The organism is Hymenobacter lutimineralis (assembly GCF_008271285.1).
In the GTDB taxonomy this organism is placed as follows: Bacteria; Bacteroidota; Bacteroidia; order Cytophagales; family Hymenobacteraceae; genus Hymenobacter; species Hymenobacter lutimineralis.
Genome location: NZ_VTHL01000025.1, coordinates 1 through 56660, shown reverse-complemented (window position 1 = coordinate 56660; position 56660 = coordinate 1). Strand labels below are relative to the sequence as shown.

51 protein-coding genes, 1 tRNA gene and 1 pseudogene (1 of these 53 running past the window's edge) are annotated in these 56660 nt (G+C 58.8%); 24 read left to right on the top strand and 29 right to left on the bottom strand.

Translation table 11 applies throughout. From position 1 onward, the window contains the following. Nucleotides 1–288 carry the 5' end (the start) of an LptF/LptG family permease gene (locus FY528_RS18555; protein WP_149072522.1) on the bottom strand. 1146 nt of this gene lie to the left of the window's left edge, so the window shows 288 of its 1434 coding nt (coding positions 1–288); it begins with the start codon at nt 286–288; its stop codon lies off the left edge, out of view. 109 nt (nt 289–397) lie between these two features. Beyond that, the gene (locus tag FY528_RS18550; RefSeq protein WP_149072521.1) at nt 398–811 is read right to left on the bottom strand and encodes an START-like domain-containing protein; all 414 of its coding nucleotides are present in this window, start codon (nt 809–811) and stop codon (nt 398–400) included. 137 nt (nt 812–948) lie between these two features. On the opposite strand from FY528_RS18550, the gene FY528_RS18545 reads away from it, so the two are divergent. Together FY528_RS18545 and FY528_RS18540 are read left to right on the top strand one after the other, a co-directional pair. Continuing rightward, nucleotides 949–1025: transfer RNA gene (locus FY528_RS18545), tRNA-Met, on the top strand. Nucleotides 1026–1106: 81 nt separating this feature from the next. Further along, nucleotides 1107–1535, top strand: a complete 429-nt coding sequence (locus FY528_RS18540) for a hypothetical protein (protein ID WP_149072520.1) — start codon at nt 1107–1109, stop codon at nt 1533–1535. Nucleotides 1536–1618: 83 nt separating this feature from the next. Here FY528_RS18540 and rplT read toward each other — a convergent pair whose 3' ends face one another. The 10 genes and pseudogenes from rplT to FY528_RS18490 form a co-directional block, all read right to left on the bottom strand. Further along, nucleotides 1619–1963 (bottom strand): 50S ribosomal protein L20, encoded by a 345-nt coding sequence (rplT, locus tag FY528_RS18535; RefSeq protein ID WP_149072519.1) that lies wholly within the window; start codon nt 1961–1963, stop codon nt 1619–1621. 141 nt (nt 1964–2104) lie between these two features. Further along, nucleotides 2105–2299, bottom strand: a complete 195-nt coding sequence (rpmI, locus tag FY528_RS18530) for a 50S ribosomal protein L35 (protein WP_149072518.1) — start codon at nt 2297–2299, stop codon at nt 2105–2107. 176 nt (nt 2300–2475) lie between these two features. Further along, nucleotides 2476–3033, bottom strand: a pseudogene (infC, locus tag FY528_RS18525) (translation initiation factor IF-3); the annotation flags it as partial. A gap of 155 nt (nt 3034–3188) precedes the next feature. Continuing rightward, nucleotides 3189–5132, bottom strand: coding sequence for a threonine--tRNA ligase (gene thrS, locus FY528_RS18520; RefSeq protein WP_149072516.1), 1944 nt, complete (start codon nt 5130–5132; stop codon nt 3189–3191). A gap of 118 nt (nt 5133–5250) precedes the next feature. Beyond that, complete coding sequence (locus FY528_RS18515) at nt 5251–6396, bottom strand: tetratricopeptide repeat protein (RefSeq protein ID WP_149072515.1); 1146 nt, start codon at nt 6394–6396, stop codon at nt 5251–5253. Between the two features lie 33 nt (nt 6397–6429). After that, nucleotides 6430–7296 (bottom strand): tetratricopeptide repeat protein, encoded by an 867-nt coding sequence (locus tag FY528_RS18510; protein WP_149072514.1) that lies wholly within the window; start codon nt 7294–7296, stop codon nt 6430–6432. Nucleotides 7297–7416: 120 nt separating this feature from the next. Then, a complete protein-coding gene (locus tag FY528_RS18505) occupies nt 7417–10188 on the bottom strand; it encodes a DNA gyrase/topoisomerase IV subunit A (RefSeq protein WP_149072534.1) in 2772 nt (923 codons plus the stop codon). Nucleotides 10189–10689: 501 nt separating this feature from the next. After that, the gene (locus FY528_RS18500; protein ID WP_149072513.1) at nt 10690–11109 is read right to left on the bottom strand and encodes a response regulator; all 420 of its coding nucleotides are present in this window, start codon (nt 11107–11109) and stop codon (nt 10690–10692) included. Nucleotides 11110–11168: 59 nt separating this feature from the next. Continuing rightward, nucleotides 11169–13706: a PAS domain-containing protein gene (locus FY528_RS18495; RefSeq protein WP_149072512.1), complete on the bottom strand. Its 2538-nt coding sequence runs from the start codon at nt 13704–13706 to the stop codon at nt 11169–11171. 451 nt (nt 13707–14157) lie between these two features. Then, nucleotides 14158–16077 carry a DNA topoisomerase IV subunit B gene (locus FY528_RS18490; RefSeq protein ID WP_149072511.1) on the bottom strand — a complete coding sequence of 640 codons (1920 nt, stop codon included), beginning with the start codon at nt 16075–16077 and terminating at the stop codon, nt 14158–14160. A 193-nt stretch (nt 16078–16270) separates the two neighbouring features. On the opposite strand from FY528_RS18490, the gene FY528_RS18485 reads away from it, so the two are divergent. The 3 genes from FY528_RS18485 to FY528_RS18475 all read left to right on the top strand — a co-directional run bounded on the left by FY528_RS18485 (nt 16271) and on the right by FY528_RS18475 (nt 19665). Continuing rightward, complete coding sequence (locus FY528_RS18485; protein WP_149072510.1) at nt 16271–17458, top strand: AI-2E family transporter; 1188 nt, start codon at nt 16271–16273, stop codon at nt 17456–17458. 95 nt (nt 17459–17553) lie between these two features. Continuing rightward, nucleotides 17554–18030 (top strand): ferritin-like domain-containing protein, encoded by a 477-nt coding sequence (locus FY528_RS18480; RefSeq protein ID WP_149072509.1) that lies wholly within the window; start codon nt 17554–17556, stop codon nt 18028–18030. A 156-nt stretch (nt 18031–18186) separates the two neighbouring features. Then, nucleotides 18187–19665: an exonuclease domain-containing protein gene (locus FY528_RS18475; RefSeq protein ID WP_149072508.1), complete on the top strand. Its 1479-nt coding sequence runs from the start codon at nt 18187–18189 to the stop codon at nt 19663–19665. A gap of 201 nt (nt 19666–19866) precedes the next feature. On the opposite strand, the gene FY528_RS18470 is transcribed toward FY528_RS18475, so the two are convergent. Then, the gene (locus FY528_RS18470) at nt 19867–21429 is read right to left on the bottom strand and encodes a hypothetical protein (RefSeq protein WP_149072507.1); all 1563 of its coding nucleotides are present in this window, start codon (nt 21427–21429) and stop codon (nt 19867–19869) included. 190 nt (nt 21430–21619) lie between these two features. Between FY528_RS18470 and FY528_RS18465 the strand changes: the two genes are divergently transcribed. Further along, a complete protein-coding gene (locus FY528_RS18465) occupies nt 21620–23197 on the top strand; it encodes a hypothetical protein (RefSeq protein ID WP_149072506.1) in 1578 nt (525 codons plus the stop codon). A 397-nt stretch (nt 23198–23594) separates the two neighbouring features. On the opposite strand, the gene FY528_RS18460 is transcribed toward FY528_RS18465, so the two are convergent. Beyond that, complete coding sequence (locus FY528_RS18460; RefSeq protein ID WP_149072505.1) at nt 23595–24710, bottom strand: DNA topoisomerase IB; 1116 nt, start codon at nt 24708–24710, stop codon at nt 23595–23597. A gap of 263 nt (nt 24711–24973) precedes the next feature. Here FY528_RS18460 and FY528_RS18455 point away from each other — a divergent pair, with 263 nt between their 5' ends. Next, nucleotides 24974–25783: a M48 family metalloprotease gene (locus FY528_RS18455; protein ID WP_149072504.1), complete on the top strand. Its 810-nt coding sequence runs from the start codon at nt 24974–24976 to the stop codon at nt 25781–25783. A 135-nt stretch (nt 25784–25918) separates the two neighbouring features. Beyond that, nucleotides 25919–27151: an App1 family protein phosphatidate phosphatase gene (locus tag FY528_RS18450; RefSeq protein WP_149072503.1), complete on the top strand. Its 1233-nt coding sequence runs from the start codon at nt 25919–25921 to the stop codon at nt 27149–27151. On the opposite strand, the gene FY528_RS18445 is transcribed toward FY528_RS18450, so the two are convergent. Next, the gene (locus FY528_RS18445; RefSeq protein WP_149072502.1) at nt 27111–27548 is read right to left on the bottom strand and encodes a YybH family protein; all 438 of its coding nucleotides are present in this window, start codon (nt 27546–27548) and stop codon (nt 27111–27113) included. The genes FY528_RS18450 and FY528_RS18445 overlap by 41 nt on opposite strands. A 289-nt stretch (nt 27549–27837) precedes the next feature. Further along, nucleotides 27838–28578, bottom strand: a complete 741-nt coding sequence (gene mtgA, locus FY528_RS18440) for a monofunctional biosynthetic peptidoglycan transglycosylase (RefSeq protein ID WP_149072501.1) — start codon at nt 28576–28578, stop codon at nt 27838–27840. 206 nt (nt 28579–28784) lie between these two features. On the opposite strand from mtgA, the gene FY528_RS18435 reads away from it, so the two are divergent. Both FY528_RS18435 and FY528_RS18430 read left to right on the top strand, forming a co-directional pair. Further along, nucleotides 28785–29417 (top strand): LON peptidase substrate-binding domain-containing protein, encoded by a 633-nt coding sequence (locus tag FY528_RS18435; RefSeq protein WP_149072500.1) that lies wholly within the window; start codon nt 28785–28787, stop codon nt 29415–29417. An 84-nt stretch (nt 29418–29501) separates the two neighbouring features. After that, on the top strand, nt 29502–30746 hold the full coding sequence (locus tag FY528_RS18430; RefSeq protein WP_262384055.1) for a metallophosphoesterase: 1245 nt from the start codon (nt 29502–29504) through the stop codon (nt 30744–30746). Here the strand turns inward: FY528_RS18430 and FY528_RS18425 are convergent. Together FY528_RS18425 and FY528_RS18420 are read right to left on the bottom strand one after the other, a co-directional pair. Beyond that, nucleotides 30673–31593 carry a diacylglycerol/lipid kinase family protein gene (locus FY528_RS18425; RefSeq protein WP_262384054.1) on the bottom strand — a complete coding sequence of 307 codons (921 nt, stop codon included), beginning with the start codon at nt 31591–31593 and terminating at the stop codon, nt 30673–30675. The genes FY528_RS18430 and FY528_RS18425 overlap by 74 nt on opposite strands. 84 nt (nt 31594–31677) lie before the next feature. Beyond that, on the bottom strand, nt 31678–32490 hold the full coding sequence (locus FY528_RS18420; protein ID WP_149072499.1) for a M48 family metallopeptidase: 813 nt from the start codon (nt 32488–32490) through the stop codon (nt 31678–31680). A 205-nt stretch (nt 32491–32695) separates the two neighbouring features. On the opposite strand from FY528_RS18420, the gene FY528_RS18415 reads away from it, so the two are divergent. Beyond that, entirely contained in the window at nt 32696–32890 is a 195-nt protein-coding gene (locus FY528_RS18415; RefSeq protein ID WP_149072498.1) for a hypothetical protein, read from the top strand. 90 nt (nt 32891–32980) lie between these two features. On the opposite strand, the gene FY528_RS18410 is transcribed toward FY528_RS18415, so the two are convergent. Continuing rightward, on the bottom strand, nt 32981–33781 hold the full coding sequence (locus FY528_RS18410) for a murein L,D-transpeptidase catalytic domain family protein (RefSeq protein WP_187632192.1): 801 nt from the start codon (nt 33779–33781) through the stop codon (nt 32981–32983). Nucleotides 33782–34049: 268 nt separating this feature from the next. On the opposite strand from FY528_RS18410, the gene FY528_RS18405 reads away from it, so the two are divergent. Further along, complete coding sequence (locus FY528_RS18405; RefSeq protein ID WP_149072496.1) at nt 34050–34268, top strand: hypothetical protein; 219 nt, start codon at nt 34050–34052, stop codon at nt 34266–34268. A gap of 146 nt (nt 34269–34414) precedes the next feature. Here FY528_RS18405 and FY528_RS18400 read toward each other — a convergent pair whose 3' ends face one another. Then, nucleotides 34415–34885: a DUF4199 domain-containing protein gene (locus FY528_RS18400; protein WP_187632191.1), complete on the bottom strand. Its 471-nt coding sequence runs from the start codon at nt 34883–34885 to the stop codon at nt 34415–34417. A gap of 264 nt (nt 34886–35149) precedes the next feature. Between FY528_RS18400 and FY528_RS18395 the strand changes: the two genes are divergently transcribed. After that, a complete protein-coding gene (locus FY528_RS18395) occupies nt 35150–36772 on the top strand; it encodes an ABC-F family ATP-binding cassette domain-containing protein (protein ID WP_149072494.1) in 1623 nt (540 codons plus the stop codon). Between the two features lie 18 nt (nt 36773–36790). Further along, the gene (locus FY528_RS18390; protein ID WP_149072493.1) at nt 36791–37525 is read left to right on the top strand and encodes a hypothetical protein; all 735 of its coding nucleotides are present in this window, start codon (nt 36791–36793) and stop codon (nt 37523–37525) included. A gap of 77 nt (nt 37526–37602) precedes the next feature. On the opposite strand, the gene FY528_RS18385 is transcribed toward FY528_RS18390, so the two are convergent. After that, nucleotides 37603–37770 (bottom strand): lmo0937 family membrane protein, encoded by a 168-nt coding sequence (locus FY528_RS18385; RefSeq protein ID WP_149072492.1) that lies wholly within the window; start codon nt 37768–37770, stop codon nt 37603–37605. A 316-nt stretch (nt 37771–38086) separates the two neighbouring features. Here FY528_RS18385 and FY528_RS18380 point away from each other — a divergent pair, with 316 nt between their 5' ends. Together FY528_RS18380 and msrA are read left to right on the top strand one after the other, a co-directional pair. Then, a complete protein-coding gene (locus tag FY528_RS18380) occupies nt 38087–38977 on the top strand; it encodes a 3-hydroxyacyl-CoA dehydrogenase family protein (protein ID WP_149072491.1) in 891 nt (296 codons plus the stop codon). 271 nt (nt 38978–39248) lie between these two features. Then, entirely contained in the window at nt 39249–39785 is a 537-nt protein-coding gene (gene msrA, locus FY528_RS18375; protein WP_149072490.1) for a peptide-methionine (S)-S-oxide reductase MsrA, read from the top strand. A gap of 236 nt (nt 39786–40021) precedes the next feature. Here the strand turns inward: msrA and FY528_RS18370 are convergent, their stop codons facing one another. Continuing rightward, complete coding sequence (locus tag FY528_RS18370) at nt 40022–40837, bottom strand: 2,3,4,5-tetrahydropyridine-2,6-dicarboxylate N-succinyltransferase (RefSeq protein WP_149072489.1); 816 nt, start codon at nt 40835–40837, stop codon at nt 40022–40024. Nucleotides 40838–40940: 103 nt separating this feature from the next. Between FY528_RS18370 and FY528_RS18365 the strand changes: the two genes are divergently transcribed. The 5 genes from FY528_RS18365 to FY528_RS18345 all read left to right on the top strand — a co-directional run bounded on the left by FY528_RS18365 (nt 40941) and on the right by FY528_RS18345 (nt 46899). Next, the gene (locus tag FY528_RS18365) at nt 40941–42083 is read left to right on the top strand and encodes a glycosyltransferase family protein (protein WP_149072488.1); all 1143 of its coding nucleotides are present in this window, start codon (nt 40941–40943) and stop codon (nt 42081–42083) included. A gap of 93 nt (nt 42084–42176) precedes the next feature. Continuing rightward, the gene (locus tag FY528_RS18360; protein ID WP_149072487.1) at nt 42177–43187 is read left to right on the top strand and encodes a 3-oxoacyl-ACP synthase III family protein; all 1011 of its coding nucleotides are present in this window, start codon (nt 42177–42179) and stop codon (nt 43185–43187) included. A gap of 114 nt (nt 43188–43301) precedes the next feature. Continuing rightward, nucleotides 43302–43961, top strand: a complete 660-nt coding sequence (locus tag FY528_RS18355; protein WP_149072486.1) for a metal-dependent transcriptional regulator — start codon at nt 43302–43304, stop codon at nt 43959–43961. Between the two features lie 61 nt (nt 43962–44022). Then, nucleotides 44023–45411 carry a tRNA uridine-5-carboxymethylaminomethyl(34) synthesis GTPase MnmE gene (gene mnmE / locus FY528_RS18350; RefSeq protein ID WP_149072485.1) on the top strand — a complete coding sequence of 463 codons (1389 nt, stop codon included), beginning with the start codon at nt 44023–44025 and terminating at the stop codon, nt 45409–45411. Between the two features lie 201 nt (nt 45412–45612). Continuing rightward, on the top strand, nt 45613–46899 hold the full coding sequence (locus FY528_RS18345; protein ID WP_149072484.1) for a citrate synthase: 1287 nt from the start codon (nt 45613–45615) through the stop codon (nt 46897–46899). 63 nt (nt 46900–46962) lie between these two features. Here FY528_RS18345 and FY528_RS18340 read toward each other — a convergent pair whose 3' ends face one another. From FY528_RS18340 to lepA, 7 genes are all read right to left on the bottom strand, one after another. Further along, the gene (locus FY528_RS18340) at nt 46963–47340 is read right to left on the bottom strand and encodes a hypothetical protein (RefSeq protein ID WP_149072483.1); all 378 of its coding nucleotides are present in this window, start codon (nt 47338–47340) and stop codon (nt 46963–46965) included. A gap of 209 nt (nt 47341–47549) precedes the next feature. Beyond that, nucleotides 47550–47930: a hypothetical protein gene (locus tag FY528_RS18335; protein ID WP_149072482.1), complete on the bottom strand. Its 381-nt coding sequence runs from the start codon at nt 47928–47930 to the stop codon at nt 47550–47552. 264 nt (nt 47931–48194) lie between these two features. Beyond that, a complete protein-coding gene (locus tag FY528_RS18330; RefSeq protein ID WP_149072481.1) occupies nt 48195–50129 on the bottom strand; it encodes an OmpA family protein in 1935 nt (644 codons plus the stop codon). Nucleotides 50130–50142: 13 nt separating this feature from the next. Beyond that, nucleotides 50143–50724 carry a 7-carboxy-7-deazaguanine synthase QueE gene (locus FY528_RS18325; protein ID WP_149072531.1) on the bottom strand — a complete coding sequence of 194 codons (582 nt, stop codon included), beginning with the start codon at nt 50722–50724 and terminating at the stop codon, nt 50143–50145. 211 nt (nt 50725–50935) lie between these two features. Then, complete coding sequence (locus tag FY528_RS18320) at nt 50936–51847, bottom strand: bifunctional 5,10-methylenetetrahydrofolate dehydrogenase/5,10-methenyltetrahydrofolate cyclohydrolase (protein WP_149072480.1); 912 nt, start codon at nt 51845–51847, stop codon at nt 50936–50938. 11 nt (nt 51848–51858) lie between these two features. Next, nucleotides 51859–52050: a hypothetical protein gene (locus tag FY528_RS18315; protein WP_149072479.1), complete on the bottom strand. Its 192-nt coding sequence runs from the start codon at nt 52048–52050 to the stop codon at nt 51859–51861. Between the two features lie 108 nt (nt 52051–52158). Further along, the gene (lepA, locus tag FY528_RS18310) at nt 52159–53946 is read right to left on the bottom strand and encodes a translation elongation factor 4 (protein ID WP_149072478.1); all 1788 of its coding nucleotides are present in this window, start codon (nt 53944–53946) and stop codon (nt 52159–52161) included. A gap of 133 nt (nt 53947–54079) precedes the next feature. Here lepA and FY528_RS18305 point away from each other — a divergent pair, with 133 nt between their 5' ends. The 3 genes from FY528_RS18305 to FY528_RS18295 all read left to right on the top strand — a co-directional run bounded on the left by FY528_RS18305 (nt 54080) and on the right by FY528_RS18295 (nt 56446). Further along, complete coding sequence (locus FY528_RS18305) at nt 54080–54928, top strand: hypothetical protein (protein ID WP_149072477.1); 849 nt, start codon at nt 54080–54082, stop codon at nt 54926–54928. A gap of 137 nt (nt 54929–55065) precedes the next feature. Then, complete coding sequence (locus tag FY528_RS18300) at nt 55066–55422, top strand: hypothetical protein (RefSeq protein WP_149072476.1); 357 nt, start codon at nt 55066–55068, stop codon at nt 55420–55422. Nucleotides 55423–55621: 199 nt separating this feature from the next. Then, nucleotides 55622–56446, top strand: coding sequence for a carboxypeptidase-like regulatory domain-containing protein (locus FY528_RS18295; RefSeq protein WP_187632190.1), 825 nt, complete (start codon nt 55622–55624; stop codon nt 56444–56446). Nucleotides 56447–56660: the final 214 nt, after the last annotated feature.

Below are 56660 nucleotides of genomic sequence, written 5' to 3'. Positions count from 1 at the left end.
CAGGGAAATTCCCGACGTTTTGATGGCCGTCAGCTCCTGGTGCTCCCCCAGCGTGCCATACGTCATGAGGGAGGAAAGCAGCACAGCCAGCGGCAGGGAAATGGGGACAATCAGGATGCTAAAGAAAGCCAGCAACTGGGCCAGCACGCCCCCGCCCAAATCCTTGCCGATGATGTCATCGAGGTATTTGAGCATGTACTGGGTGAGCAGAATGAACTGCACCACCGCGAACGTGAGAAAGAAAGGCCCGGCAAAGGCCTGTAGAATCAGTTTATCGAGTTTTTTCATAAAGGATACAGCGTGCCCGGCGGGCTCCCGGCTGCCAATAAGAAAGCGTAAGCAAAACGAAAGTACCGCTCGTTTTGCTTACGCCCAGAAGAAGCGCGTGTGGCAGTGCTTAGCCGCCAACCTGCTCCCGCAGATTCTGTACCAAATTATCCCACATTTCCTGCAACTCGATTTCATCGGTTTCCTCGGAGTAATCAATTACCCGTAGGAAGACTTCCTGAGTTAATTCAGAGGACTCGATGGTGAAGTCGAGGAAATTAGCATCCGGGGTATGACGGCGGTTTTTATCGAGGAATACAAAGCGCACCGACCGGTTGGTGCGGTGGGAGTTCATTTCCGCGTAGTGGTCTTGCCCATCCCAGGTAAAGATAAAATGATGTTGCTCGTCCAGCCGTACTTTCTGGCAAAACCAGTGGCCGAGGCCGGAGGCGCTAGCCAGGTATGGATATAAGATTTTAGGCGAAGCGTTGATTGGATATTCTACCGTGAACCGGTGTTTGGAGCGAGTAGCGGAGAGCGGCATAAGCGGATGAAAAACAAATCGAAGGCCAACTAGTGCACAGCCGCACCGTTGGTTTGCGGCAAGATAATGGGTTTTTTTTTGCGCCAACGCTTGCGCCGCTACAAATCTTGTGGCTACCTTTGCGGCACCAAAAACCCGGCGGGGTAGCTCAGTTGGTTAGAGCACAGGATTCATAACCCTGAGGTCACGAGTTCAACTCTCGTCCCCGCTACCACAGCGAAAACCGCCCTGGCTTGTGCCGGGGCGGTTTTCGCATTTTCAGGGTTATTCATTGCGTACCCCGTCAGCAGCATATATGGACCAGCAGCAGTATACCAATTCATTTGGCAAGGTGTACCTCACGGTGCAGTATGATCCAGCCAACCAGTGGCTTTACAATGACTGGCAAGGACTGCTTTCGACGGATACCGTGGTACAGGGCTGCGAGGGCGTTCTGCGGGCGCTTGAGGCAACAAACTGTGCCTACATCCTAAACGATAATAGGGGGGTTATCGGCTCTTGGAATCAGGCCAACGACTGGATAGAGCAACACTGGATGCCGCAAGCCCTGGCCGCCGGCCTCACGCGCTTTGCGCACGTGGTAGCCCCTGGAATTTTCGGGCAGTCCTCCGCCGAAGCCATGCACCAACGGGTGGGTACCCGCTTTGAAATGTGCCTGTTTCAGGATATTGAAGCGGCCCGTAATTGGCTGCTACTGGCCCGTAAAAATGCCGAGCCCGCCTGAGCACAACAGCCCTAAACACCTTGAGTAATACAACAAAAAAGCCCGGCTTGGTTTAGCCGGGCTTTTTGTTTGAAGGCAAATGCCTACTTGATCTTGTCAACGATGCCTTTGAAGGCCTCGGGGTGGTTCAGAGCCAGATCTGCCAATACCTTACGGTTGAGCTCGATACCGGCCTTTTTCAGGCCACCCATGAACTGAGAGTACGACAAGCCGTGCTGACGAGCACTGGCGTTGATACGCTGAATCCACAGAGCGCGGAACTCACGCTTCTTCACGCGACGGTCGCGGAAAGCATACAGCAGACCTTTTTCTACTGCGTTTTTCGCTACGGTCCATACATTCTTGCGACGGCCATAATAGCCTTTCGCAAGCTTCATTACTTTTTTCCGACGGTGGCGGGAAGCCACGTGGTTGACGCTTCTTGGCATAACCTACTGGAGTTTTTGGCGGTCGGCGGCGGAGTTCCGCATCTTGGTTTCAGCCGAACGCCTGGTGAAAAAATTGGCAAATGGTTGAATGATTAAGCAGTTCAGTCAGAGCTGGCTAATCATCGAGCAATCAACCATTTATTACAGATTCAGCATGTCTTTAACGCGGTTCATATCGGCCGAGCTAACCAGCGTAGCGTGCGTAAGGTTACGCTTCTGCTTGATGGATTTCTTGGTCAAGATGTGCGACTTGAAGGCGTGCTTACGCTTGATTTTGCCGGTGCCGGTGAGCGAGAAACGCTTCTTGGCGCCGGACTTGGTTTTCATTTTCGGCATTGTGAAGGAAATAAAGGGTAAAACAACTACGGCGGCCGGCTGCCTAGGGCCGGTTAGCCTGAAAATTCACTTAAGAAACCTGCTGGCAACGCCTATTCCTGGTCGGTTTTTGGCGCGGCTTCCTTGGGCTCTTTGCTGCCTGCGGCTTTGGCCGCGGGAGCCGGCGCCGGAGCGGGCTTGGGCTTGGCAATAACCTTGGGCGCCAGGTAAAGGAACATGCGCTTACCTTCGAGCTTGGGCAGCTGCTCTACTTTAGCCAGGTCTTCCAGGGCTTGAGCAAACTTGAGCAGCAGGATTTCGCCCCGCTCCTTGAACACGATGCTGCGGCCAACGAAGTGCACGTACGCTTTAATCTTGGCGCCTTCCTTCAGGAATTCCTGGGCGTGCTTCAGCTTAAAGGCGAAATCGTGGTCGTCGGTGTTCGGACCAAACCGGATTTCCTTTACTACCACCTTCGTGGCCTTGGCTTTCAGCTCGCGGGTACGCTTCTTCTGCTCGTACTTGAATTTCGAGTAGTCGATGATGCGGCACACGGGCGGAACGGCCGTGGGCGAAATTTCCACCAGGTCCAGATTTTGCTCCTGGGCCATGCGGCGGGCCTGCTCAATGGGGTAAATACCAACCTGAACGTTTTCTCCTACCAGGCGAATTTCGCGGGCGGTAATCTTCTGGTTGATTTTGAACGGCTCCTCCACCTGCTGGCGAGGTACGTAACGACGATTCGGGGTAGCTATGGGAAAGTCCTCCTACTGAAAGGTGAAAGATATGGCTATCTGGCACTGATACGCCCGTCACGGCAAGCCGGGCGGGCGTATCAGTGGGCAAATATCCGCTTTTTTTTCTATTGCAACAACCTGGGAGCGAAATACGGCTGAAGAATCCCGGGGCGCTAGGCGCCCCGCATCATCTCGGCTACCTGTTCCTGGAAGTTTCGCACAAAGGCATCGATGGGCATGGAGCCCAGGTCGCCTTCGCCGTGGCGGCGCACCGACACGATGCCGTTTTCCTGTTCCTTTTCGCCCACAATGAGCATATACGGCACCTTGGACATTTCGGCATCCCGGATCTTGCGCCCGATTTTCTCATCGCGGGCATCAATCGTACCCCGCAGCTCGGCCTGGCTGAGGCGGTCGAATACTTGCTGAGCGTACTCCTGGTACTTCTCCGAAATAGGCAGTACGGCAAACTGCTCGGGCGAGAGCCACAACGGGAAATTGCCCCCACAGTGTTCAATCAGCACGGCTACGAAGCGCTCCAACGACCCAAACGGGGCCCGGTGAATCATGACGGGGCGCTGCCGGGAGTTGTCAGAAGCTACGTACTCCAAGTCGAAGCGCTCCGGCAGGTTGTAGTCTACCTGAATGGTACCCAACTGCCATTTGCGGCCGAGGGCGTCGCGCACCATAAAGTCGAGCTTGGGACCATAGAAAGCCGCCTCGCCCAACTCTGTTACGGTATTCAGCCCTTTCTCGGCGGCTGCTTCTTGGATAGCTGCCTCGGCCCGGGACCAGTTTTCATCCGACCCGATGTACTTGGTTTTGTTTTCCGGGTCGCGGAGGGAAATCTGCGCCGTAAAATCCGGAAAATCCAGGGCCTTGAGCACGTATAGCACGATGTCAATTACCTTCAGGAATTCCTCTTTCACCTGGTCGGGGCGGCAGAAGATGTGGGCATCATCCTGAGTAAAGCCCCGAACCCGCGTCAGGCCGTGCAGCTCCCCGCTCTGTTCGTAGCGGTACACCGTGCCGAACTCGGCCAGGCGCAGGGGCAGGTCCCGGTAGGAGCGCGGCTTGGTTTTGTAGATTTCGCAGTGGTGCGGGCAGTTCATGGGCTTGAGGAAGAATTCCTCGCCCGGGTTTGGCGTCTTGATGGGCTGAAACGAGTCGGCGCCGTACTTCTCGTAGTGCCCCGACGTCACGTACAGCTCCTTGGCGCCAATGTGGGGGGTGACTACGGGCTGATAACCGGCCTTCGTCTGGGCCCGGCGCAGAAACTGCTCCAGCCGCTCGCGCAAGGCGGTGCCTTTGGGCAGCCACAGGGGTAGCCCCGCTCCTACTTTCTCGGAAAAGGCAAACAGCTCCAGCTCCTTGCCCAGCTTGCGGTGGTCGCGGCGCTTGGCTTCTTCCAGCTTTTCGAGGTACTCCGTCAGCTCTTTCGCCTTGGGGAAGGTGATGCCGTAGATGCGCGTGAGCTGCTTATTCTTCTCGTCGCCGCGCCAGTAGGCCCCGGCCACGTTCAGCAGCTTCACCGCTTTGATGGGCGAAGTATCCGGAATGTGCGGCCCCCGGCAGAGGTCGGTAAAGTCGCCCTGGGTGTAGAACGTGATAGAACCATCTTCCAGGCGCTCCAGCAGGTCCAACTTGTAGGGGTCGGCTTTTTCGGTGAAGTGGGCAATGGCGTCGGCCTTGCTCACCTCCCGGCGCTCATACGGGCTTTTCTTTTTAGCCAGCTCCAGAATTTTCTTCTCGATTTCGGGGAAGTTCTCGGAGGAAATCGTGCGGCCTTCACCCAGGTCGATATCGTAGTAGAAGCCGTTCTCAATGCTGGGGCCGATGCCCAGCTTCACGCCGGGGTACAGCGCCTCGAGGGCTTCGGCCATCAGGTGGGCGGAGGAGTGCCAGAAGGTAGACTTACCTTCCGGGTCGTTCCAGGTGAGAATAGCCACATGGGCATTTTCCGTAATGGGGCGGTGCAGGTCGCGCACTTCGCCGTTGACGCGCACGCCGAGGGCATTGCGGGCCAGGCCTTCGCTAATGCTGGCGGCCACGTCGTAGCCCGTGGTGCCATCTACAAACTGGCGCACCGAGCCGTCGGGGAGGGTAATATCAAGCATTGAATGGGGTAGATAATGGCTATACAAACAGCCGTGAGGCCGCAAGTTAGAAAGATGAGCGAAAGTTTGGGCGAAGTCAGCCCCGGGCAGTAGCTGGGCTGGGCACGGAAAAAGCCGCTTAAAAACCCGAGGAAGGGCGGGAAATACTTAGCGGCGCTACAGGAGCCACGGCTTCCCGGCGCGGCTCATTCGTGGGCTGCCCCGCTGCCCGGGCCTTGCCCTTCCACACTTTATACGTCCAGTGCCGGTTGCCGGGGTTTTCCAGTACCAGCTGCTGATACTGAGCCAGGGCCAGCTCGTGCATTCCCTGGGCCTCGTAGCTTTCGGCCAGCATCTGCCGCACGTTGGGCAGCCCCGCCGACCGGCGAACAGCCCGTTGCAGGTGGGGAATAGCGGCCTTGTACTGGCGCTGCCGGAACAGGGCCAGGGCGACCCGATAATCGGCGCGGTACAGGGTAGAATCGAAGCGCAGTGCCTTCAGAAAATACTGCTGGGCACTATCGGGGGCACCCTGCAGATCAAACTGCCGGCCGTAGTCATAATACAGCGGCCCGTAGGTAGGGGCCAGGCGTATGCCCCGGGCCGCATGAGGCGCTGCCAGCAGGGGCTGGTGGTTGGCATTAGCTAGGAAGGCCAGTTGGTGGAGTGTCTCCGGCTGATGCGGATCCAGCTTTACGCTGGCTTGCAGAAAGCTCAGGGCTTGGGCCGTGTCACGCAGGCCAGCGTAGGCCAGGCCCTTGTAGAAAAGGGCGCCGGCATTGGTAGGCTCCTGACGCAGGGTTCGGTCGAGGTGGTCTAACGCAGCAGAATAATGGCGCGCGGCTAAGTGGGCTTCCCCCACTAGCAGGCTCAACGAGGCAGAAGCGTAGCCGTGGCGGGAAGCAGTGGCGGCGGCGGCCAGAGCCCCCGGCAACTGGCCCTGTGCCCGCAAAGCCCGCGCTTTCAGGTAATAAAACTCTCCCGGCGCATCATCCAGCTCCAGGGCCTGGTTGATGTCGCGCAGGGCTTGCTCGGCCTGGCCGGCATCCAGCCGAAACTCGGCGCGGTGCGCATACAGGCTGGCGTTGCCGGGCTGGCGGGCAATGGCCCCATTCAACTCCTCAGCCTGAATAGCGGGGCCACTTTGCACGGTGCCCAGCTGCACCATCACCTCGGGGGCTTCGCTTACTTCGGGGTTGCAGCCGGCAGCCAGCCACAAACCCGCCAGCAGCAGGCAATATTTGCCGCCGCCAGCTACCAAATCAGCCAGGATGCGCGTGTTCATAGGGCAAAGATAACAGTGGCGGCAGCCCCGCTCCTACTTTGGCGCCCCGGCGGCCTGCCGACTGACTTTCCGCTCCAGCTTTTGCCGCAGGTTGCGGCAGCGCCGGCTGATTTCCAGCTCCTCGGTAGTAACGGGGGTGAGCAGGGCGGCCTGCCGCAGAATATCCAGGGCCTGAGCGCGCCGGTTCTGATTTTCGAATACCCGGGCCAAATCAAAATACACTTCCATGCGCTGCGGGCTCAGCTCCTTGGCGCGCTGCAGGGCATCAATGGCTTGGCGGCTGCTGGCCCCGCCAGGCTTGCCTCCTAGGAACAGCACGCTAAAAGCCCGCTCCAACAGGTTGTAGTGGTCTACGCGGTAGTGCCAGCGCCCCAGCAGCTGCCAGGCCTCCGACCAGTCGGGGCGGCGGGCTACGGCCAGAAACACGTAGGGCTTCATGTCGCGGTAGGCTTGCAGGCGGTCTTTGGCGCGGAGCAGGGTAGCCTGGTCGTAGAGGGTCAGGGCCACGGCGTAGTTCGACTCGGCTCCCTCCTGCTTGAGCGCCCAGCTGCGCTCGGCGTAGCCCCGGGCCATGGTGAAATAGGCGCTTTTGCGGGTTTCATCGGTGTAGCGGCGGCCTATGCGCAGGTTGAGCAGGGCGGCCTGCCAGAGGGCTTCGTAGTTTTTGGCATCGGCCCGCAGCACCTGCTCGTACTTATCCAGGGCTTCGGAGTCGCGGTACTGGCGTTGCAGGGCACGAGCATCTGCCAGCAGCTTCCGCACCGAGGGCTTGGGCGCCGACGCCGGGGCGGCGGCTGGAGCTTTGCTCTGCCCCCCCGCCGGCCACGCGCCCGCCGCGAGCAGGACCACAAGGCCCGCAGTTGGCAGCAGCCGGAAAAGCCAGGGAGCAGGAGAAGCCACGGATAAGGGTTTCCCGCAAAGCTGCGTTTTTTATCGGGGTTCTGAAATTTCCGTTTCCGGAAATGGCCCGAAAAAAGAAGCCCCGCTGGTCGGCGGGGCTTCAAAGAAAAGGCAGTGTAATTAAAAAAGCTTGAGCTGTGATTTGGGCGTTTTAAGCACGGCTTGCGCCTGGGCAATGTCCGCCGCCGATACGTTGACGGGCCCCGTCAGATCCGGCAGCGGGCCGGTTTCGACGCTTGCCGGCCGGGGAATGGTGGCCGGACCGGCCTTCTTTTTCAGCTGCCGGCGCTCCGGCTCGGGGCCTTCGTCGGTGAGCAGGATCACGCCATGCACCTTGAAGTAGTTGAGCTTATTGCCCATGGCTTTCCAGCCCTTCACGTCGATGAAGCTGTGCAAGGGCAGCTTTTCCGTTTCCTTATCCGCTTTTTTGTCGCGCTGCAGCTTTATTTCTACCTCGGGCTCGGGGAAGCAGGTGGCACACAATAGCTTGGAGCCCTTCGACTCCGGAATAAAAGCAAAGCGCTTCTCCAGCGTGCTGGTTTCAATTTTGAACCGCTTGACGTAGTGCGTCTTGGTTTCGCCTTCCACGTACACTGCGCTGATAACCGTATCGGCCTCCAGCTTCCGCAGCAACACCATGTTGGGCACGTCGAAGTGCAGGGCCGGGTCGGGCGTTTTCAGCTCGTAGCTGCCGTCCTTGTACACGGTCAGCAGGGTGTCGTCGGTGTCGAAGGTGCCGAGGTAGCGGCCGTGCCCGGCCGTGTTGAGGCGGCCCACTACCGCATCGAAGAACATTTCGCGCCCGCCCAGGGTGGAGTCGCCGAGGCTTTTCTGGATGATTTTCTTGATGGGCTGCTTGGTCACGATGTTGCCCATGGAGCCTTTGCCTTTAATGGCCAGCTCGGCAAAGTCGAAATCGAACTGCTTGACGCGCGCCGGGGCTTTATCAGACAGCTGTACGCTTACTACTTCCGACTCGGAGTTGGGGTTGGCCGTGAGGTAAAGCGTCTTGGTGCCCTTGGTGCCTTTGGTCAGGTCGTAGGCCTTGTCGCGGGTGATGCCCGTAACGAGGAAGCGCTTGGCGAAGCTAATGCCCGAGGCCCCATCCAGGTACACCATGTTGTACACCAGCCGGTCGTCGTTCTTGTTGTAGACGCCGGCGTGCAGGATGTCCTTGCCCACGAAGGTTTTTTCGGCAATGCGCGTGACCACAAACGTCCCGTCCCGCTTGATGGCGATGATGTCATCGAGGTCGGAGCAGTCGCAGATGTACTCCACGCTTTCGTCGCGCTTCAGGCCGTAGCCCACAAAACCGTCGCGGCGGTTCACGTACAGCTTCTGGTTCGCCACGGCTACTTTCTGGGCCGTTACAACGTCGAAGGTGCGCAGCTGGGTTTTCCGCTCCCGGCCCGCGCCGTACTTTTTCAGCAGTCCCTCGAAGTAGTTGATGGCGTAGCGCGTGAGGTTGGCCAAGTGGTCGGCTACTTCGGCCAGCTCGGCTTCGAGGCGCTGGATGTACTCTTCGGCTTTGAAACCGTCAAACTTGCTGATGCGCTTGATGCGAATTTCCGTGAGCCGCGTGAGGTCGTCTTCGGTGATGGCGCGGCGCAGCACCAGGCGGGTGTCGTTGGCTTTTTCCTTTTCCCCACTGATGCGCACAAACTTTTTCAGCCCGGTATCAATGGTCTGGAGAATGTCGGCCCAGGTTTCGCACTCCTCAATCTTGCGGTAGATGCGGTTTTCGATGAAAATCTTTTCCAGCGAAGCGGAATGCCACTTTTCGTTGAGCTCGTCCTGACGAATTTCCAGCTCCCGCTCCAGCAGGCGCACCGTTTTGCCCGTGCTCAGGCGCAGCATATCGTCCACGCCCACAAAGCGCGGCTTGTCCTCGATGATAACGCAGGTGTTGGGGGAAATGGAGATTTCGCAATCGGTAAAAGCGTACAGCGCATCCATCGTTAGGTCGGGCGACACACCGCTGGGCAGGTGCACCTGTATTTCCACCTCGGCCGCCGTGTTGTCAACGACCTTCTTGATCTTGATTTTGTTGGCCTCCGAGGCTTTCACGATACTCTCCATCAGCGCCGTGGTGGTGGTGCCGTAGGGAATATCCCGAATGACGAGCATGGTTTTGTCGGCCTTCTCGATGGTAGCGCGCAGACGGATTTTGCCCCCTCGCTGCCCGTTCTGGTAGTTGCTGACGTCGCAGAGGCCCCCGGTCGGAAAATCAGGAAAGAGCTGCACCTCCCGCCCGCGCAGCACGTCGATGCTGGCCTTGCACAGCTCCCGGAAGTTGTGGGGCATGATCTTGGTACTCAAGCCTACGGCAATGCCTTCCACGCCCTGGGCCAGCAGCAAAGGAAACTTCACGGGCAGCGTGGTAGGCTCGCGCTTGCGGCCGTCGTAGCTCATCTGCCACTCCGTGATGTCGGGGTTGAAGACCACGTCCAAGGCAAACTTGCTCAGGCGCGCTTCGATGTAGCGGGGCGCGGCCGCACCGTCGCCGGTGCGAATATCGCCCCAGTTGCCCTGGGTCTCGATGAGCAGGTCCTTCTGGCCCAGGTTCACCATGGCGTCGCCAATGGAGGCGTCGCCGTGGGGATGGTACTGCATGGTTTGCCCAATGACGTTGGCGACCTTGTTGAAGCGGCCATCGTCCATTTCCTTCATGGCGTGCAGAATGCGGCGCTGCACGGGCTTGAGTCCGTCTTCGATGGCCGGCACCGCTCGCTCCAGAATCACGTAGCTGGCATAGTCCAGAAACCAGTTCTGGTACATACCATTCACGGTAGCTACATCGTGAATGGTTTCGCCGGGGGCAAATTTGGGTTCTTCCTCGGCTACGGGCTCCGGGGCCTCCTCCACCGACGCTTCGGCATCGACAGCGGCCATTTCCTGCAGGAGCTGCTGGGTTTCGGCGGGGGTTTCCGGCTGCTCTCCGTCGAGGGCCATTTCGGCCGCGGCCGGCGCAGCCGCAGTGGGTTCAAAGCTCATCGTGTCGCCCGAGCCAAAAAGCAAGGGCTGGGCTGCATCATCAATCGGAGAGTCGGAGTTGACCATCGAAACAAGGGGTTGGTCGGCAAGGGGTATGCGGGTTGTCATCAAAAGTACCGTTAGCTGCGCAGAACGCAATAAGCTCTAAGGCAAAGCAGGCTGGCAAAGTTCCCAAAATTCTTAGCCAAAAGAACCAATATTCCAAAGATGAATTTGGCCTTAAAACCGCTCATTACTTCAAATTACGGCATTTGCCCCCTCATTTACAAGCTAATTTCATTGGTAATATTTCAACGTATCTATTCCCTGGAATTGCCATTTAAGCAGGCGCTATGCGAGGAGCTACTTTTGCGTCACTCCCTGCCTTTTATCGGGTTGCAGCAAGCAGCTCACGTCTATTTAGCATTCGGGCAGTTGGCGGTTGAAGTGCTTTCGCAGCAGCCCGTTTACTTTCTCCGGGGTGAGGGGCTTACTTAAAAAGTCCTGCACAATACCCAGCTCCTCTACCTGGCGCACGTCGCGCGGGTGCAGGGAAGTAGTCAGGATAACCACTACGCTGGGCGGCACTTCGGGCAGTTGGCGGTAAGCCTCCAGAAACTGAATTCCGCTCATGCCGGGCATATTCACGTCCAGCAGTACCAGCGACGGTGCCGCCTCGGGCGCAGCCTGGCCGCCTTTTGCCAAGTACTGCAAGGCCTCGTGCGCGCTCTGGGCTATCTGCAGGTGGCTGGCCACCCCCAGGCGCGTAAGCAGGCTTTTGTTGAGGAAATTATTGATCGGATCATCGTCGATCAGCAGAACGGATGGTAGCGGAGTCATAGAGCGGAAGGTATAGCCGGCCGGAAATTTCGGGGCGGTAAAAAGGTAAGCTACAAAAACTAGCGCCGGAAGTACACGGAAAAGGTAGAGCCTGCTCCGGGCTCACTGACCACTGACACATGCCCGCCTGCATTTTCCACGCTGCGCTTGACCATGTATAGCCCCAGGCCTGAGCCTTCCACGTGGCTGTGCAGGCGGCGGAACATGGTGAATAGCTCCGATAGTTGCTCGGGCGCCAGCCCCAGGCCGTTGTCCTGCACAGTCAGCACCACGTAGTCGCCATCGGCGTGGCTGCCCAGGCGCACCCGGGGCAGGCGGTCGGGACGGCGGTACTTGAGGGCATTGCTGAGCAGGTTGAACAGCACCGACCGCAGATTTTTCGGGGAGAACCGTACGCTGGGGCTGTTGGCAAAGTCCACGGCCAACTGGGCGCCGCTTTGGGAAATCAGGGGCGCCAGGTCCAGAACTACATCCTGCAGCACAGGCTCCAGGGCTACCTCGGAAGTAGGCTGAGCATGCTCCTTCTGCAGCTTGGTTACATCGCTCAAGTGACCGATGGTGCGCTTAAAACGGGTTACGGACTCGTACATCATGCCCAGCACGGGCGCGGCATCGGGCGCGGGCGCGGGCGAAACAGTGAGCATGCTCTGCAGCACGTGCAACAGCCCCTCGATGTTGGTGATGGGAGCTTTCAGGTCGTGGGAGGCCGTGTAGATGAAGTTATCCAGGTCCACGTTCGTGCGCGTGAGCTGCTGGTTGAGCGCGGCCAGGTCGGCATTGCGCAGGTGCAGCTCCTCGTTGGCGGCGGCCACCTGCCGGCGCGCCTCTACCTGGTCCGTAATGTCGGTGATGAGCACGTAGAAGCCCTTCACTTCCCCGTGCTGTACATCGGGCACATAGTTGGTGTGGATGTACTTGATTACCTCGGCGCTGTAGGGCATGCGGGCTTCAAACGTGAGCTGCTCCCCGGCCAGGGCCCGCCCGATGTAGTCTTTGATTTGCGCGTAGGCCGCCTCGCCCACTACGCTCCGCACCGTGCGGCCAAGCAGGCTCTCAGCCGGCACCTTAAACCAGGGTTCATAGGCCTGATTAACAAACTGGTACTTTTCTTCCCGGTCCAGGTAGCTGATCAGCACCGGCAGCGCGTCGGTTATCAGCTTCAGCTGCTTGGCCGTGGCCTCCTGAGCCTGGTGGGCCCGCACCTGGTCGGTTACCTCGAAAGCAAACACCAGTACCCCATCGATATGACCCTGCTCGTTGTGGCGCGCCTGCTGGATGTAGTTGAAATACCGGTCTTCCAGTACCCCATCTTCGGGGCGAGCCAGCGGAATGAGCATACCCAGCTCCTGGTGCGTGACGCCCGTTTCGTACACCTGCTGAAAGGTGTGGTAGACGGTGTGGCCGGCTATTTCCGGCAGGGCTTCCAGAATGGGCTTACCCAGCAGGCTGCGTCCGGGAAACAGCTGCTGATAGCCGGGGTTTACCAGCTCGTACACCAGCGCGGGGCCACCCAGGATGCAAATGCTGGCCGGGGCCTGCATAAACAGCCGCTCCAGGCGGGCCCGATGCTCCTCGGCCTCGGCGCGGGCGGCGCGGGCCTCCTGGGTGCGGGCCAGCACCCGGGCTTCTAGCTCCTCGTTTAATTGCTGTAGCTGCAGCTGGGTGCGGGCCAGTTCGGTGTTGTTTTGAAAGAATTCCTCATTGGCGGCGTGCAGCTCCTCGTTGGTGGCAGCCAGTTCCTCATTCAGGTTCTGAATATCCTGGCGGCTGTGTACCTGCGTTGTTACATCCACGGCCAGGTCGAGCACGCCTAGCAGCCCCCCGGCGGCGTCGTAGAGGGGCTGGTACACGAAGTTGAAGTAGTAGGTATCCAGGCGGCCGTTGCGCAGCAGCAGGGCCGGCACTTCGGTTCCCACGAAGGGCACACCGGTGCGGGCCACGTCGGCCATGAGTTCGGTAAAGCCCTGCCCCAGCAGCTCGGGCACGGCCTCCAGCAAGGGGCGCCCCAGCAGCTGCGCCCGCGGGTAGCCCCAGATGGTACTCATCTGCTCATTCACGGCTACCACCACCTGCTCCTCGCCCTGCAGCACACCCATGGCCACGGGAGCCTGGGTAAGAATGGTCTCCAGCAGGTTACGCTCCCGCTCGGCGGCGGCGCGTGCGGCCTGCTCCCGGGCCTGGCTTTCGCGCAGGGCCTGCTCGGCGGGCGTACGGCTGTGGTCAGCCGTGTCGGTAAAGCTCACCACCAGCCGCGGCCCGCTGCGCTGGGCTGAGAGCCGGAAAAAGTTATCCAGGCCGTCGTGCTGGTAGTTTACGTCGTAGCGGCAGGCCTCGGCCGCGTGGTAGGCCGCGCAGTAGAAGGCGAAAATACCGGTCTGCCGGGCATGGGGGTACAGGGTAAGAAACGTATCGGCAGGCTGCTCCGGCAACTGCAGCATCCGCTGGGCAGCCGGGTTAAGGTAGTCATAGGCAAAGTCCACGATGTCGTCGGGCCCGGCCTCGCCCGGCACCGGCCGAAACAGAATGATACCTGTCAAGGACACATTCAGCAGCGTCAGGGTCAGGTCATCAGGCGGGGAAACCGGGAAGGAAGGCATACGAACACAGTAGAATTCGGAAAGATACAACGGGCGGGCACAAGCGCGGCCGGGCCGGGTCCTCCCGCGTGCCCCCAACCTGCCTGGCGTAGCTGAATCCCATACTTTTTAGCTTGTTACCCATGGTGCCCCCGCACCGCACCGAAGCAGCAGATTTAGCACCTCATCCACCCGAGGGCCGCGCCAACCTGGCTACCTACGCCCCCAAAGCCCTGAAAGCCGCCGGCCTCACCCTGCTCGAAACCCATAACGCGGGCCGTGGCCGGGTAAAGCCGGGGTACCGGTGCGCACCATTGCCAAACGCCCCACCTGGCCGAGACCGGGTGGGGCGTTGTTGGGAGCAAGGTACTGGGCAAGACGCGGCACTTCGTGTTTCTGGCCTGGCGGCCGTTGGGTAGCCGGCGCGGCTCCGGTTGTTCAACGACCAGGCAGTGTCGCGTCGCTACAACGTTCAGGCAAAGGCCACGTCCTCTTCGGCTACCTCGCTCACGGGCAGCACGTCGGAGGTGATGAGGTCTTTTTCCAGGCGCAGGTTGTCGATGATAAACTCCTGACGGGCCGGGGTATTTTTGCCCATGTAGTACGTGAGTACCTGCTGGATGCTGCGGTCGGACTGGAGAATGACGGGCTCTAGCTTGATGTTCTCCCCAATGAATTTGCCGAACTCGTCGGGGCTGATTTCACCCAGGCCCTTAAAGCGGGTAACCTCGGGGTTGCGGCCCAACTGGCGCATGGCGGCCTGCTTTTCCTGCTCGTTGTAGCAGTAGATGGTGGTTTTCTTGTTGCGCACCCGGAACAGGGGCGTTTCCAGGATGAACACGTGGTTGTTGCGCACCAGATCGGGGAAGAACTGTAGGAAGAAGGTGAGCAGCAGCAGGCGAATGTGCATGCCGTCCACGTCGGCGTCGGTGGCAATAACCACGCGGTTGTAGCGCAGGTGCTCAATGCCTTCTTCGATGTTGAGGGCGTGCTGCAGCAGGTTCAGCTCCTCATTCTCGTACACTATCTTCTTTTTCAGCCCGAAGCAGTTCAGGGGCTTGCCGCGCAGGGAAAACACGGCTTCCAACTCTACGTTGCGGCTTTTGGTAATGGAGCCCGAGGCCGAGTCGCCTTCGGTGATGAACAGGGTGGTGAGCTGCTCCTTCTCGGCATCTTTGGTTTCGCCTAAGTGGAAGCGGCAGTCCCGCAGCTTGCGGTTGTGCAGGTTGGCTTTCTTGGCGCGCTGGTTGGCCAGTTTTTTCACGCCCGCCATATCCTTCCGCTCCCGCTCACTCTGCTCAATGCGCTTTTTGAGCGCCTCGGCCACGGCCGGGTTCTTGTGCAGGTAGTTATCAAGGTGCTCCTTGAGGAAGTCCAGGATAAAGCCGCGCACGGTGGGGCCATCCTCGCCCATGTTGAGGGAGCCCAGCTTGGTTTTGGTTTGCGACTCGAACACGGGTTCCTGCACCCGCACGGAAATGGCGGCAATAATGGAGGCGCGAATGTCGGCCGCGTCGTATTCCTTTTTGTAGAACTCGCGTACGGTTTTCACCACGGCCTCGCGGAAGGCCGCCAGGTGGGTACCGCCCTGGGTGGTATACTGCCCGTTCACGAAGGAGTAGTACTCCTCCCCGTAGTCGTTGCCGTGGGTGAGGGCCAGCTCAATGTCCGGGGCCTTGAGGTGGATGATGGGGTAGCGCAGGCTGTCGGCATCGGCTTTGCGGGCCAGCAGGTCCGCAAGACCATTTTCGGAAAAGTACTTCTGCCCGTTGAAGTTGATGGTCAGGCCCGCGTTCAGGTACACGTAGTTCCAAACCTGGTTTTCGAGGTACTCCGGGATGAAGCGGTAGTTCTTGAAAATGGTATCGTCGGGCTGGAACACCATCAGCGTGCCGTTGCGCTGGGAAGTGGGCTGGGGCTTGGGGTCGGTTTTGAGCACACCTTGCTCAAACTCCGCCGACTTCATCTGCCCGTCGCGCACGCTCTGCACCAGAAAATAATTGCTGAGCGCGTTAACCGCCTTCGTGCCCACGCCGTTCAAGCCCACAGATTTCTGAAATACCTTGCTGTCGTATTTACCGCCTGTGTTGATTTTGCTGACAACTTCTACCACTTTGCCCAGCGGAATGCCCCGGCCGTAGTCGCGCACCTGCACGCGCTGGTCGGAGATTTTGATGTCGATGGTGCGGCCGTGGCCCATCACATGCTCATCAATGGAGTTGTCGATTACTTCCTTCACCAGCACGTAGATGCCGTCGTCGTAGCTGGAGCCGTCGCCGAGCTTGCCGATGTACATACCGGGCCGCAGCCGGATATGCTCGCGCCAGTCGAGGGAGCGGATACTATCTTCGGTGTAGGCGTGTTGGGCGGGGAGTACTTGTGGTTCAGCCATCGGGAATCCAATAAACGTATGCGAGGTAAAATAACGCAGAAAATTGACCTTTTCCGCGCCGAGCTTACGCTAGTAAAATTAGCAAACTTTTCGTTCCCAACCCAGCACTGGCCGCTTTTGGTTCCTACCTACCGGCTTATTGCTTCTGCAACACCGCCTTTCCTCTCCCCTACATCCCAATCATATTAGCAACATGTTTCCTCCCTCTACCCAACACCATTTGCCCCCCTCCGGCCATAAGCCCAACGCGGAGGTACGGCAGGCCCCCGTCATTCAGTTTGCCTTTCTGCTGCTGGCGGGAGTTCTGCTGGTTTACTCGCTGAAGGTGCTGGACGACGTGCTGCTGCCGCTACTGTTTTCGGCCTTGTTTGCCCTGCTGCTACTCCCTATTAGCCGCTGGCTGGAGCTGAAAGGCGTGCCCCGGGTGGCGGCCATTATTCTGTGTTTGCTGCTGATGGTGGTCGTGTTTACCGGCATTGTGTTCGGGTTTGGCTCCCAGTTGGGCCAGTTCAAAAACGAGCTGCCCAAGCTCCAGGACAAACTGCTGCAGTTTTTTCACGACATCCAAACCTGGGCCGCCAACCGCTTCGGCATCGACCCCATGACGGATCAGGAGCTGAAAGAGTCAACGCTGAAGTCCCTGAAAAAGGACGGCGGCAGCTACCTGAACACCACGCTGAACATGACTTCGGCTGTGATTGGCAACCTGCTGCAAGTGCCCATCTACATCTTCTGCTTTCTTTACTACCGCGACCATCTGCGCCAGTTTCTGTTCCGGTTTGTAGCCCCCGATAAGCGCACCGCCGCCCTTAACACCCTCGATAATATCCAAACGGTGGTGCAGGCCTACATTTCGGGTCTGTTCAAAGTCATTGTGATTGTCGCCGTGCTCAACGGCATTGGGCTGCTGGCCCTGCAAGTGAAGTTTGCCATCTTCTTCGCCATTTTCGCCTCGGTGCTGGCCGTTATTCCCTACATCGGTATCATGATTGGAGCCAGTGTGCCGGCCATCATCACGCTGGTCGAAACCGGTTCTCCCCTGCACGCGGCCGGCGTCATCGGGGTGTTTGCCTTCGTGCAGTTTCTGGAAGGCAACTTCATCACACCCATGATTACCGGCTCACAAGTGAGCATCAACCCCATGGCGGCCATTGTGGCCCTGGTGCTGGGCGCCGAGCTCTGGGGCACGCCCGGCATGATTCTGAGCATTCCGCTGATTGCCGTGATTAAAGTGGTGCTGGATGCCAACAAAGCCACCGAGCCCTGGGGCTTCCTGCTCGGCGACACGGCCGAGGGCGAAGACACCATTCAGAGCCTGGCGGGCGGTGAGCCGGGCTTTTTCAAACGCCTCTGGGGGCGCATCACAGGCCAGGGCACGTAACCTCTACGGCAGGCAGGTAGTATAAGCAAGCAGCAACGGCGGCCATGGAGCCCCGCTTGCTGCTTGTTTTCTTTTCTTAAAACATACCCCTACTTATGTCTGCCATCACCGAAAATACCGCCCGTGCCTTCAACGATTTGGTTGAAATCAATAAAACCGCTACCAAAGGCTACCAGGAAGCCGCCGAGGGCGTAACCAGCCCCGACCTGCGCTCTGAGTTAAGCAAGTTCAGCCAGCAGCGGGCCCAGTTTGCCGCCGACCTGGAGCAGGCTGCTCGTCGTATTGGCGTAGAAGCGCCCAGTCAGGAAAGCACAATTGGAGGGGCCCTCACCGATGCTGCCGCGGCTCTGCACCGCGGCTGGATTAACATTAAATCGGCCGTAACCGGGCAAAATGACTCCGCTATTCTGGGCGAGTGTGAAACCGGCGACGCCACCGCCCTGCAGGCCTACGAAGTGGCTTTGCGCTCCAGCGAACTGCCCGTAGAAGCCCGCACTGTCATTCAGCAGCAGCATAGTGATATTCTGTCGGCCAAAAACTGGGTAACGCAGCAGAAAGGCCGCGTAAGCTAAGCTGGCCTACCTATAAAAAGAAGCCCATCGGCCATGCTGATGGGCTTCTTTATTTGTGGGATAGGCGTAGCTGCGCGTAGCGGTTGCAACCTTATCAGTGGCTATCTTTGTTACCAAGCAGCTTAGCATTTTTTAGCCTCCGAATTCGCGCCGCATTTGTACGCCATCATTGACCTTGAAACCACGGGTGGGCAGCCCACACAGGACCGCATCACCGAAATAGCCATCTTCATCCACGATGGCGAAAAGGTGGTGGACCAGTACGACACGCTGCTGAATCCCGGCCGGCCTATCCCCTTTTTCATCACCCAGCTCACGGGTATCACCGATGATATGGTGCGGGACGCCCCCAAATTTCACGAGGTGGCTCGCAAAGTAGTGGAAATGACCGAGGGCTGCGTGTTTGTGGCCCACAACGTGCGGTTTGACTATTCCTTCCTGAAAAAAGAGTTTGCGGACCTGGGCTACAACTACTCGCGCAAAACGCTATGCACCGTGCGCCTGAGCCGCTCCCTGATGCCCGGACAGCCTAGCTACAGCCTCGGCAAGCTATGCCAGAACATCGGCATTCCGCTGAACGGCCGCCACCGGGCCGCCGGCGACGCGGGGGCCACTGCCATTCTCTTCGACCGGCTTCTCAAGATAAGCCAGCAAGACGAAGCCCTGCGCAACCCCACCGTAAGCCCGGCCGATACGCTGGCCGCCGTGGACGCGCTGGCGCCGGGGGGTAAGAAGCCCACTAAACAGCCCTCCTCGCGCAAGGTAGAAGCCGTGCGTGAGGCCATTCGCACGGCCTTGCTGCCGCCCAACATCACCCCCGAAAAAGTAGCCTCGCTTCCCCAGGAAGCCGGAGTGTACTACTTCCACAACGAGGCCGGGGAGGTTATTTACGTGGGCAAGAGCATCAACATCTACAAGCGCATCCAGCAGCACTTCGCCGTTGACTACAAGTCGCGCAAAAGTCTGGAGTTTAAGAACTCCATTTCGGATATCACCTGGGAGCTGACGGGCTCGGAGCTGGTGGCGCTGCTGTATGAGTCTCACGAAATCAAGCGCCTGAAGCCGCTCTACAACCGCGCCCAGCGCCGCTCGGTGTTTCCGGCCGGTATCTTTCTGCGCACCGACGACAACGGCTACAAACACCTCTACTACGGGCGCGCTGACGACCATGCCCAGTCGCACCCGCTCATTGCCCTAGGCAACCAGTACAAGGCCAAGGCCTTTCTGTTCCACAAAGTCTCGAAGTTCAACCTCTGCCAGAAGCTCTGCGACTTGTACAAGACCCCTGGCTCCTGCTTTGATTATCAGGTGCACCGCTGCAAAGGCGCCTGCCTGGGCCTGGAGCCCGCCGAGGAGTACAACAAGCGCGTGGAGGAAGCCGTGGAAAGCTTTACCTATGAGCACGGCTCTTTTGTGGTGGTGGGCCGTGGCCGCAGCGAAGACGAGAAAACCCTGGTAGTTGTAGAAAACGGCCGCTACCTGGGCTTTGGCTACGTGGATGGTACGTTCTCTGCCCGGCGCTTCGCTGATTTCAAGGACGCCGTTAAGCGCTACAACGATAATAAGGATGTGCAGCAGATCATCCGCCAGTACCTGCGCACCAAGCACAAAGACAAGGTGAAGGTGTTTAAGTAAGCATTCGACTCGGGGCGTCCTGGCAAGCAGCATGAGTTATTCTGCTTGAAGCAATACCGTATCAAGACGCTATGCAAAATGCCCCTATTCGTTGCAACGAATAGGGGCATTTTGCATAGGGTCAATTACGCTTTGTAAAGCTCATTTCTCGCGTCTCGTAAAGTCAGCATTATACCTAATTTCCAGCTTCAACACCTTCCCCTAATACAAACGGTGGCGCAGCAGCCAGCCGGCGGCGTCAAACTCTTCGGCTTTGGGTTGGTAGGCTTCTACTTTAATGCTCTTGGGCAAGGTGATGATATTCCCGTCGCCGCAGTTATATACCGTCACGTTGGGCCGGGCGGGCAGCTTGCCTACTACCAGCACCCCATCCTGGCCCGCGCCGTCGTAAATGCTAATGGCAATTCGCGTTTCGGGCAAGTTCACTAGGTTGAACTGGTCGTTGCCGCCCAGGCCAAAAAGCTTCACCGAACGCGTATCCCTGGCCAGAAAAGTGCGCTGGCCAATCAGGCTATCGGCCCGCGTGGTGTTGCGCTGATACACGCTCAGGCGTAGCTGCGCGGGGCCAGCGGCTTCGAGCACAAACCGCTCGGGTTGGTCGGTGCCGGGCACTTCTACGTCCTGAGCCAGCAGCTCGTAGAACTTGGCCGCCACGGCCGGGAGCTGGTCGCGGCGGCTGCGAAGCTTACGGCGAAACTCGGCCGCCGACAACGTCTGTATTTCGGCCGGCCAGGCCGCAATAGCCTCCTCAATGACCTGATCGGATAGCCGGCGCTTCAGCGAGTCGGCTACCTGCCGGAAGTCGGTAGCGGACAGATACACCAGCAGGGACTTGTCCATGGGGCGGGCCGCCCGGTTCAAACCTTCCACATCGCCCAGCCGAATTTCCTCATGGAAGCTCTGGTAGTTGCTTTTCACCCAGGAGATGATGCGGGTAAACACGCCATCGTCGAACTTAAAGAAGGCATGGTCCCGGTCCCTTGGAATGGCCTCGTAGCGGACCCCGCCAGCAGGGGTGCCAAAGCTGGCCCAGCGCCACTGGTCCTCGCGCCGGCTCCAGTCGCCCAGAAACATGTCAAACAGGCGGGCCCGCAGGTACTGGGTGGCTTCTACCCGGTGGTCGGCCTTGAAGAGCAAATTGGTAAATACCTTCCGGGAGCTTTCTACCTTGGCCGAGCGGCCGAAGCTGGCCACGGTGCTCTGGTCGCCCTCGGGCCGTTCTTCCAGCAAATACAGGGCGTTGGCGTAGTCTTTCTGAAACGCGCCCAGCCCGCCATCGTCGCCCACGTATACGAGGCGGGGATTGGTATGATAAACGCCCGCAGCTTGGGCCAGGACTGGCACAATGTAGGCCCCGTAGGGCTGGATGACGCTGGTCTGGTCCTTCATCAACCGCCCAATGGCACCCGCCTGCAGATTTTCGGGTAAGGCTTTGGTGGGGTCTTTATCCACGCTACGGAGCACAAACTGCCGCCCGCTTTGGTCAACCAGCCGCAGGTTTTTGGTTTGAAAGCTCCCTCCGGCTTCGATGGGCGTGAGGCCTCCCGGCACCAGGTTGCGCAAGCTCACTACCGGCACGCGCACGGGCTTGCTCCATACTTCGCGGTAGTGCCCGCCCCAGAAGAAGCGGTGCACGGGCCCGCGCATGTACTGCGGCCCCGCCGCGACTGTTACTACCGAATCGGGGGGGATAACCGGGGGCGGAGGCCCGGCCGGAGCAGGCTCCGTACAGGAGCAGAACAGCCCGCCCACGAGAAGTACCACAGAAGGCCGGAGCCGCGAAATCAACTGAACCTGCACGGAGGAAGAAAAAAACCTGACTTAAAAACAAGCTGCACCATAGCGGCCGACCTTATAGCGCAATCCGGCCAACGACGGTTGTTAAGCTGAACGTTTACTTTTTTGGTCCGGCGCCGTTGAAGGGAGCATCAGCCGCATAAGGCTGGCTTGTTGCATGCGTCTACGTCTTCCCTACTTTTTCACTTCTCTGCTGGTTACGACCAGCTGCGCCACCTCTCATTTTTTTCAGCCCGATGCCCGCCTCAGCCCGGGCTCCGCCCCGGCCGACAGTGCTACTGTTACGGCCGGGCGGCACTACCAGCGGGGCCCCATGGGCCGCTTTCTGCTTGGCAAGCACTACCGCCGCGTGTGGGCCGAGCCCGTCGCGCTGCCCGTGCTGGACCTGACAACTGCGGTGCCGGGGGGGTTGAAGCCGGGCAAAGTCGGCGGCGGCTTTCAAACCATCAGCATGACCGTGGAGGGCGCCGACGGACGAACCTACGCCTTGCGCAGCGTGGACAAGGACCCATCCAAAACGCTGCCGAAACCCTTGCAGCCCACCCTGATAATGACCGTGGTGCGGGATGCCACCTCAGCGGCTATGCCCTACGGGGCCCTGGTGGTGCCACCCCTGGCCCAGGCGGCCGGGGTGTACCACACCAACCCGCGGCTGTTCTACGTGCGCCCCGATGAGCAAGGCCTGGGGCCTACTTCGGAGCGGCTGCGCGGAAAAGTGGTGCTGCTGGAAGAAAAGCTAGAAGGCAAAGCCAACATCTACGGCCCTCTGGCCGGCGCCCAAGACCTGGAAGAATCAGAGGATGTGCTGGCGGAGCGGTATGCCTCCCCCAAGTCCGTGCTGGATGAAGCGGCCTTCCTGCGGGCCCGCCTCCTGGATGTGTGGCTGGGCGACTGGGACCGGCACGAGGGGCAGTGGAGCTGGGCCGCTTTCAAGCAAGCGGATGGGCGCACCACCTGGCGGCCTATTCCCCAGGACCGGGACCAGGTTTTTTTCCGGTTTGATGATGGTATCCTTTCCTGGGTGGTGAGCAAGGCAGTAGCTAAGTTTCGCACGTTTGGCCCCAAGTTTCAAAGCATTGAAGGCTACACCCGCAACGCCCAGTTTATTGATGAGCGGGCCCTGAGCGGCCAAACCCGCCAGCAGTACCAGGCCACGGCCCTTGATCTGCAGCGCCGCCTGACGGATGCCGTTATCGACTCGGCAGTGCGGCGGCTGCCACGGGCCGTGTATCGGCTGGAGGGGGCCCGCCTGGCTGCCAGCCTGCGGGCGCGGCGGGCCACCTTGCCCAACGCCGCTGCGGAGCTGTACCGGCTCAAAGCCCAGCGCGTAGTGGTGGCCGGCACCGACGAAGCCGAGCGGTTTGTTGTAGAGCGCCGCACCGATAGCACCACGGTGGTGACGGTGTATCCGCTGGAAGGAAAAAAGACGGAGCAACCGTTGTATGAGCGCACCTTTCACCCCCGCGAAACCCACACCATAGTTCTGCACGGCCTCCAGGGCAAAGACCGTTTTGAGCTGAGCGGCACCGTCCGCTCCTCGCCCTTCGTGGATATCTACGGAGGCCCTGACGATGACACGGTGGAAGACAACTCCCACGTGGCCGGCCTGCGGCGCAAAACCCGCTTCTTCGATACCCACCGCAACAACACTGTCTCTCCCGGCAAGGAAACTAAGAACCGAACCGTGCATAGCGTATTGCCCCACGCCTTCGACCGGGACGGCTCCGGGCGCTAATGTGGAAATGTGCTAATGTGGAAATGTGCTGATGTGGAAATGTGCTGATGTGGAAATGTGCTGATGTGGAAATGTGCTGATGTGGAAATGTGCTGATGTGGAAATGTGCTGATGTGGAAATGTGCTGATGTGGAAATGTGCTGATGTGCTAAGGGGGCCAGCTGAGAACTATAGCATTGCACGACGGCAACCAAGCAAATTTGTTCTTTACAAAATTCGAACTAACCTTTCAGTGAAAAGCCCTTTCCCATTACGTTCGGGAAAGGGCTTTTCACATTTTATGGCTTTGCCAGCTGTTTTGGCCGAATTTGCTTTGTTGCCGTCGTGCAATGCCACAGTTCTCAGCTGGCCCCCTTAGCACATCAGCACATTTTTCACATCAGCGAAGCGCAGCACATTAACAAGTGGCCAGCATATCCAGCACCATGTGCTCGGTGGGCGTCAGCAGGTCCTGCTCCGTGGGGTCGGCGTCGTGGCGGCGCAGGTAATCGATAAGCTTATCCGACTCAAACAGCTGGGCTACCTGGGGGTGGATGTAGTACTTGCTGCACACGGTGGGCGTGTTGCCCAACCCTTTGGCCACGTCTTTCACCGCCAGCTTCAACACCTTTTCTTTGGGTAGGTCCGGGGTTTCGTGCAGGATGCTTTCGAGGCACTCCACCATTTTCACAGTGCCGCCCCAGGTACGGAAATCCTTGGCCGAAAGGCTGATGCCCGTGACGGCGTGCAGGTAGTCGTTTACGTCGCCCGATTCCAGCTCCTGGCGGTGCCCCTCTTCGTCGTAGTACTGAAACAGGTGCTGGCCGGGAATTTCCTTGCACTTCTGCACCAGACGAGCCAGTTTCCGGTCGTGCAGGGTCACGTCGTGGGCCACGCCTTTCTTGCCTACAAAGCTCAGGCGCACATCGGCGCCTTCTACCTGCACGTGCTTGTCGCGCAGGGTGGTAAGGCCGTAGCTCTTGTTTTTCTTGGCGTACTCCTTGTTGCCGACACGGATAAACGATTGGTCCATGAGCGTGAGCACCACGGCCACCACCTTCTGCTTATCCAGCTTGGGGCGCTTCAGGTCTTGCTGCAGCTGCTGACGCAGGTCGGCCAGCTTCTCGCCAAAGGCCCGGAGGCGGCTAAACTTGGTGAGGCTGCGCACTTCGCCCCAGGCCGGGTGGTAGAGGTACTGCTTTCTTCCCTTCGCGTCGCGGCCGGTTACCTGCAGGTGGGCCGTAGTGGTGGGCGCAATCCAGACATCCGTCCAGGCCGGCGGAATTACGAAGGAGTTGATGCGGGCCAGGGTTTTCTCGTCGGTTACGGGCTGGCCCTTGGCATCGAGGTAGCGAAATGCCCCGTCGAGGCCGGGCTGACGGGTGAGGCCGGGGCGCGTGTCGGCGTAGTAGCGCAGGCCCGCCAGTTCGGCCTGCCGGGCGGGGTCTTTGTAGAGCTCATGCGCATCTTCCTGCGGGAGCAGGTGCTTTTTCTTGACTTTGGGCCGGGGGGTGGCCGTGGAGGTACTGGTCATAGCAAACAACAGCCAGCTGGGGTGAGGGAAGCTGGACAAGGACTGTACGCAGAAGCGGGCAGAAGGTAGCAAAGCCCCCCAGCGCACGGCCCGCGCAGCCCTTACGCGGCATTACTGCCCGCAATTTTTCCTGCTGAATCTGTGCGACCTACCCCAAAACCTGCGCGGAAAGCAACACCAGCCCGATTCGGTGCGTATCGGCTTCCGGCTGCTTTGGCACGCTTTTTCTACGACTTGCTTTGTTTCCCCCTGTTCTCTTGCCCATGCTACGCCTCTTGTACAAACCCTCCCTGCTCCTGGCCCTCGTGGTGGCCCTGGGTGCTTCCTCCTGCGCCAAAGATGAAAACGGCGACCGGCTACTGTTTTCCGTGGAAGACGATAAAGCCCTGGGCGAAAAAGTAGCCGAGCAAACCGACTCCACCTACCGGGCCAAAGGCCAGCTGCTGGAGCGCACCGACAGCAAAAATGCCCGCGCCTACCAGCTGCTCGATGGCGTTGTCAATAAGGTCCTGAACTCGGGCCAGCTCACCTACCGCAACGAGTTTCCCTGGGACGTCAAAATCATCAAGGACGACAATATCCAGAACGCCTTTGCCACGCCCGGGGGCCACATCTACGTGTTTACCGGCCTCATCAAGTTCCTGGACGATGAAAGCCAGCTGGCCGGAGTACTCGGCCACGAAATTGCCCACGCCGACCGGCGTCACACCTCCAAGTCCCTGCAGCAGCAGTACGGCATTTCGGTGTTGCTGAGTTTGGTGCTGGGCGAAAACCCCAATCAGCTGGCTGTGGTAGCCGCCAACCTGGGGCAGTTGAAATTCAGCCGCGACTATGAGCGCGAAGCCGATGCGTACTCCGTGGTGTACCTCAACCCTACTCAGTACGCCTGCGACGGCGCGGCCGGCTTCTTTATCAAAGCCCAGGAAAACAGCAGCGCCCAGCCGGAGTTTCTCAGCACCCACCCCGACCCCGGCAGCCGCGTAACCGACATCCAAGCCAAAGCCGCGGAGCTGAAATGCACAGGCCGCACCGTGAGCAACGCCAACTTCGACGAGCTGAAGCGCATTCTATAATTCACTTTCTCCGTGTGCTTCCGGCCCGGTGCCCAGCGTCTGCTGGGCGCCGGGCCGGTTTCCATTTCGGACCCGGTGTAACTTGCGGGCAGCAGTGGCCCGTACTGCCTACCACAGCTTTTTCCAACTTCGCCTATGGCTTCTTTCTTACAACGGCTCAGTGACTGGGGCGAAAACCTCGACGATTTGGCCTTGCGGGCCCGTATCCGCCTGCGCCTGCTGGACCCGCTGCAGCTGGTTCCTTACCGCAGCTACGGTACCCCGGAGCGGCTCTACGTGAAAGGCCGCTTGCTCACTGACCGTGGCATTGGGGAGCCCGCCGATGAGGACTCGCGCCTGCGCAATATGCTGAACATGTACCGGCGGTTTGAAAGCACCGAAATACCCGGCGCCCAGCTAAGCATTGAGCCCGGCGACGGTACCCAGCACCCCATTACCACCGACGAGGAAGGCTACTTTACCCTGAACCTGGCGCCCCAGCAGCTGCGCGACCCGGAGCACTTTATGTGGTACCCCGTGGACGTGCGCCTCTTGGCTCCTCCCCCGCGCATTCCGGTGCCTACCGCCCCGCTGCTGGCCACGGCCCGGGTGATGATTCCGCCCGCCGATGCGGAATATGGCATCATCAGTGATTTGGATGATACGGTTATCCAAACCGCGGCCACCGATCTGCTGCGTATGGCCCGCATCGTCTTGCTGCGCAACGCCCGCTCGCGCCTGCCTTTTGAGGGCGTAGCCGAGTTTTACCGGCAGCTCCAGCTGGGGCGCAACGGCAAGCGCAACAACCCTTTCTTCTACGTGAGCAGCTCGCCCTGGAACCTGTTTGATTTGCTGGAGGACTTCCTGCACCTGAACGATATTCCGGCCGGACCTATTCTGCTGCGCGACATGGCCCTGAAAGGCAAGTCCAGCGGCGAGGTCTCCTCCCACCACGGCCACAAGCTCAAGGAAATCGACAATGTGCTGCTCACGTATCCCACCTTGCCGTTTGTGCTCATTGGCGACAGCGGGCAGGAAGACGCCAACATCTACCGGGAAGTGGTGCGTCGCCACCCGGGCCGCATTCTGGCTATCTATATCCGGGATGTAAACCTGCCGGAGCGCTCAGCCATGGTGGAGCGCGTTTCGCAGGAGTTGCGGGGCGAGAAAGTAGAAATGCTGCTGGTGAAGGACACAGTGGCCGCCGCGCAGCACGCCGCCGCCCAAGGACTGGTGTTTACGGAGGCCGTGCCCGCCGTGGAGCAGGAAAAAGCCAAAGACCAAGCCACTTCCGACGACCCCACTACGGCCCGCGACCAGGGCGGCACCCACCCGCTGCCGCCTACCGCTAGCTCGAGTGGTCCGCCACAATCACCCAGCGGCCGTTAAGCTTGCGCAGCACCAGCAGAAAGTGCCCGCTCAGGTCCCCGGCGGCCGGGCGGGCCAAGTGCCAGCGCCCCAACACGTGCGCGGCGGCAGGGCTGAGGGGCTGCACCCGCAGGTTGGAAAATGTGAGCTGCCCCATAGCTTCCGCGCTGGGGTAGCTGCGCCGGTAGTTGTCCAGCGTGGGCTGCCACCCGTACGTGAGGCCGCTTTTACCAATAAACACCAGGGAGTCGGACTGCCAGTAGCCTTGCATGAAGCCGGCCACATCACCGCGGTTCCAGGCAGCCGTTTGGGTGGAAAGCACCTGCAGGATGTCCTGACGGGCCGCCGTGGGGCGCGTGGTGGCACAGGCCGAGGTGAGCAGGAGCATGGGCACCAGGGCCCGGTAAGAAGTACGCATACAGAACGGCGGACATAAGAGTAAGCCCCGCAAGATAAGGCAGCTACGGCACCTGTGTTCCGGCCACGGTACATCAGCCTTCCGAACATGTGCGGAAGGCTGGGAGGCAGAATCCCGGGGCTCCGACCATGTTCGGAAGCTCGGGAGGCAGAATCCCCAAGCTCCGACAATTGTCGGAAGGCTGGGAGGCGGAATACCAGAGCTGCGACAATTGGCGGAAGGTTGGGAGGCGGAATCCCGGGGGCCCGACCATGGTCGGAGGGCTGGGGTGACTTCGCTCCGGTGCCCCTTATTCCTGTGCGAGTACTTGCTGGACGAAGCGCGTACCGCCTAAGCGGCGCATGTTGCGCAGCACCCGGCGCTGCTTGGCGCGGGTTTGCGGGCCAGGGCTAGCCGCCCGAAACCGGAGTGGGTTGGGCAGGATGGCCGCCAGCAGCGCCGCTTCGGAGGGCGTGAGCTTGGCGGCCGACTTGTGGAAGTACCGCTGGGCTGCGGCCTCGGCGCCGAAGGTACAGTCGCCCATTTCGGCCACGTTCAGGTACATTTCCAGGATGCGCTGCTTGCTCCAAAATAGCTCAATAAGCACCGTAAAATACGCCTCCGCGGCCTTGCGAATGTAGCTGCGGCCGTTCCACAAAAACACGTTCTTGGCCACCTGCTGGCTGATGGTGCTGCCGCCCACCAGCTGCTTGCTGCCGCCCTTCATATTGCGCTGGGCGGCTTTTTTGAGGGCCTCCACGTCGAAGCCGTGGTGAATCAGAAAGCGTTGGTCTTCGGCGGCGACCAAAGCCAGCGGCAGTTGCGGCGACACTTCCTCCATCGACACGAAGCTGTACTGCACCTGCCGTTCGTCCTCCAGGTGCTGGTAGCCTTCGGGCCGGTGCGAGCGGCGCTCCAGCATCAGCCAGGTAGCGGGCGGCGACACCCAGCGGTAGAGCAACACCCACACCACCGTGGTCAGCAGCAAGGAAGCACCCACTTGCAGCACCAGCTGCCAGCCGCGCCGCCAGTATAGTTTGAAATCAGCCACAGGAAAGGGAATGGGTAAGATGGGGAATGCGTATGGTGAGGATCCGCCACGCGGACGAAAACAAAGCGTAGGGGACGCTTCTTTTTCTGGTTGTGCGCCCCGGCTGGGCGCCGCCTACCCGGCGAGCCGGGCGAAATTAGTCGTTTTACCTGCCCTTGGCGGGAATTTCCTTATTTTTCTGCCACTCGCGCCCTGCCTGTTTTTCTATGCCCCGTCTGTTGCCACTCTTCCCCCTCAATCTGGTGGTGTTCCCAGGTGAGAAGCTCAACCTGCACATCTTTGAGCCCCGCTACCGCCAGTTAGTGCACGACTGTTTGGCGGAAAACCTCACATTTGGCATTCCGCTATTCACGGAACAAATGCGGGAGCTAGGCACGGAAATGCGCATTCTGAGCGTGGAGAAAACCTACCCCTCGGGCGAAATGGACATTCGCACGCAGGGTATGAGCGTGTTTCGCATCCGGGAGTTTTTCCGGGAAGCCCCCGGCAAGCTCTACGCAGCCGGCACCATTGAGGCCATCCCCGACGACAATACGCCCGACCCGGAACTGCGGGTACGCATTCAGCACTGCCTTCAGCAGCTCTACGACGTGCTGGGCCTGCGCCAGCTGCTGCAGCGCCTGCCCATCAACTACCGCTCCTACGACCTGGGGCACCACCTGGGCCTGAGTACGGAGCAAGAATACCAGCTGCTGGCCGCTACCAGTGAGCTGGAGCGCCAGGAAATGATTGCCGAGCACCTGGAGCAGGTGCTCCCCATCCTGCTCGAAACCGAGCGGCTTAAGGAGCGGGCCCGGCTTAATGGGCACTTTAAAAACCTCACGCCGCCCGCTTTTTAAGGCTGCGCTGGCAGTTGAGTCCCTGGTTTCCGGCTTTGCGCGCTATTCCGCGTATAAGGCCGGTATGGTAAACTATTTCGGCCTGTGAATTCTGCCTTCTTTGCCTTGGGGTACGTGGCAGCCGCTTTGGTGGCGCTGCTCAGCGTGTGGCTGCTGCTGCGCCACTGGCGCGAGCGGGGCTACCGCCGCCGGGTATGGGTGGCTCCCCACTACCGGGCCTGGACCGAGGCCACGCCTCCACCACCGGCCAGCCGCCGCTTTCAGGTAGCCCTGATCGGGGATACCGGGGCCGTGGCCACCACGGGCATGGACCCCGTGCTTTCCCTCCTGCAGGGCTGGCTCCAGACCGCCGGGGAGCACAGCGCCGTAGTATTACTCGGGGACAATGTATACCCCACGGGAATTCCGCCCCAGCACTCGCCGCGGCGGCCGGCAGCCGAACAGCGCCTCCTGGCCCAGCTCCGCATCTTTGAGTTATATTCGGGCCAGGTGATTTACCTCAGTGGCAACCACGACTGGAACAAAGGCCGCCCTAACGGCCTGGACTACGTTTTGCGCCAGCAGGCTCTGGTGCAGGAGCACTTGCCCACCGCCCACTTCTTACCGGCCGATGGCTACCCTGGCCCCGTTACGCGCCAGTTGGCCCCCGGCGTGCTCCTGGTGGTGCTCAACACGCAGTGGTGGGTGCAGCAAGGAGCACGCCCTCTCCCGCCGGAAGGCACTTCTCCGTTTCAGGAGCTGCTTCAGCTGCTCCGTCAAAATCAGCATCAGCAGGTGATTGTGGCCGGTCACCATCCGCTGTACTCTAATGCTATTCATGGGGGAAAATTCACGGCCCGGCAGCACCTGTTTCCGCTGACCACCGTGCATAAGCGGGCCTATTTGCCTTTGCCCATCCTGGGCTCGATGCTGCCGGTATACCGCAAAGTAGTGGGCGCCGCCGAAGACATGGCTCACCCCCGCTACCGGCACCTGCGGCGGCGCTTGCTGCGCGTGCTGCATCAGTTCCCCAATATCATTTACGCCGCCGGGCACGACCACAACCTGCAGTACTTCTGCCAGCAGGGTGGGCACTACCTGGTAAGCGGAGCGGGCAGCAAAACGGCCTTTGTGCAGCAGGGCGGGCACGCGGCCTTCGTGCACGAGCACAAAGGCTTCTTTGCGCTGGACTTCTACGACAACCAGGAAGTATGGCTCCGGGCCCTGGAGCCCGGTACCAGCCCGGGAGCGGGACAAGAGGTGTTTCGCTGGCCGCTTACGCGTTCAACGATTCCGCTGGCACCAGCACCCGCAGGCTTTGCGGAAAAATCTCGATTTCGAGGGGCATAGCCAGCTCATACGGTTCCCCGTCTACCTGCACCGTGGCGCGCTCCTGCTGGGGAATAGAAATGACGGCCTTGCGGCAGCGTAAACGGCGCGTGTACATCGACTCATCAAATCCTTCGGTGTAGAGGCGGTAGAGAATTCCGGGCGCGGCCGTGGCCGGAAAGGGCTCAATCAAGCACAGCTCAAACTCCCCGTCGTCGAGGTGGCTGTTGGGGTTGATGACTACATTGCTGCCAAACGTGCTGGCGTTGGCTACTGTGAGCATAAAGGCCGGGCCCTCGTAAGTTTCCCGGTCGGTTTCGATGTGGTATACCGCCGGCTCATACGCCAAGTATTCCTGCATGGCAATGCGCACGTAGGCGCCGGGGCCGCGGGTACCGCCTTCGGCAAACCGCGCCACCACCAAGGCATTAAAGCCCAGATCGGCCAGGTGAACGGCAAACTGCCCCCCCACGCGCAGGGTATCGATGGTGCGGACGGCGTGCTGCCAAACCAGCGGTAAGGCTTCTTCCAGCACTTGGCTAATTCCCAGGTCCTTCGACAACCCATTGCCGGAGCCCAGGGGCAGAATCCCCAACGGCATAGCTGTTCCTGCCAAGGTAGCCCCCACCAGATTCACGGTACCGTCGCCCCCGGCGGCAAACACCGCATCAACCGGCTGCTTCTGGATGAACTGCTGAAGTCGGGTTAAATCATCTTTGCCCGTGGTGTGAAAGAAAACCGCCGTGCGCCCATGCTCGCGGCAATAAGCCGCAACCTGGTGTTCCAGCCCCGCTTTATCGAGGTCACCGGAAATAGGATTCAGCACAAACAGGAGCGTGCGCAGCAGTAATGAATCAGAAGCAGGCATAGGGCAGTTCAACAAGCGGAAATGGGCAAAAAAATGCTGGCTGGCTTACCGCCAGCCAGCACCGAAAGTAGTACCGAAATCGGGTTACGGCTTCAGGCCAGCCGGAACCCCATTGGGAAAGCGGCGCTGGATTTCCTGTTGGATTTCCTGGGTACGGTTGCCGGGGTTGGGGTGCGTCTGCAGAAACTCGGGGCCTCCGCCCCCACCGCCGCTTTGTTCCAGCACTTGCATGACCTGCAGCAGGGAACGGGGGTCATAGCCGGCATCGGCCACGTAGTCTACGCCTACGCGGTCGGCTTCCAGCTCGTCTTCGCGGCTGAAGCGCAACGATACCACCTTGGCAATGGCGGCGGCAATGGCGGCATTGGCAATAGAGCCCCCCGGCCGGTTCGAGTCATACATGCCGATGGCAGCGGCCCCGCTCAGCCCTTGCGTGAGTTGCGACTTGGCCAGCTGCTGAGCCGAATGCCGCTCAATGACGTGGCCAATTTCGTGGGCCAAGACCCCGGCCACCTGACCTTCGGAGCTGAGCTTTTTCACCAGCCCCGCCGTGACGAACACCTGCCCGCCGGGCAGCGCAAACGCGTTAATGGTCTGGTCATCGGCCAGCAGGTGAAAGTCAAATTTATAGGGGGAGCGTACCGCGGGGGAGCCCTGGATAATGGCGTTGCCAATCCGGTCGATGGTGTTCTGGGCTTCCTGGTCGGGGTACAAGCCGCCGTACTGCTGGGCCATTTCGGGCGCTGCCTGCAGGCCCAGGGCAATTTCCTGCTCCGTGGTCATGTTCACGTGCTGAGTTTCGCCGGTCACGGGGTTGGTTTGGCGGTTGCAGTAGTAGGTAATCAAGGAAAAGCCCCCGACAATCAGGGCAATGAGGTAGCGAAGGTTGCCTCTCATGGGTAGGGAAGGATTATGCGTGGAAGAGAGTAGCCGCCAGCCCGCGGGCCAGGGTTTGCAGTGTAACGCGAAGCGGAAGGCAGGGTTACGAAGACCCGTAAGTGGCCCTGTTGTCACCTTCCGCGCGGGTTTTGCGTAGAGGGCGCAGGCTGTCAAGCGGCAGCATTCCTACTAGCTGGTCTCTCTCCTCCTTTCCCTTTTCCTTATGAATCAGAAACGCACCTTCGGCGCTATCCTCACCATCCTGGGCATTGTCGGCATCATTTACGCGGCCCTGGGCTTCCTGCACATTGGCGGCGTGTCGTTAAGCAAAATCAATTCGCTGGTGCCCTTCATCGTCGGGCTGATCTTCTTTTCAGCGGGCATCAACTTGGTAAAAGCGACCGGCGACCGGTCGTAGCTACCCCTTGCCAAAACGCCAAGGCCCCACCGGAGATGCTAACTCCGGCGGGGCCTTGGCGTTGTTACGCGGGGCAAAAAGGGGGGGGCCTTACCCGGCCACTTGTAGGCCCTTGATGCGGGCAAAGCTAGCCAGGGCAGAGTCCATGCCCAGCCAGGAGGATGAGTAAGTAACGTGCTGGGGAGCATGGGCAAATACCACGGAACCGGCCTTGAGCGTCCGGATTACGCGGGGAGCCTCTGCCACTGGCAGTGCGGGGCAGCCCTGGCTCCGGCCCAGGCGCCCGTGCTGGCGTACAAACTGCTCACTGACATAATCGGCCCCGTGTACCACCACCGCCCGCTCAGCGGCCCGGGAGTTGTAGGCCTCATCCATGCCATGGAGCTTCAGCGACAGGCCATGCTTGCCGGTGTAAGGTTGCCCGGTTACGTAAAAGCCCAGGCTGCTCATCTCCGACCCGTTGCGATTAGAAAAGGTGCGGGCTACGTCTTCGCCGGTGTTTTTCCCGTGTGCTACCAGCGTGTGGTGCAGCAGGCGGTTCTGCCGGACGTCAATTACCCACAGGCGCTTTTGCCGGCTGGGCAGGTCAAAGTCGATGATGGTAAGCGACGCCCCGGCGGCTGCCGACCCGTGGTTTTGCAGATTATAGTAGCCTAACAAAGCTTGCCGGTAAACATCCGGCCGAAGACCGGTGAGGGCCAGCTGCGCTGCAGTATAGGTGCGCAACACTTCCTGCTCGAATGCCGCCTGATAAAAGGCCCGCTGTACTTCACTGAGCGTAACGGTGCGTGGATTGCCCCGATACGCGGGCGAACCGCCTACCGCCGTTGCGCTGCTCAGCAGGCTCACTATCCATACAAATGCGCTCAACCGCCCTACCATTCTCTTCATAGTCATCTACGCTTTACTTTCGGCCGACGCCAAGGGTTCGGCACCGCCAAATTACTAGTTTTGCAACGTGGCTCCAACGCCATGCTTTTAGCCCTGGTTCCGTATGCGGGTTTGTCTTGTTCTTTTTCTGGGTCTGCTGCTTGGCAGCTGTGGCCACCGGGTCCCGACGCTTCCGGGTTTCGATGCCGCCACTTGGCGGTCCGATGTGTATGCGTGCCGGGGGCTACGCCAAGGGCAGCTTGCGGTACTAGCTAAAAACCGGGACGCTTTGTACCGAGTCCATACTGATGCTATTGACCAGCTGCTGGGCCGCCCTGATGAGGTAGAGCTTTCTGCTCAAACGGAAAAAGTCTATACCTACTACGTGTTGCCCGGAGCTCAGTGCAGCCCTGGTCATCCGCACGCGCAGGCTGGGCGCCTCACGCTGCGTTTCGACCCTTTGGGTCTCGTAACGGAAATTCTGATGCCAAACGTACGGCCTCAGTAGTACCATAAGCCGGCCTTACCAGCTTATGGTACTACTGAGCTTCTGCGGGATTATCTAGCGCACGTTGGCGAGGCACTCATAGCAAAAGCCGGGGCGGAAACTCGCTTTTTCCGTCCCGGCTTTCAAGCGGCCTGTCTCTTTGCGGGCTACTCTATGCCTTGCATGGGCATATGATCAGGACTCTTGAAGTACTGCATGGCTACCAACGAGATGATGACGCCCGACATAGCTCCCTGCAGCAGAATGGCCAGAAAGCAGATGGTTACGGACAGATCGAAGCCGAACAGGTCGCTGGCCCGGAGCTGCTCCATCAGGCTAGGATTGATGACGGCGTACACCAAAAAGAAAAAGCCAAACGCAACGGACGCTACAATGGCCGTGATAATGCCCGTCCCAAAGCCGTGCAAGTAGGGCATGCGGTTATGTCGGTAGCGACGGTAGCGGGCAATGGCCATACAAATCCCAATGGCCAGGATGACGGCATTCAGGTAACTGAATTCGATGCGGCCGGTGAGCTGCAGCAGGCTGGCAAGCAAAAAGTAGAGCACCATGCCGCCTGCCGTAAGCAGGCCATATCGAACCCCATTGGTTTCGGGCGTAATCTGAGAAACAGCCATAGGACAAAGCAGTAAAAAGGTGAAAAACGACCAACCGGAACTACCCTTGGCGGCTGGCATGTTCAGTACCAGGGAGTTGGCGTCGGCTGTTTATCTATACGGTAGCCCAAACCTTTGGTGTTGGGCAGGCTGGCATTTTTTTATTGGATACGGCTTTAGCAACGCGTCAGCCGCGTTACCGCGCGGAGCCCCAGCCATTTTTGCGTACTTTTGCGCGCTGCTACGCCGGCAGGCTTCTTTGCGCGTTCGACCCTTCTTGTTTTTATGATCAGCACCACCAACGTTAGCTTGCGCTACGGCAAGCGCATCCTGTTTGAAGACGTCACTATCAAATTTATGCCCGGCAACGTGTACGGCCTTATTGGTGCCAACGGCGCTGGCAAGTCCACGTTTCTGAAGATTCTCTCGGGCGAGATTGAGCCCAATACCGGCTCGGTAGATATGCCTAAGGGCGCCCGGCTTTCGGTTCTCAAGCAGAACCAGTTTGCCTACGACGCTCACCCCGTGCTCCAGACCGTGATTATGGGCCACACGCGCCTGTGGAAGGTGATGGAGGAAAAAGATGCCATCTACGCCAAGGCCGATTTCTCGGACGCCGACGGTGAGCGGGCCGCTGAGCTGGAAGGCGAGTTTGCCGACCTGGAAGGTTGGAACGCCGAATACGAAGCCGCCGAGCTGCTTTCCGGCCTGGGCATCGGCGAAGACAAGCATCACACCCTGATGGGCGACCTGGGCACTTCCGACAAAGTGCGGGTGCTGCTGGCCCAGGCCCTGTTCGGCAACCCCGACGTGCTGCTGCTGGACGAACCCACCAACGGCCTGGACGCCGAAACCGTGCTGTGGCTGGAAAACTTCCTCGACTCTTTCCAGAACACCGTGATTGTAGTCAGCCACGACCGTCACTTCCTGGACGCCGTGTGTAACTACATGGCCGATCTGGACTTCTCGAAGATTACCATGTACCCCGGCAACTACTCGTTCTGGTACGAGTCGTCGCAGCTCGCTCTGCGGCAGCGCCAGGAGGTAAACAAGAAGACTGAGGACAAGCGCAAGGAGCTGGAAGAGTTTGTACGCCGCTTCTCGGCCAATGCCTCCAAGAGCAAGCAGGCTACCTCGCGTCAGAAGCTGCTACAGAAACTCACGCTGGAAGAAATCAAGCCTTCCTCACGCAAGTACCCCTACATTGCCTTCAAGCCCGAGCGCGAAGCCGGCAACCAGTTGCTCACGGTAGAAAACCTGAGTAAGTCGGTAGATGGGCAGGTGATTTTCAAGAACGTGTCCTTTGCCCTTGATAAGAAGGACAAGGTGGCCATCATCAGCCGCGACGACCGGGCCGCCTCCCTCCTGTTCGACATCTTGTTTGAGCAGATCAAGGCCGATTCGGGCTCCTTTAAGTGGGGCACCACCATCACGCCCAGCTATTTCCCCAAGGAAAATGAGGAGTTTTTCGACACCGACCTCAACCTGGTAGACTGGCTGCGCCAATACAGCACCGAGAAGGATGAATCCTTTATCCGGGGCTTCCTGGGCCGCATGTTGTTTTCGGGGGAAGAGTCGCAGAAGAAATCCAACGTGCTGAGCGGAGGCGAGAAAGTGCGCTGCATGCTTTCCAAGATGATGATGGAAGCCGGCAACGTGCTGGTGCTGAACGACCCCACCAACCACCTCGACCTCGAAAGCATTACGGCCCTGAACAACTCCCTGCAGGAGTTCAACGGCACGTTGCTGTTTGCCTCCCATGACTTGCAGGTAGTGGAAACCGTAGCCAACCGCATCATCGAGCTGACGCCCACCGGCATCATCGACCGGCGCATGGATTACGAGGAGTACCTTGCTGACGAGAATATCAAAACGCAGCGCCAGCGCATGTACCAGCTGGTGTCGTAAGCACGTTGTAGCTTTCCTATGAAACAACTAGCTCTTGTCCTTTCCCTCGGTGGGGCCAGCCTTTGGCTGGCCCCTACCGTTGCGGCCCAAACCACAGATAGCACTTCTACCAAGCCGCAGCTGAACACGGGCCTGCCAACGGCCCCGGCCCGTAACCAGCCGACGCCCGCTCCGGTTTATCAGCCCGAAGGCGTGCCTGCAGAAGCCACCCCGCGCGCCGAAAACGTGCCCGCCGCGCCGCCTCAGGTACAGCAGGCACCTACGGTTCCCCGTCGGTTTTTCCTGTATTCTAACTTTGGGCTGGGCTTCAGCAGTAATCCTTATTACGGGAGCCAGTTCAATGCCAGTATAGCCCCGGCCATTGGGTACCGGGTGACGGAGCGACTGGCCCTGGGACCGGGCATTTCGTATGCTTATAACCGTATCTCTCCGCCCCGGGGTGTACAAGGCCAAGGCTTCAGCACCAACAGTTTCGGAGTGAAAGGTTTTATGCAGTTCATCGTGTTTCAGGAGTTTTTCCTGCACGGTGAATATGAAGTAACGCGTGCCGAAGCCCTGTACCAGGACAATACTGGCCGAGTTTTCGTAGGGAAAACCACGGTAAATACACCTTTACTGGGTGCGGGCTACCGTCAGCAGTTTGGCGACCGGGCGGCGGGCGACATTACCCTGCTGTACAATTTCAACGACGGCATAAACGATATTTACGGCCAGCCTGTCGTACGATTTAGTTTTCTGTTTGACTTGAAATAGGCGTTATTTTATTTTCTCCAACAAAAAAGGGCTGCCCGTCTAGAGCAGCCCTTTTTTGTTATGACTGGTGTAATTACCTACACCGTGCCACCACGAATCAGGCGCAGTACAACGGCAATAATTGCAATAACCAACAGAATGTGGATCAGGTTGTTACCCTGAATTCCGGTACCTAATACGCCAAAGAAGCCCAGGGCCCAGATGATGATCAGGATGACGGCGATGATATACAGGAGATTTCCCATGATGAAGGTGAATTGTGGTTGGAAAAGGAGAGGAGAGAAACCACCATCGAACCCCAAGATTTTGTGAAAACAAAAACCGCAGTAAGATGATTTGGGGATTTGTACGGGGGTATTTGGAAAAGGATATAAACCGATAAGAAAATTCTTTTAGGCTAACCACAGGCTTTCAGCAAACCGCTTGGTTCCATACCCCTTACGCAAGGCGTTTTTTTGCCGGGTAACCTGCGGCTTTAGGCGGCGGGACTGGCAGATTTCCCCCTAGCTTTGCGGCCGCAGCCCTGCCGGGTCTGTACTTCCCACCCAACCTGTTATTCGTATGCTTCAAGTAGCCGTTATTGGCTCGGGCACCATGGGCAATGGCATTGCCCACGTATTTGCCCAACATGGGTTCCCCGTAGCCCTCATCGACATCAGCCAACCTGCCCTGGATAAAGCCCTGGGCACCATTGGCAAAAACCTCGACCGGCAGGTGACGAAAGGCACCTTGTCGGAGGAAGACAAAACCAGCACGCTCGGCCGCATCACAACCTATACCAGCCTGCCCGAAGGAGTGGCCCAGGCTGATATTGTGGTAGAGGCAGCCACCGAAAACGTGGAGCTGAAGCTGAACATCTTCCGGGAGCTGGACGCCCACGCCCCCGCCGGCGCTATTCTGGCTTCCAACACTTCATCTATTTCCATCACCAAGATTGCGGCCGTTACCAAGCGCCCGGCACAGGTGATTGGGATGCACTTTATGAACCCGGTGCCGGTGATGAAGCTGGTGGAAGTTATCCGCGGATATGCTACCTCCGACGCCGTGACGGCCCAGGTGATGGACCTGTCGCGCCAGCTCGGCAAAACGCCTACGGAAGTCAACGACTACCCCGGTTTTGTGGCCAACCGCATTCTGATGCCCATGATCAACGAGGCCATTATCACCCTGTTTGAGGGTGTGGCCGGCGTGGAGGAAATTGATACGGTTATGAAGCTGGGTATGGCCCACCCCATGGGCCCGCTGCAGCTGGCCGATTTCATTGGGCTGGATGTGTGCTTGGCCATTTTGCGCGTGCTGCATGAGGGCCTTGGCAACCCCAAGTATGCTCCGTGCCCCCTGTTGGTGAACATGGTGCAGGCCGGCCGCCTGGGCGTAAAGTCGGGCGAGGGGTTCTATGCCTGGACGCCCGGTTCCAAAGACTTAGTGGTAGCCGAACGGTTCCGTAAGTAGCCTTCCCTAATTCGTAAGCTGAAGCCCGCCCCAACCCCGTTGGCGGCGGGCTTCTTTTTTTATGCGAGCTGACTCCGGCCGCTATCCTGGGCGGCGGTGCATTGGCTTAGGTCAACCAAGCGGCAGCCGCGTACCACGTAGAACCGACACCCCCACAATAGCTGGCACGGTCGAGCTGGGGTAGGCCGTGGAGAAGCGCCGGAGTGAAACCTTCGGGGGTGAAATACGCTTATAGAGTATCTTTTCGACGTAATTCCCCTCTCCTATTCGTATGGAACAAGCCACATTTGGCGGCGGCTGCTTTTGGTGCACCGAAGCTGTATTTCAGAATTTAAACGGTGTACAGAAAGTAGTATCGGGCTACACCGGCGGCCGCATAGCCAACCCCACCTACAAGGAGGTTTGCAGCGGCCTCACCGGGCACAACGAAGTCATCCAAATCACCTTCGACCCCAGCGTTATCAGCTATGAGGAGTTGCTGGAAATCTTCTGGAAAACCCACGACCCCACCACCCTCAACCAGCAGGGCAACGACGTGGGCACGCAGTACCGCTCTGGCATTTACACCCACAACGAGGAGCAGCAGCGCCTGGCCGAAGGCTACAAGCAGAAACTTACCGAAGCTAATGCTTTCAACGGGCCCATTACCACCGAAATCCTGCCGCTCAAGGCTTTCTACCCCGCCGAAGCCTACCACCAGAACTACTACAACCTGAACAAAACCCAGCCTTACTGTCAGTTTGTGGTGAAAAGCAAAGTAGATAAGGTGAAGGCCGTGTTTGGGGAGAAGCTGAACCACGGATTCTAGCGGATTTTTCGGATTCCACGGATTTTGTGGACGATTTGCGGCACAGAAAAGCCTCGCAACTGCGAGGCTTTTCTGTGAGTGCACCTGTCATCCTGAGCGCAGCGAAGGACCTTCTCGCGTCAGCATAAGCCGGTGCAACGTGAGTAGGTCCTTCGCTGCGCTCAGGATGACAAACTGAGTAGAGAGAATCGTCCACAAAATCCGTGGAATCCGAAAAATCCGCTAGAATCCGTAGTTCAGACGCTCACCCCATAGTCGCGCAGAGCGTCGTTCAGGCTCGTTTTCAAATCGGTGCTGGGCTTGCGCTGACCAATAATGAGGGCACAGGGTACATGGTATTCGCCGGCGGCAAACTGCTTGGCGTAGGAGCCGGGAATGACCACGGAGCGGGCCGGCACGTAGCCTTTGTACTCCTTGGGCTCAGCCCCCGTCACGTCGATAATCTTGGTGCTGCCCGTGATGGTAACGCCAGCCCCAATAACGGCCTCCCGGCCTACGCGGCAGCCCTCCACCAGAATGCTGCGGGAGCCAATGAAAGCACCGTCCTCAATGATAACCGGGGCCGCCTGGACGGGCTCTAGCACACCACCAATACCCACGCCCCCGCTCAGGTGCACGCCGGCCCCGATCTGGGCACAGGAACCCACGGTAGCCCAGGTATCGACCATGGTACCCTCGCCTACCCAGGCGCCGATGTTCACGTAGCTGGGCATCATAATTACACCCGAAGCCAGATAGGCACCGTAGCGGGCCACGGCGGGTGGCACCACGCGCACGCCCTGCCCGGCGTAGTCGGTTTTCAGGAGCATCTTGTCGCGGAACTCAAATGGCCCCACTTCAATGGTTTCCATCTGCCGAATGGGGAAGTACAGGATAACGGCTTTCTTCACCCAGTCATTCACCTGCCAGTCGTCGCCGACGGGCTCAGCTACCCGTAGGCGGCCTTTATCCAGTTCTTCAATGATGGTGTTGATGGCCTCGACGGTAGCCGCTTGCTGCAGCAGGCTCCGGTCGTTCCAGGCGGCTTCTATGGTAGCGCGAAGATCAGACATGCGAAAAGGGTGCAAAAAATGGATTGACACAAAACTAGCATCTTTGATAGCAACCGCGCCGATAAAAACCTCTTTGAATTCCTCTCCTGCCTTTCCGCGCCCCATGAAGACCATTCTGCTGGCCTCGGTGCTCAAACCCGTAGACGATACCCGCATGTACGGCAAGTTTGCCCGCACGCTGGTGGGGCAGCCGGACGTGAGCGTGCATGTAGCGGGCCGCAGCGGGCCCGGGCACCTGCCGGCACCAAGCGGGGCTATTCAGCAGCACAGTCTTTTTTGCGGCAGCCGCCTGAGCTGGGCCCGGGTGCGGGCGCAGGCCCGGTACTGGGATCTGCTCCGCCGCCTCCACCCAACGTTGGTGGTAGTACATGCCCCGGAGCTGCTGCCCCTCACCGTGTTATGGCAGGCACTGGGGCGCAAGCGGCAGTTCCTCTATGATGTGCGGGAAAACTACGCCCTCAACATCCGCACGCAGGGGGTGTACCCGGCTTGGCTGCGCCGGTTTCTGGCGGCTACGGTGCGGGGCCTGGAAAACCTGGCAGCAGCCCGGGCAGCCGGCGTGCTGCTGGCCGAAAAAAGCTACGCTGAGGAGCTGCCCTTTGCCACCCCGGCGCATACCCTTGTTCTGGAAAATAAATATCAACCCGCCCCCTCAACGGTACCAGCCATTGCCCCACGCCCCTGGCAGCCTGGCCAGCCGCTGGAGCTGCTGTATTCCGGCACTATCTCCGAGCTGAATGGGGCGTTGGATGCCATTGCCCTGGCCAAAGCCTTGTACCAGGTGTGGCCGCAGGTTCGGCTGACGATAATTGGGTTTTGCCAGCAGCCAGCCTTTTTACTGCGCCTTCAGCAGGCCATAGCGGAGGCTAGCGACTTTGTCACCCTTATCGGCGGTGCCCAACCCGTGCCCCATGCCCAGATCCTGACCACTATTACGCGTAGTCACGTGGGCTTGCTGCCGTATCAGGAGCACCCCAGCACCTGGCGCTGTATTCCCACCAAGCTGTTTGAGTACCTGGCCAATGGACTACCGGTGCTGCTGCCGCCCAACCCGGCATGGGTAGCGCTGGTCCGCCAGCACCACGCCGGGCTGACCATTGATTTCCGTGACCTTTCTCCGGCCAGCATGCGTATGCTGGCTACACGCCTGCAAGCCGGCGGCTTCTACCCGCACGGAATTCCTCAAGAAGTTTTCTGGGACGGTGAAGGGCAAAAATTAGTATCCCTCCTGGATTCTATCTGGTAACTGCCGACCTTTGCCCCCCGTTTATGCGCTGAGAAGAAAGTTTTCTACCTTCCGCCCTTTCGCGCACTTTTCCTGCTAAATCCCCCTCCCCCAATGTCTACTCTCCGCCAAAGTGAAATTGCCGGCGTAGGCCACTACGTCCCCGACCGGGTAGTTGCCAACGCAGATCTTGAACAAATGATGGAAACCACCGATGCGTGGATTCAGGAACGCACGGGCATCCGGGAGCGGCGCTGGTTTGAGGAAGGCAAGGACACCACCGCCAACATGGGGGCCAATGCGGCCCGCAAAGCCCTGGAAATGGCTGGCCTGCAGCCCGACGACGTACAGCTAATTGTCTTCGCCACGCTCTCCCCTGACTACCTATTTCCGGGTTCCGGAGTGCTGTTGCAGCGCGAGCTAGGCATTAAGGCCCCAATTGCTGCCTTTGACGTGCGCAACCAGTGCTCGGGCTTTATCTATGCCCTTTCCTTGGCCGACCAGTTCATCAAAACCGGTATGTACGAAACGGCGCTGGTAGTGGGCTCCGAAATACACTCCTCCGGCCTCGACAAAACCACCCGGGGCCGCGCCGTCTCCGTAATTTTTGGGGATGGTGCCGGCGCCGTGGTGCTGCGCCGCAGCAATGAGGAAGGCCGCGGCATTCTGAGCACCCACCTCCACGCCCAGGGCGAGCATGCGGAGGAATTGATTACCCGGGAGCCGGGCTCTAACCGCGACAACCGTGTGCAGATTGTGCTCGACGAGCCCGAAGCCATGTACCCGTACATGAATGGCCAACAGGTGTTCAAGCACGCCGTGACGCGCTTTCCGGAGGTCATCAAGGAAGCCCTCGACCAGAACGGCTACCAGCCCCAAGACATCGACATGCTGATTCCCCACCAGGCCAACCTGCGCATCACGCAGTACGTGGGCCAAAAAATGGGCCTTACCGAAGACAAAGTGTTCAGCAACATCCAGCGCTACGGCAACACCACTGCGGCTTCCGTCCCGATTGCCCTCAGCGAGGCCGTGCAGGAAGGGAAAATCAAGCGCGGCGACCTGGTGTGCCTGGCAGCCTTTGGCTCCGGTTTCACCTGGGCCTCGGCCCTGATCAAGTGGTAGGTTTTTAATCAAGAGTGAAGAAAGAAGAATGAAGCATTGGCCGTTCTGGAGTTTCTGCTGAACTGTTGAACGACCAATGACTTATTCTTCCTTCTTCATTTCTCATTCCAAGGAATGCCCAGCTACACCGAAGAAAACTACCTAAAAGCCATTTACAAGCTGGCCGAAGCTTCACCTGGCCTCGACGTGAGCACCAACAGCGTCTCGGAGGCGCTGCAAACCCGGCCGGCCTCGGTCACGGACATGTTGCGGCGGCTGGGCGAAAAAGGCCTGCTTAATTATCAGCGGTACCGGGGCGTTTCACTTACTCCGGAGGGCAAGCGGTTGGCGTTGCTCACCATTCGCAAGCACCGCCTGTGGGAAGTGTTTCTGGTGCAGCAACTGGGGTTCAGCTGGGATGAGGTACACGAAGTGGCTGAGGAGTTGGAGCACATCCAGTCCCCACTGCTGGTGCAGCGGCTGGACGAGTTTTTGGGCTACCCGCAAACCGACCCGCACGGCGACCCTATTCCGGCAGCCGATGGCTCTATCAACCGAGCCCGTCACCGCCTAGTGGCTGACCTAGCCGTGGGTGAAGAGGGTACCATTGTGGCCGTGCGCAGCACCGCCGTGCCCTTCCTGCAGTACCTGGATAAGGTTGGTCTGCGCCTGGGCTCCCAGCTTAAAGTAATCGATAAAATCGATTTTGATAACTCCCTGGAAGTCAGCATAGACTGCCAGCGCAAGCAAATGCTTTCGGCCGAAGTTTCGCGCAATTTGTTTGTAGCAGGCTAGCTACTATTGCTAATTTTTTCGCGCCTGCGCCAGCCGCTGACTTTCTCTTTTTCCTGCTCCTGTGTCTTCCCTGCTGCCTCCTTCCCTTTCCGATACCATTGTGGCTTTGTCCACGCCTCCAGGCTCGGGCGCCATTGCGCTGGTGCGCCTCTCGGGGTCGCAAGCCATTGCCCTCACCGAGTCCATTTTCGCGGGCAAATCGTTGCAGGAACAGGCCACGCACACGCTGCACTTCGGCACCCTTCGCGACGGAGAGCGTATTCTGGATGAGGTCGTGGTTTCACTGTTTCGGGCCCCGCGCTCCTACACCCGCGAAGACGTGGTGGAAATCAGCTGCCACGGCTCCGACTACATTGTGCAGCAGGTGCTCAGCTTGCTGGTGCGCGGGGGTGCGCGGCTGGCCGAGGCCGGGGAGTTTACCAAGCGCGCCTTCCTGCACGGGGCTTTCGACCTGGCCCAGGCCGAGGCCGTAGCCGACCTCATAGCCTCCGACTCGGCCCTTTCCCACCAGGTAGCCATGCAGCAGATGCGCGGCGGCTTTTCCCGCGAGCTGAAGGAATTGCGGGCCCGGTTGGTGCAATTTGCTTCCTTGCTGGAGTTGGAGCTAGATTTCGGTGAGGAAGATGTAGAGTTTGCCGACCGTAGTGGCCTCACCAACCTGCTGCAGGAGCTGGAAGGCATTATCCGGCAGCTGCTGCGCTCCTTCGAGTTGGGCAATGTCATTAAAAACGGCGTGACCACCGTTATTGCTGGCAAGCCCAATGCCGGCAAATCAACTTTGCTGAACGCCCTGCTGAATGAAGAGCGCGCCATTGTATCGGCTATACCCGGTACCACCCGCGACTTTATCGAGGATGAGGTAAGCCTGGAAGGCATTCGGTTTCGGTTTGTGGACACCGCTGGCCTGCGCGACACTACCGACGTGGTGGAGTCGATGGGCGTGGAGCGTACCCGTCAGCGCGTGCGTCAGGCGGCGCTATTGCTTTACCTGTTTGACCTGACCACTGCTTCTCCGGCCCAACTTGCGGCCGAACTCGCGGAGCTCAACCCAGGCAACCTGATTCCCGCTTTGGCCGTGGGCAATAAGTTAGACCAGATCAGCTCCGCCGAAGCTGCGGCGTATGCAGATACTGATGCCTTGCTGCTATCCGCCGCTACCGGCCGGGGCATGGACGAGCTGAAACAAGCACTCCTGCAAAAAGTGCGGGGTACGGGCCTCGACCGCACGGGCTCCGCCACCATCGTTACCAATGTGCGCCACGCCCGCAGCCTGGAAGCTGCGCTAGCGGCTCTGCTCGCCGTGCAAGCGGGCCTTCAAAGCAATACGGGCACGGAACTACTGGCCGCCGACCTACGCCGGGCGCTGGCGTACCTGGGCGAAATCACCGGGGAAATATCCACCGACGACCTATTAACCAGCATCTTCACCCAGTTCTGCATCGGAAAGTAGGGCGCACGCAGCCTCTTCAGCGCGGAATATTTTGTATATCATCCGGGCCTTCCTTCAAATTGTCGGCATAGCGAATAATTTTGCGCATTAGCCCGAACATCTACCTTCTTTTGGTAGTTGAATAGATTCAGGCTTGGCCCGGGCTTTCCGCCCTGCCGGTAATTCTTTACTTTCGCCCCGCATCCACCCTAATACACGCTTATGGCAGAGTCTGCTGAGATTATCCTCGACGGGAAATCGTATTCCTTCCCCGTCATCGAAGGTACCGAGCACGAGAAGGCAATTGATATTGCCAAGTTGCGCGACCAAACCGGTTACATTACCATCGACTCGGGCTACAAAAACACCGGCGCTACCAAAAGTGCCATTACGTTCCTGGACGGCGAAGAAGGCATTCTGCGGTATCGGGGCTACCCCATCGAGCAGCTGGCTGAGGAGTCGAGCTTCATGGAAGTGGCTTACTTGCTGATTTACGGCAAACTACCTACCCAGGCAGAGCTGGATTCTTTCAGCAACCAGATTACCAAGCATACCCTCGTGCACGAAGACGTGCGCAAGATTTTTGATGGGTTCCCCTCGGCGGCCCACCCTATGGCCATTCTCAGTAGCCTGATCTGTGCGCTGACGGCTTTCTATCCCGAGAGCGTATCGCCGGACCTGAGCAAGGACGAAATTGACCTGAACGTGATTCGGTTGATGGCCAAGCTGCCCACCATTGCAGCCTGGACCTACAAGAACAACATGGGCCATCCGCTGAACTATCCGCGGAACGACCTAGACTACGCGTCGAATTTCCTATACATGATGTTCAGCTTCCCCACGGAGAAGTATGAAGTCAACCCTGTAGTGGTGCGCGCCATCAACAAGCTCCTCATCCTGCACGCCGACCACGAGCAGAACTGCTCTACCTCGACGGTTCGTTTGGTGGGCTCGGCGAATGCTTCGCTGTACGGCTCGGTTTCGGCTGGTATCAACGCCCTCTGGGGCCCGCTGCACGGTGGCGCCAACCAGGAAGTGGTAGAAATGCTCGAAGCTATTCAGCGCGACGGTGGCGACACGAGCAAGTTCATTGCCAAGGCCAAGGATAAAAATGATCCGTTCCGCCTGATGGGCTTCGGTCACCGCGTCTACAAAAACTTCGACCCACGGGCCAAGATTATCAAGAAAGCTGCCGACGAGGTGCTGACGGCTTTGGGCATCAACGACCCCCTGCTGAAAATTGCGCAGGAGCTGGAGCAAGCGGCCCTCACGGATCCTTATTTCATTGAGCGCAAGCTCTATCCGAACGTTGACTTCTACTCGGGCATCATCTACAAAGCCATTGGCATTCCCACCGAAATGTTTACGGTGATGTTTGCCCTGGGCCGCCTGCCCGGCTGGATTGCCCAGTGGAAAGAGATGCGCGAAAACAAAGAGCCGATTGGCCGTCCCCGCCAGGTTTACACCGGCGAGCTGAACCGGGACTACACCCCGATTGAGCAGCGCTAGAATAGCCCACGAAAAAAGGCTACCTCTGCAGGTAGCCTTTTTTTTATTTACCGTTTCGCCAGCCTAGCGTACGGCCACCGTTTTGCTGTGTAAGGCAAGAAGTTTGGGCATGTATGGCTGAACGCGCGCCAGCTGAGCAGGCATCAGAATTGAAGCTAGTTGCATTTCATACCCAGCCTGAATTTCCTGAATCAGAAGCTCCTGCTGCAGTGGTGAGGAGTTGTGGCTTTTTACTCGTTCTATTTCCCGCATCATACGGATGCTGAGGCTGCGCACACGCTTATACTGACCTTCGTTGAGGTGGCCTTTGGAGGCAAAGGTACGGCTGATCGACGTGGCTTGGCGACTGATGGAGGTATCACCGGCGGATTTGGCGCAGCTCGAAAGCAAACTGCCCGCAAACAGAAGAATAGCACAAAGAGTACGTATAGGTACAGTCATGACTGGTATCGAGTGCAAAGGTGAGTGACGGAAAAATGGCAACCGGGAAATCGACAAAACCCGTTTATGTAAATTTCCCTAGTATAACTTGATCAAATATAAGTCTTTCTGTTTCCTTGACAAAGAATAATCAAATTTAATTTCAGCATAATTATAAACACAAAAAGGCGCCCCGGGGGCGCCTTTTTCAGTACCATATAGCCACAGGCCTAATTCGCCATAATACTAAGGGCAGTCATGTTGCTTTGTGCTTCCTGGTATACAGCCAGTTGGCGGGGGCGCAACAGGCTGGTAAGCGCCGCTTCGTAGCGTTGCTGCGCATCGGCCAGACGCTGGTCCAGAATTTCCGGATCGGCCGCGTAGCGGGACTTTAGGTCATCAACCTCGGCCAGCATACGCGTGTTCAACTGCTTTACTTTGAGGTACTGCCCTTCGTCGAGCTGCATGGTGCTGGCCATAGCCCGCGACAACTTGGTGGCCCGAGCCGCAATGGCGCTACCGTTGTCGCCGGTAGCGTTATTTTCCTGGGAAGCCTGGCTGGCCACAGAAACCGCCAGCAGCATACCCACAAGCAGGAAAATCTTTTTCATAAGTAGGTGAGGTGAAAGGGTGAAACGAAGAAGAGAAATCAATAGGGCAGCCGTTGATGCTGCTGAACAAAGCTAAACTTATTTTTTAATAAAACAAAGAATAAATATTACTATTCTAATCAAGTAGTTTTTACATCAAGCATCTTATTATTGATTATCACTTGTTTATCAACCACCTGAAAAAGAAGAACTATAACTTTAAAAAGCCCAAAGCCCCGCTTGGTGAAAGCGGGGCTTTGGGCTTTTGCTGCTTAAGCGGAATGACTAAAGGATCCGGAATTCTATCCGGCGGTTTTGCTGCCGACTGGCTTCCGAGTCGTTGGGTACCAGTGGCTTATTTTCGCCATAGCCCCGGAACCGGATTCGGGTAGAGGATACCCCGTTAGCCGACAGATATTCGTACACGGACCGGGCCCGGTTCAGGGAAAGCTTCTCATTGTCAGCCTCAGCCCCTACATCGTCGGTATGCCCGGCAATTTCTACTTGCACATCTTTGTACTGCTGCATGAACCCGATCAGGCGGTTGAGCTCGGTACGGGAAGTAGGCTTGAGTTTGTACTCGTTCGTTTCAAAAAATAGATTATTCAGCACCATGGTGCGCCCGGCCCGCAGGGGGTCCAGGTACAGATCGAGCGTGAGGGGGTCAAAAGTGTGCTTGTCGCTGTAATCGAAGCTGAGGCTTTTGAGCAGATATCCATCGGCGGAGGCGTACATGGCATAGTGCCGGCCTTCGTTGAGCACCACGGTATAGTCCCCATCCAGTGGGTCGGACGTGACGTACTGCACCAGCTCGTTGGTTTGTACGTCGTAGAGCTGCACATCCGCCTTGAGTGGTTTTTTGGTGTTAGCATCGAATACCCGGCCCTGGGTATACGTACTGGTTTCGCGGGAGCGGACGGTTTTGGGCACGTCAAAGGAAAACAACTCCACTGGCCGGTCGCGCTCCGGAATACCAGGTTCGGCCGGCCGCGTGCGCGAGCAGTAGCCCCGGCTGTTGTCGGATGCAATAAACAGGGATGCCTCGTTTTCGTTGGTATTAAGCGGGTAACCCAGGTTAACCGGCTCCGACCACTTTTGCCCGCTCAGGCTGCACTTGTACACGTCCAGCCCGCCCATGCCAATCAGGCCGTCCGTCACGTAGTAGAGCGTGGTACCGCTGGCGTGGATGAAGGGAGCCATATCCTTGCCGGCAGTATTGATGGGTGTGCCGAGGTTGCGGGCCGGACTCCAGTTGCCATCTGCCTGCAGCATGGTCATGTAAATATCCTCTAGGCCCTGCCCCCCGCGCCGGTCGGAGGTAAAATACAGGGTGCGGCCATCGGCCGACAGGGAAGGCTGGGAGTCCCAGGCAGTGGAGTTGACGAGCTTACCCAGGTTACGCGGTTTGCTCCAGTTGTTGCCCGTTCGGCGCGAAATAAACAGGTCGCAGTTGCCGACGGAACCGGGCCGGTCGCAGGAAGCAAAAACCAGGGTTTTGCCATCCCCGGAAATGGTGCCCGCGCCCTCGTTCAGCTGGGTGTTGATGGCCGCTGAAATCGGCTGCGGTGCCCCCAGCGTACCGTCCTTGTTTTGGCGGCTGAGGTACAGGTCTTCGTCGCTCTGAGCTGTAGGCCGGGCCGTATACAGCAAAAAGCGGTTATCGGCCGTGATAGAGGGGAAATACTGGTAGCGAAACGTGTTGAGCGGCTCGGGCACCCGCTGCGGGGCCGGCCCGGTAGGGTTGGCCACGGCTTTCACGGCAAACTCGCTGTTTTGCAGCTGATGCTGAGCTTTAGGAATGCTACGGTGGCCTTTGGGCGCCGACTTTAGGAAGCGGCCGTAGCTCTCGCCGGCCACCTGGTATTCCCCGAAGCTCATGGCCAGTTCCCCCAGGGTAAAGTAATCCAGGGAACGGGCGGGGTCGAATGGGATTAGGGTCAGGCCTTTCTGATACGCTACGAAGGCCGCGCGGGTGTCGCCCATGGCTTTCAGCAAAGACCCTTTCACCAGGAAAGGCTCTCCCAGGGAAGGAAACTTCTCGTTCAGAATGGTGAGCGTCTCAATGGCTTTGGCAAATTCCCGGTTCTTGGCCTGCCCCTGCGCTTTATCAAACAGGTTGCGGGCTTTGGTGTTGGTAGAGGACAGTTTTTGCTGCGCTACTACAGGTGGACCGGCCAACAAGGCCACGCCCAGGAATACTGCCACGACGAAACGACGCATACAACGGTGGAGGCTAGGGAATGTCGAGGTATTTATGCGTTTGCAGCGACACCTGCCACTGCGGGTGTTGCTTCACGTAATCGATAAGCAAGGGGGTGATGGTGGCGGCCTTACTCCATTCCGGCTGCAGGTACAGCCGGGTGTGCGGCCCCGCCATAGCCGCGTGCTGCTCGGCCCAGGCAAAGTCGCTCTTATGAAAGACGACCACCTTGAGTTCGTGGGCCTGGGCTACTACCTCCGGCAGTGGGGCTTTAAACTTTTTAGGCGACACACATACCCAATCCCAGTTACCGGAGAGTGGGTAGGCACCTGATGTTTCGAGCCAGGTCTGGCAGCCCACTTCCTTCAAGGCACCCGTCAGCTCCGTTAAGTCATACATCAGTGGCTCCCCGCCGGTGATGACCACGTTGCGCCCCGGATGCGCTAACACCGCCGCTACCATGTCCTGAATAGCTACCCGGGGGTGCAGGCCGGCATCCCACGACTCTTTCACGTCGCACCACACGCAGCCCACGTCGCAGCCGCCCAGACGCAGAAAATAAGCAGCCCGGCCGGCGTTATATCCCTCACCCTGAATAGTATAAAACTGCTCCATCAGGGGCAGTGCGGCCGAGCTGGCAGTGGTCAGGGAAGAAAGGACGGGCAGGGAAGTAAGCAAGTGAGTCAAAACGCAAGCAAAAACAAAAAGGCCGGTTTCCGGGGCGGAACCAGCCACCGCGTAGCATAGTTCCGCCCCAGACGTCCGACCTGAAAAGTAACGGAATCAGATGGCAAATGAAAGCCAAAGATACCGGAAAAATAGGATTCTACCGGGCGTACACCTCGCCTTTTGCGGCGCGCAGGGTATTCAGCAGCAGCATGGCTATGGTCATGGGCCCGACGCCTCCTGGCACCGGCGTGATGAACGAGGACAATGGAGCTACTTCCTCGAATTTCACGTCACCTTTGAGTGCCCAGCCCGCCTTTTTGCTGGCATCCTCCACCCGGGTGGTGCCCACGTCAATAATCACGGCGCCGGGTTTCACCATGTCGGCCGTCACGAACTCCGGGCGGCCGAGGGCAGCTACCAGAATATCCGCCGTGCGGGTTATTTCAGCCAGGTTCTGGGTACGCGAATGGCATAAAGTCACGGTGCAGTTACCGGGCTCTAAGTTCTTTGCCAGCAGAATACTAACCGGCGTACCCACAATATTACTCCGCCCAATTACCACGCAGTGCTTGCCATCAGTAGGCAGCTCGTAGCGCCGCAGCAGCTCCACAATACCCGAGGGCGTAGCGGGCAGCAGGGCGGGCAGCCCGGCCACCATCCGCCCGATGTTCATCGGGTGGAAACCGTCTACGTCCTTCTCGGGGCGGATAGCTTCAATCACCTTTTCGGAAGAAATATGGCGCGGCAGGGGCAGCTGCACGATGAAGCCGTCGATGCTGTCATCTTCGTTGAGCTCGGCCACTTTCGCCAGCAGCTCGGCCTCCGTGATGGTGTCCTCGTAGCGCAGCAGGGTGCTTTCGAAGCCCACCCGCTCGCAGGCCAGCACCTTGTTGCGCACGTAAGTTTCGGAGCCTCCATCGTGGCCTACCAGCACGGCGGCCAGGTGCGGCACTTTCTGGCCGGCGGCTTTGCGCTGGGCTACTTCGGCGGCAATTTCTTCTTTGATGGCCTCGGCGGTCTGCTTGCCGTCGATGAGGCGGTAGGTGGTGGCGTCGGGGGCTGTGGTCATGCGTGTGAGGGTTAGGCTATATCCTGGGGTTGTTCGGGCTTGGGCTTGCTGGCGTGGGCGGCAATGGCAGCGGTGCCGGCGGACTGCAAAGCGGCTTCCATAGCGGGCCAATCGTCGCGCCACCGGAACTTGCGCTCTTGGCCTTTGATGATTTTTTCTAGCTGTTCCGGGCTCGTGCAGTTCTTGAGGAGGTTACTGGACATGGTCTGAAGAAGTATATCATAGCACGCCGTGTCAAGAAGTGTATGAGGTAAAAAGAAAGGGTACGCGCAAAAAAAACGCGGCTCTTTCGAGAGCCGCGTTTCACTTATCTAATCAATTTTCAATACAGCCAGGAAGGCCTCCTGGGGAATCTCCACGGACCCTACCTGACGCATCCGTTTCTTACCCTCTTTCTGCTTTTCGAGCAGCTTGCGCTTCCGGCTGATGTCGCCGCCGTAGCACTTGGCAATTACGTTTTTGCGCAGGGCCTTTACGGTTTCGCGGGCAATGATTTTCTGACCTATGCTGGCCTGGATAGCAATTTCGAACTGCTGGCGGGGCAGCAGCTCCCGAAGCTTTTCGCAGAGGCGGCGGCCCCAGTCGTAGCTTTTGCTGCGGTGCACAATGGCCGATAAGGCATCCACCTTCTCCCCGTTCAGCATCACGTCCAGCTTTACCATGTCCGACTCGCGGAAGCCAATCAGCTCGTAGTCGAGGGAAGCGTAGCCGCGCGAAATGGTTTTGAGCTTGTCGAAGAAGTCGAACACGATTTCCGACAGCGGCAGCTCAAACGTCATTTCCACCCGCTCCGAAGTGAGGTAGCTCTGGCCCTTGATGATGCCACGCTTTTCCATGCACAGCGTGATGATGGGCCCCACGTAATCGGCCGCCGTAATGATCTGGGCCTTGATGTAGGGCTCCTCAATCAGCTTGATCATGTTCGGCTCGGGCATTTCGCTCGGCGCGTTGATGGTCAGCAGCTGGTCTTTGGTGCCGGTGGCGTGGAACTGCACCGAGGGCACGGTGGTAATCACCGTCATATTGAACTCGCGCTCCAGACGCTCCTGCACAATTTCCATGTGCAGCATGCCCAGGAAGCCGCAGCGGAAGCCGAAGCCCAGGGCCACCGACGTTTCGGGCTCCCATACCAGAGAAGCATCGTTGAGCTGCAGCTTCTCCATGCAGGAGCGCAGTTCTTCGTACTCGGTGGTATCCACCGGGTAAATGCCGGCAAATACCATGGGCTTCACGTCCTCGAAACCCTGAATAGCCTCGGCCGTAGGGCGCGCTACGTGCGTGATGGTGTCGCCGACTTTTACTTCGCGCGCTTCCTTGATGCCCGAAATGAGGTAGCCTACGTTGCCAGCCGCTACTTCCTGGCGGGGCTCTTGGTTAAGGCCCAGAATACCGATTTCGTCGGCGCCGTATTCCTTGCCGGTAGCCATGAAGCGGAGCTTGTCGCCCTTGCGCATGGTGCCGTTCTTAATCCGGAACAGAACTTCGATACCCCGGTAAGAGTTGAAAACCGAGTCGAAGATGAGGGCCTGCAAAGGGGCCTCCGGGTCGCCCTGGGGCGCGGGTATCCGCTCACAGATGGCGTTGAGGATATTCTCGATTCCAATACCGGCCTTACCGGAGGCATGGATGATTTCGTCCCGGTCGCAGCCAATCAGGTCCACAATTTCGTCCGACACTTCCTCCGGCATGGAGTGGGGCAGGTCGATTTTGTTGAGCACCGGAATGATGGTCAGGTCGGAACCGATGGCCAGGTAGAGGTTGGAAATCGTCTGGGCTTCAATCCCCTGCGAGGAATCCACAATCAACAGGGCGCCTTCGCAGGCAGCAATGGAGCGGGATACTTCGTAGCTGAAGTCGACGTGGCCGGGGGTATCAATCAGGTTGAGCGTATACTGCTCGCCCTTGTACTGATACTGCATCTGGATGGCGTGGCTCTTGATGGTGATGCCCCGCTCCCGCTCCAGGTCCATGTTATCGAGCAGCTGAGCTTGCATATCGCGCTTGGCCACGGTGCTGGTAAATTCCAGCAGGCGGTCGGCCAGCGTACTCTTGCCGTGGTCGATGTGGGCGATGATGCAGAAATTGCGGATGTTCTTCACTAGAGGCAGTTTTTTCTAGCTGCGAAGGTAGGCAAAACGGCCCGGAAAAGCTAGTTTTTGGGAGTTGGCCGCCGGTTATGGTAGCCTGCGGGGGTTTAAGTAACTTGGGGAGCCATCTGCTATCCTCTCTGCTATGAACCTTGACCTTAGCCGCACCGTCTCGCCCACGGAATCCAGCAAAGCCAGTATTACGGCGCTTAACTCCATTGTTCTTTATGGCTTAGCCTTCCTGCTGGCCTACGGCGTGCACCAGCTGGCCACGGCGGCCATGGCCCACCGACTGGGCATTCCGCTCACCCTGCACCTGAGCCACGTGCAGTTTCTGATTCCCGACCGGCAGTGGTGGCGCATTGCCGTTATTGCCGTGTATGGGGTGGGCCCGTTCCTGAGCCTGCTACTGGCTATTGGGGCCGGGCTCCTGTTCTGGTTTTACGGGCGGGGCCGCAAAGGCCGGCTCAAGCTTTTTTACTTCTGGCTGGCTTTGCACGCCTTCAACCTGGTACTGGGGGGCCTTATTGCAGGCTCATTCACGCAGCTGGGATTTTGGTATGTACCCCGCTGGCTCTTCGTGGAGGGAGGCACGGCCTTTCCCATTGCCTTAGCCGTGCTGGGTGGCATTATTGCGGTAATTACAGGTTACAAAGCGGCCGTAGCCTTCCTGCAAAGCCACGACTCGCGCACCATGATGCTCTATGCCAACCGCGGCCAGCTCATTTTTACCGGCTTGCTGGTGCCCTGGGTGGTAGGCAGCCTACTGCTGGCAGCTCTCAAGTGGCCGGACCTGACCACCTACGAGGGGCTGCTGTTTGTGACGATGGGCCTTTTCCTGCTCCCGCTAAGCATCTCCAGCCGCAACGAGCTGTTCCAGGATACCGTGCCTACACCCCGAAAAACCACCATTGCCTGGGCCTTTGTGGGAGCTTTTCTGCTTTTGGCGCTGCTCTGGCGCCTGGTCTTCAATGCCGGCATCACGCTGTCCTGAGCGCTGGCAGTTTATAAAAAACGGCAATCTACGCTTGTATGTAACGGCGCAGCCCGCCGGAACTAATCAGGAGCCCGGTGAACCCGCTGAAAAGGTGTGCGTAAGCAAAGGGTATCATACCCTAACGTCCACCCGCCATGAGCTTACACCTGAACACGGCCGCTGTGAAGTTTGCCAGGCAGCTGATTGCAGACGGCAAACTCAAAAACGACCAGGGCCACTGGGGCCAGCACAACCCTGATACTAGCCAGGAAAACAAGTTTCTGGAAAAGCACGAAATAGCCGAATACGGACAGTGGCACCTGGGCCTCGACGAAACCAAGGGCGAAGACACCAAGGGCCGCTACCACTTCCCCTACGGCGACTTCAAAACCGTGCACCGCGACGGGCTGATTGCCGCTAAAGAACGGGCCGCCCAGCAAGGCTACCACGACATCGAAAAGGCGGCCGATGAGCTGCTTCAGGCCCTGGAAAAGAAGGCTGCTCACTCATAAAGCAACCATTGCTGGGGCCATAACAACGCCAGCCGGCCTACGGGTAGGCTGGCGTTTTTTGGTGGCTGGCCAGCTGCTTCCCTCCTTCAGTAGCGCTACTTTACTTCGTTTCCTTTTCTCTACATTGTCCGGAAACTGCCTAGCTATTAATATCCGCTTCTCTGTGGTGTATAAACTTTGTCTGTTCCTGCTGGTGAGTATGGTTAGTTTTACTGGCTGGGCCCAAACGGTAACCGCCACGGGCCAGGTGCTCAATGCCCAAACCAAGGAGCCGGTGCCGTTTGCCATTCTGGGCGTGCCGGGCAAGGCTATTGGCACCGCAGCCGATGAGCAGGGCCGTTACCTGTTGCGCCTCCCACCCGATTTACGCGACACCCTCATCGTGTCCTGCGTGGGCTTTATGCCCTATGTGGTAGCGCCAGCTCAGTGGCAGGCCGGGCAGCGCGTGTTTCAGCTCCAACCCCTGCATCAGGTCCTCGAAGGCGTTACCATTCAAAGCCGTAAGGTGCAGCCGGCCAAGCTGGGCCGCACCGCCGAAAAAGCCGATGTCCGCTGGATGGCCGGCAGCTCGGGTAAAACCACCGTCGATGATGAGTGGGGCTGGGAGCTGGGGACGTTACTTACCCCTGGGCGGCGCTCCTACCTGGAAGAACTCTACGTCTATTTCACCGACAACAAGTACGAGCGGTTGCGCTTTCGTCTCAACCTGTATACCGTGCGCAGCAACCGCCCCGACCAGCTGCTTAGCACCCAGGATGTACAGCTCCTCTGCCCGCCTTCCCGCACCGGCTGGCTGAAGTTGGATTTGCGGCCTTACCATATTGTGCTCAACGGCCAGCCCGTGGCCGCTACCCTGCAGTGGCTGCAAAGCGAAAAACAAGCCCCCGAAAACAAGTATTTCTCCATTCCCGTGGTGCGCCAGAAGCAGCCCGGCATGGTAGAGCGCGAAAACGGCCAGGCGGCCTGGACCGTCCATAACCTGCTCCCCAGCCTGTACTTCACCGTGCTGACGGAGGAGAAGTAGCGGAATCAGCAAAACAGCCTATCACATAACTGACAATTCCTATAACACGGCTGACAATGCTTTTCGCACCTCGGCCATACCCTTCCGCGCCATTATAGCGGATTCGTGAACCGTTCGCCCTGGCTACGGGCTGCTGCGTAGAGTAGACCATGAAACCGTATTCACTCGATTTGCGCAGCCGTGTGGCGGCGGCCTGCCACGAGCCGGGCGCCAG

Bases quoted from the DNA above. Each gene is read 5' to 3' on its own strand.
- FY528_RS18490 (WP_149072511.1), bottom strand. From the start codon at position 16,077: ATGGCTGAACCACAAGTACTCCCCGCCCAACACGCCTACACCGAAGAT.
- rplT (WP_149072519.1), bottom strand. From the start codon at position 1,963: ATGCCAAGAAGCGTCAACCACGTGGCTTCCCGCCACCGTCGGAAAAAA.
- FY528_RS18345 (WP_149072484.1), top strand. From the start codon at position 45,613: ATGGCAGAGTCTGCTGAGATTATCCTCGACGGGAAATCGTATTCCTTC.
- FY528_RS18505 (WP_149072534.1), bottom strand. From the start codon at position 10,188: ATGGCCGCTGTCGATGCCGAAGCGTCGGTGGAGGAGGCCCCGGAGCCC.
- FY528_RS18445 (WP_149072502.1), bottom strand. From the start codon at position 27,548: ATGCGTACTTCTTACCGGGCCCTGGTGCCCATGCTCCTGCTCACCTCG.
- FY528_RS18485 (WP_149072510.1), top strand. From the start codon at position 16,271: ATGTTTCCTCCCTCTACCCAACACCATTTGCCCCCCTCCGGCCATAAG.
- FY528_RS18400 (WP_187632191.1), bottom strand. From the start codon at position 34,885: ATGGCTGTTTCTCAGATTACGCCCGAAACCAATGGGGTTCGATATGGC.
- FY528_RS18460 (WP_149072505.1), bottom strand. From the start codon at position 24,710: ATGACCAGTACCTCCACGGCCACCCCCCGGCCCAAAGTCAAGAAAAAG.
- FY528_RS18495 (WP_149072512.1), bottom strand. From the start codon at position 13,706: ATGCCTTCCTTCCCGGTTTCCCCGCCTGATGACCTGACCCTGACGCTG.
- FY528_RS18420 (WP_149072499.1), bottom strand. From the start codon at position 32,490: ATGAGAGGCAACCTTCGCTACCTCATTGCCCTGATTGTCGGGGGCTTT.
- FY528_RS18300 (WP_149072476.1), top strand. From the start codon at position 55,066: ATGAGCTTACACCTGAACACGGCCGCTGTGAAGTTTGCCAGGCAGCTG.
- FY528_RS18415 (WP_149072498.1), top strand. From the start codon at position 32,696: ATGAATCAGAAACGCACCTTCGGCGCTATCCTCACCATCCTGGGCATT.
- FY528_RS18325 (WP_149072531.1), bottom strand. From the start codon at position 50,724: ATGGAGCAGTTTTATACTATTCAGGGTGAGGGATATAACGCCGGCCGG.
- FY528_RS18340 (WP_149072483.1), bottom strand. From the start codon at position 47,340: ATGACTGTACCTATACGTACTCTTTGTGCTATTCTTCTGTTTGCGGGC.
- FY528_RS18390 (WP_149072493.1), top strand. From the start codon at position 36,791: ATGAAACAACTAGCTCTTGTCCTTTCCCTCGGTGGGGCCAGCCTTTGG.
- FY528_RS18335 (WP_149072482.1), bottom strand. From the start codon at position 47,930: ATGAAAAAGATTTTCCTGCTTGTGGGTATGCTGCTGGCGGTTTCTGTG.
- FY528_RS18315 (WP_149072479.1), bottom strand. From the start codon at position 52,050: ATGTCCAGTAACCTCCTCAAGAACTGCACGAGCCCGGAACAGCTAGAA.
- FY528_RS18480 (WP_149072509.1), top strand. From the start codon at position 17,554: ATGTCTGCCATCACCGAAAATACCGCCCGTGCCTTCAACGATTTGGTT.
- FY528_RS18365 (WP_149072488.1), top strand. From the start codon at position 40,941: ATGAAGACCATTCTGCTGGCCTCGGTGCTCAAACCCGTAGACGATACC.
- FY528_RS18455 (WP_149072504.1), top strand. From the start codon at position 24,974: ATGCTACGCCTCTTGTACAAACCCTCCCTGCTCCTGGCCCTCGTGGTG.
- FY528_RS18395 (WP_149072494.1), top strand. From the start codon at position 35,150: ATGATCAGCACCACCAACGTTAGCTTGCGCTACGGCAAGCGCATCCTG.
- thrS (WP_149072516.1), bottom strand. From the start codon at position 5,132: ATGCTTGATATTACCCTCCCCGACGGCTCGGTGCGCCAGTTTGTAGAT.
- FY528_RS18425 (WP_262384054.1), bottom strand. From the start codon at position 31,593: ATGCCTGCTTCTGATTCATTACTGCTGCGCACGCTCCTGTTTGTGCTG.
- FY528_RS18500 (WP_149072513.1), bottom strand. From the start codon at position 11,109: ATGACTCCGCTACCATCCGTTCTGCTGATCGACGATGATCCGATCAAT.
- FY528_RS18330 (WP_149072481.1), bottom strand. From the start codon at position 50,129: ATGCGTCGTTTCGTCGTGGCAGTATTCCTGGGCGTGGCCTTGTTGGCC.
- FY528_RS18305 (WP_149072477.1), top strand. From the start codon at position 54,080: ATGAACCTTGACCTTAGCCGCACCGTCTCGCCCACGGAATCCAGCAAA.
- msrA (WP_149072490.1), top strand. From the start codon at position 39,249: ATGGAACAAGCCACATTTGGCGGCGGCTGCTTTTGGTGCACCGAAGCT.
- FY528_RS18295 (WP_187632190.1), top strand. From the start codon at position 55,622: ATGGTTAGTTTTACTGGCTGGGCCCAAACGGTAACCGCCACGGGCCAG.
- FY528_RS18435 (WP_149072500.1), top strand. From the start codon at position 28,785: ATGCCCCGTCTGTTGCCACTCTTCCCCCTCAATCTGGTGGTGTTCCCA.
- FY528_RS18380 (WP_149072491.1), top strand. From the start codon at position 38,087: ATGCTTCAAGTAGCCGTTATTGGCTCGGGCACCATGGGCAATGGCATT.
- FY528_RS18450 (WP_149072503.1), top strand. From the start codon at position 25,919: ATGGCTTCTTTCTTACAACGGCTCAGTGACTGGGGCGAAAACCTCGAC.
- rpmI (WP_149072518.1), bottom strand. From the start codon at position 2,299: ATGCCGAAAATGAAAACCAAGTCCGGCGCCAAGAAGCGTTTCTCGCTC.
- FY528_RS18320 (WP_149072480.1), bottom strand. From the start codon at position 51,847: ATGACCACAGCCCCCGACGCCACCACCTACCGCCTCATCGACGGCAAG.
- FY528_RS18370 (WP_149072489.1), bottom strand. From the start codon at position 40,837: ATGTCTGATCTTCGCGCTACCATAGAAGCCGCCTGGAACGACCGGAGC.
- FY528_RS18465 (WP_149072506.1), top strand. From the start codon at position 21,620: ATGCGTCTACGTCTTCCCTACTTTTTCACTTCTCTGCTGGTTACGACC.
- FY528_RS18410 (WP_187632192.1), bottom strand. From the start codon at position 33,781: ATGAAGAGAATGGTAGGGCGGTTGAGCGCATTTGTATGGATAGTGAGC.
- FY528_RS18355 (WP_149072486.1), top strand. From the start codon at position 43,302: ATGCCCAGCTACACCGAAGAAAACTACCTAAAAGCCATTTACAAGCTG.
- FY528_RS18385 (WP_149072492.1), bottom strand. From the start codon at position 37,770: ATGGGAAATCTCCTGTATATCATCGCCGTCATCCTGATCATCATCTGG.
- FY528_RS18540 (WP_149072520.1), top strand. From the start codon at position 1,107: ATGGACCAGCAGCAGTATACCAATTCATTTGGCAAGGTGTACCTCACG.
- FY528_RS18515 (WP_149072515.1), bottom strand. From the start codon at position 6,396: ATGAACACGCGCATCCTGGCTGATTTGGTAGCTGGCGGCGGCAAATAT.
- FY528_RS18550 (WP_149072521.1), bottom strand. From the start codon at position 811: ATGCCGCTCTCCGCTACTCGCTCCAAACACCGGTTCACGGTAGAATAT.
- FY528_RS18360 (WP_149072487.1), top strand. From the start codon at position 42,177: ATGTCTACTCTCCGCCAAAGTGAAATTGCCGGCGTAGGCCACTACGTC.